Genomic DNA, 56,592 nt, shown 5'->3' with positions numbered 1-56,592 from the left:
ACGCGGTGGTGGCCCGGGACGTGGTCGAATCCGGCAACACCTCGGCGGCCTCGATCCCGCTCGCCTTCTCCAAGCTGGTCGAGCGCGGCGAGCTCTCCCCGGGCGACCCGGTCCTGCTCTTCGGCTTCGGCGGCGGCCTGGCCTACGCCGGCCAAGTGGTCCGCTGCCCGTAGCTCGCCCGGCCTGCCCGCCCCGAGCCGAAGGGGCGCGCTGGTGCCGAAAGGGAGAAGCGAGGGAGCGACGAAGGAGCGAGGGAGCGCCGACCGTCGGCACCGGGTCAGAGCGCCCCGGAGGCGAGTGGGCGAGTAGCAGCATGCCGGTGGGCGGGCACCCTGTGTGAGGGGTGCCCGCCCACCGGCATGTCTGGCGCGCGTGCGGTACGTCGGCGGACCTCCCCCGAGGACACGGCCGCCGTCCGTCGTACCCCGGACAGGAGGCCGGGGCTGCGCGCGGAGCGGATGGTGGGTCGGAGGAGGGTCCTACTTGGGCGCCTTCTTGCCGGTGACGCCCAGGTACACCAGGGGAGCGAGGTTGGGCTTGAGGTCCTTGACCTTGACGCCCCAGGAGGTGAAGGCCTTCTGGTGCTCGGCCGCCGAGGCGAGCAGCGAGACCAGGGCCCCGGCGACGGCGTTCGGGTCGAGTGACTTGTCGGCCTGACCCTTCGCCTGGAGTTCCTTGACGGCCTCCGCGAGCGGCTTGGCGACCGAGTTGAGGACGGTCATGCGGATCTTGAAGAACCGCTTGTCCCCTTCTGCGGCACCGAGCGTGACCACTCGGAGAATGGCGTCGTTCTTGCGCCAGAAGGCGAGGAATCCGTCGACCAGTTCTTCCGAAGTGGTCGGTCCGGACTTCCCTGCCCAGGACTTTCCGGCCACCAGCTCTTTGAGGGTGTCGGAGTCCTTGGCCATTTCCTCGGCGATTTCGAGGACTGCGCCCTCGACATCCGGGAAGTACTGGTAGAAGGTCGCGGGGGAGGTACCCGCCATACGGGCGACGTCGATGACCTTGACGTCCCGATAGGGCGACGTGCTGAGCATCTCGCGGAGGCAGTCGAGCAGCTTCTGCCGCGTCTCCTGTCCGCGTCGCCCGGCGACGCGACCGTCGACGGTGCGAACTTGTCCTGTCATGCCGTCAGCTTACCGTGGCACGATCTTGGCGCGATTCGGTGATGCGACTATTACTCCGCACGGGGGTCGCTATAGCGGCCTGAACCACTTCGGACGGATATTCACCGGGGTCCGAAGGCGCTCTTGAAGCCCCCCCGTGTGCTTTTGACCCCATAGCGTGACGGCGAGTCCGCTGAGGGGTGGTCGGGTGACAGAGCGTGACCGGTGAGGGGGGTCGGGACGTGGACGGTCCGGGCTCCGGGGCGCAAGCCGGGGCCGGATCGGGCGTCAGGATCCGGCCGTTCCGTCACCGCTGACCAGCGGACTGTCCGTCCGGGGCGGTGGCCGTCTCCCGGTGGGGGAGGTTGGAGTTGCGCGGGGCGGCATTGGAGAATCGGGTCCGGCACCACGCGGCGGGTGCGGACGACGGGGAGGTGGCTGCGGAGTGGACCAGCTGACGGCGCACGATCCGAGGAGGATCGGGCCCTTCGAGGTGCTGGGGCGGCTCGGCGCGGGTGGGATGGGGCTGGTCTACCTGGCGCGCTCCGCCTCCGGGCGCCGGGTGGCCATCAAGACCGTCCGGGGGGAGCTGGCCGAGGACGAGCTGTTCCGGGTCCGCTTCGCCCGGGAGATCGCGGCGGCCAAGACGGTCGGCGGTTTCTACACCGCGGCCGTGGTGGACGCCGACGCGGACGCCCGGGTGCCCTGGCTGGCCACCGCGTACATCCCGGCGCCCTCCCTGGAGGACCTGGTCGAGGAGTGCGGCCCGCTGCCGGTCGACGCCACCCGCTGGCTGGTCGCGGGCATCGCCGAGGCGCTGCAGTCCATCCACGCGGCCGGACTGATCCACCGCGACCTCAAGCCCTCCAACGTGCTGGTGGTCGAGGACGGCCCGAAGGTGATCGACTTCGGCATCGCGGCCGGGGTCTCCAGCACCCGGCTGACCATGACCAACGTCGCGGTCGGCACCCCCGCCTACATGTCCCCGGAGCAGGCCCGGGACAGCCGGACCGTCCGGGGCGCCAGCGACGTCTTCTCGCTCGGCTCGCTGATGGTCTTCTGCGCCACCGGGCACCCCCCGTTCCGCGGCTCCAACCCGGTCGAGACGGTGTTCCAGCTGCTGCGGGAGGAGCCGGACCTCACCGGGATGGCGCCCGAGCTGATGGACCTGGTCCGGGCCTGCATGCAGCAGGCGCCCGAGCGCCGGCCCACCCCCGCGCAGATCCAGGCCGAGCTGGCCCCGCACCTGTTCTCCCGGGACGACGCCGCCGGGGAGGTCGGCGACTGGCTGCCGCCCCACGCGCTGGAGCTGATCGAGCGCAAGCGCGGCCGCCGCCCGAGCGCCCAGCCCCGCTCGTACCCCGGCCCGGCCGAGCCGCCGCGGCCGCCGCACACCCAGGGCCCGCCGCAGCAGCCGCACGTGCCGCCGCCGCACCCCGGCCCGGACGACCCGCGCACCTACCCCGGGGCCGGGCACGCCCCGCCGACCGGGCCGGTGCACGCCGGGCCGCGCCCCGGGGGCCAGGACGACGGGATCCCGACCGCGAAGATCCCCTCCAAGAACAAGCACCGCGCGCCCACCGGCGGCATGGCCGTCGAGGTGCAGCTGTCCGGCGCCTCGGTGCGGATAGGCCCGGGGCCGCGGGCCGAGCACGAGCAGCCCGGTCCGAGCACCGCCCCGGCCACCACCGACTGGGTCCGCCGGGCGGCGCCGACCCCGCCGCCCGTTCCGACCCCGCCGCCCGCCGCGGCGGCCCGCTGGCGCCCCTGGCGGTTCCGGATGTCCAACGACGTCTGGGGCACCCCGGTGGTCGCCGACGGCACGCTCTTCGTCTCCAGCTTCGAGGTGCACGCGCTGGACATCGGCTCCGGCGAGCGCCGCTACAAGACCCGGGACGTCGCCTGGGCGCTCGCGGTGGACGCCGGCCGGGTGCACGCCGCGGACGGCCCGCACCTGTACACCGTGGACGTCGCGGACGGCGCCGAGCGCTGGCGCACCTCGCTGGACGGCTGGGTCTACTCGCTCTCCGCCGCCGACGGCGTGCTCTGCTGCGGGGTGCGCGGCGGCGGCGTCCAGCTGCGCGCGGCCGCCACCGGCGCCGAGCTGTGGCGCGCCGACGACGCCCAGCAGGACTACGAGAACCCGCAGTCCGGCCCGGTCCTGGTGGGCGGCGCCGCCTACTACTTCGGCGCCGGACGGCTGCGCTGCGTGGATCCGCGCGGGGCCGGCCTGCGCTGGTCCTTCCAGGTCGGCGAGGACGTGCCCGCGCACCCGGTCGAGCGCGGCGGCGTGCTGTACGTGACGGCGGGCACCCGGGTGTACGCGCTGGACGCGGCCAGCGGCACCGAGCGCTGGCGCTTCGACGCCCCGGTGGTGCTGTTCACCCCGCCGGCGCTGGACGGCGACGCGGTCTACGTGGCCGACTACCTGGGCACCGTCTACGCGCTGGACGCGGCCACCGGCCTGGACCGCTGGCGCGGGGTCACCGGCAGCCGCCAGGGCGCCGAGCCGGTGGTGGTCGGGGACGGCATGGTGCTGGTCGGCAGCGGCGAGGTGCTGTACGCCTTCGAGGCGGCGACCGGCCGGGAGCGCTGGCGCTACACCACGCGCGGCGAGATCGTCGGCTCCCCGGCGGTGGCCGACGGCCTGGTGCACCTGGGCAGCCGGGACCACTCGCTGCACACCCTGGACCTGGCGACCGGTCAGCTGCGCTGGGAGCTCGGCACCAAGGGCGAGCTCACCGGCTCCCCGGTGGCGGTCGGCGGGCGGGTCTTCGTCGGCTCCAAGGACCGCTGCGTCTACGCGCTGGACGCCTACTACGGCACGGCGGTGCCCGCCCGCTGAGCGGGGCGGACACCGCCGTCCGGTGGTCCGGTCACCGACCGGTCAGGCCCTGCGGGCCCCGGGGTGGCGGCTGCACCAGCCCTCCCACGCGGAGGAGACCATGGCCTCGACGTCGTGGCCGGCGCTCCAGCCCAGCTCGCGGTGGATCAGGTCGGCGGCGGCCACCACCCGGGCCGGGTCGCCGGGGCGGCGCGGGGTCACGTCGGCGGTGGTGTCGTAGCCGGTCACCTTGCCGATGACCTCGATCATCTCCTTGACGCTGACGCCCTCGCCGCGGCCGATGTTCAGCACCAGCGCGGTCTCGCCGGCCGGGTCGGCGGCCAGCCGCTTGGCGGCCGCGACGTGCGCCGAGGCGATGTCGGAGACGTGGATGAAGTCGCGGACGCAGCTGCCGTCCGGGGTCGCGTAGTCGTCGCCGAAGACCCGCGGGGCCTCGCCGGCGGTCAGCCGCTCGAAGACCATCGGGATCAGGTTGAACACCCCGGTGTCGGAGAGCTCGGGCGAGGCGGCGCCGGCCACGTTGAAGTAGCGCAGGGCCACGGTGGACATCCCGTGGGCCTTGCCCGCGGCGGCGACCAGCCACTCGCCGGCCAGCTTGGTCTCGCCGTACGGGCTCATCGGGGCGCACGGGGTCGACTCGGTGACCAGGTCGACGTCCGGCATGCCGTAGACGGCGGCGGAGGAGGAGAACAGGAAGCGCTTGACGCCGCCCTCGGCCGCGGCCTCCAGGACCGTCTGCAGGCCGATCATGTTCTCCCGGTAGTACAGGAACGGCTGCTCGACCGACTCGCCGACCTGCTTCTTGGCGGCGAAGTGCAGGACGCCCTCGATGCCGTGCTCGCGGATCGCGGCGTCCAGGACGGCGCGGTCCAGGGTGGAGCCCTCGATCAGCGGGACGCCGGCCGGCACCCGGGAGGCGTCGCCGGTGCTCAGGTCGTCCAGGACGGCGACGCGCTCACCGGCGTCGAGCAGCTGGCGGACGACGTGTCCGCCGATGTATCCGGCACCGCCGGTGATCAACCAAGTCATGCGGCAATCCTAGGCGTTCGGTTTCGGTCGCCGGTGTTCGGGCGAGTCGGGACGGCAAAACGGACAAATCGGTGAAATGCTGACAAAGATTTCCGTGCTCTCATGCCCGCGCCCGCGCGGTGACGAATCGGAGGCAGCCAGGTGAGCCGAAAGAAGGAACACAACCGACCGCTGCCGGCCGGCCCCCGGCCGACCGGTCCCAAGGCGGCGCACCGGCGGCTGCTCGCGTCCGGCGGGGTCGCGGCGGTCACGGCGCTCGCCCTGGCGCTGGCCGGGTGCAGCAGCTCGTCCTCCTCCTCGGCCTCTTCCTCCTCGTCCTCGGCCTCCTCCCCCGGCGCGAGCAAGCAGGCCTCCGCCGCGCCCGCCGCCCAGCCGGGCGGCGCCAACCAGCTGCAGGACGCGTACCAGAAGGTGATCGCCGACGTGCTGCCCTCGGTGGTCCAGATCACCACCGGCGACAGCCTCGGCTCCGGGATCGTCTACGACGACAAGGGCGACATCGTCACCAACGCCCACGTGGTCGGCTCGGCGACCACCTTCACCGTGACGCTGGCCAACTCCACCAAGTCGCTGGACGCCACCCTGGTCGCCAGCTACCCGGACTCCGACCTCGCGGTGATCAAGCTCAGCAGCCCGCCCGGCGGCCTCAAGCCGGCCGCCTTCGGCGATTCGAGCAAGGTCCAGCTCGGCCAGATCACCCTGGCCATGGGCAGCCCGCTCGGGCTCTCCAGCAGCGTCACCCAGGGGATCGTCTCGGCCACCGGGCGGACCGTCTCCGAGCCCCGCGGCGGCGGCTCGCCGGGCGCCACCATCGGCAACATGGTGCAGACCTCGGCCGCGATCAACCCGGGCAACAGCGGCGGCGCGCTGGTCAACCTGGACAGCCAGGTGATCGGCATCAACACCCTCGCCGCGACCGAGCCGCAGACCAACGGCGCGGCGGCCCCCGGCATCGGCTTCGCCATCCCGGCGTCCACCATCACCAACATCACCGACCAGCTGATCAAGCAGGGCAAGGTCACCAACTCCGGGCGGGCCGCGCTCGGCGTCACCGCCCGGACCAGCTTCAACCAGCAGTTCCAGCCGGCCGGCGCGGTCATCGTGGCGGTCAGCCAGGGCGGCCCGGCCGCCTCGGCGGGGCTCCAGGCCGGCGATGTCATCACCAAGCTCGGCGACACCCCGGTCGACTCGCTGAACGCGCTCACCACCGCGCTCGCCTCGCTCACCCCGGGCAACAAGGTCACCGTCGGCTACACCAGGGACGGCAACGCCGCGACCGCCGACGTCACCCTCGGCACGCTGGAGAGCAGCTCCTAGCGCACCCGCCCCCCGACCCCGGTACGCCGGCCGGCCCGTCCACCGCGCAAGGGTTCCGCGGGGCGGCCGCCGCACCGGACCGGCGCCGGGACCCGTCCACTGCCTCGACGGGTCCCGGCGCCCCTTCGCGTTCCCGGGCGTCCGGGGCGCCTCCTAGCGGCGGGCGGTGCGGGTGCGCCAGGGCAGCTCGACGGTGACGGTGGTCGGGCCGCCCTCCGGGCTCTCCACCAGGAACACCCCGTCCACCGCCCGGATCCGCTCGGCCAGCCCGGCCAGGCCGCTGCCCGGGTAGGGGGCCGCCCCGCCCCGGCCGTCGTCCTGGACCAGCACCATCAGCTGGTCGTCCGAGCGCCAGACGTCGACCGAGGCGCTGGTGGCGCCGGCGTGCTTGGAGACGTTGGTCAGCAGCTCGCTGACGGTGAAGTACGCGATGCCCTCGACCGCCGAGTCCGGGCGCTCGGGCTCGCCGTCCGGCCCGGCCAGGTCGACGTTCACCTTCACCCCGCCCGGGACGGTGCAGCGGGCCGACACCGCGGACAGCGCCGCGTCCAGGCCGCGGTCGGTGAGCACCGCCGGGTGGATGCCGCGGGCCAGGTCGCGCAGCTCCTGGAGGGCCAGCTTCACCTCACCGTGCGCGTTGTCGACCATCCGGGCGGCGACCGCCATGTCCTCCTGGGTCTCCACCTCCCGCAGCCGCTCCTTGGCCATGCCGAGGTCCATCGCCAGCGCGACCAGCCGGGCCTGGGCGCCGTCGTGCAGGTCCCGCTCGATCCGGCGCAGGTCGGCGGCGGCGGTCTCGACGACGGTGCCGCGGTCGTCCTCCAGCTCGCGCACCCGCTCGGCCAGCGCGCCGGGGAAGAGCAGCGACTCGATCAGGATCCGGTCGACCGCGGCCATCGCGCGCACGATGAAGGGCAGCACCGGCCACAGCGTGATCACCGAGACCAGGGTCAGGGTGAAGCTCAGGATGCCCCAGGGCAGCATCAGCACGTTGTAGAGCGCCGAGCGCCAGTTCAGCAGGTCGGTGAGGTGGGCGATGGTGTAGCCGACCAGGCCCGGGCGGCGCTGCTTCACCGGCTGCGGATCGTCGATCGCGGAGCCGTACGCCGAGCGGGCCCGGCTGCGGCCCAGGGCGCCCAGGGCACGGGACCCGGCCAGGCCGGCGGCCAGCACCGGCAGGCCGATCACCGTCACCGACAGGCCCAGGCCGGCCGACAGCGCGGTCACCGAGAGCACGAAGCCGGCGATGCCCAGCGGGAAGTTGAGCATCAGGTGTCCGACCTGGCGCCACATCCGCGCGCCGTACAGCGGCGGGCGCTCCATCCGAGCGTCCTGCTCCTTGATGGCGTCCACGGCGCGGTTCAGCGACTTCATCGGATCATCCGTCCCCTCGTTCGAGCTGGCGGCCCCCAGCATCCCGAACGGGGGAGGGGATGTGCCATGGGGGTGATACATCTTCCGGGGCGGGGGTTATCCCCACCCCGGAGGGCCTCCGGGCGTTCACCGGGTTGTCCACGGGACGTCTTGCGGAGCGGGCAGGTTTCGGGGGGAGTGGAGCCCTCCCCTTAGACTCACGCATTGGCCATGGTTAAGACCGTGTGAGGAAAAGTCGTAGAACTGTCTTGAGGGCGGGTTCGCGGCCGAGGTGGAGGCGAAGGCATGGAGGGGCAGCAGGTGGCTGCCGTCGCGGCCGACCCGTCGGTCGGCGGCGGCTACTTCGACGCGTACGCCGCGATGGGCCTGCTGGCCGTCATCGGGGTGCTCTTCGTGACCGTGGCGTTCACCGCCAACCGGCTGCTCCGGCCGGTGGTGTACTCGCCCGAGAAGCTCCTCGCCTACGAGTGCGGGGTGGACCCGGTGGGCGAGGACTGGGCGCACACCCAGATCCGCTACTACGTGTACGCCTTCCTCTACGTGATCTTCGCGGTCGACGCGATCTACCTGTTCCCGTGGGCGACCGTCTTCGCCACCGCCGGGTACGGCGCCGGAACGCTGATCGAGATGTTCCTCTTCATCGGCTTCCTCGCGGTCGGACTGCTCTACGCCTGGAAGAAGGGCGTTCTGGAATGGACGTGACGCACACCCACTCGCACGGTGGCCAGGGCGGTCCCGTCCCGCTCGGACTGCCCGACCCGGCCGCCCCCGGCGCCGTCGGGCGCCGCAGCATCGGCCCGCTGGCCCGGCTCGCGCCGGACCCGGTCAAGGTCGTGCTCAACTGGGGCCGCCGCTACAGCCTCTGGTGCTTCAACTTCGGCCTGGCCTGCTGTGCGATCGAGTTCATCGCCGCGTCCATGGCCAAGCACGACTTCATCCGGATGGGTGTGATCCCGTTCGCGCCCGGCCCCCGGCAGGCGGACCTGATGATCGTCTCCGGGACGGTCACCGACAAGATGGCGCCCGCCGTCAAGCGGCTCTACGAGCAGATGCCCGAGCCGAAGTACGTCATCTCCTTCGGGGCCTGCTCCAACTCCGGCGGCCCGTACTGGGACTCCTACTCCGTCACCAAGGGCGTGGACCAGATCATCCCGGTCGACGTCTACGTGCCCGGCTGCCCGCCGCGGCCGGAGGCGCTGCTCCAGGGCATCCTCAAGCTCCAGGAGAAGATCGCCGCCGAGTCCCTGCCCGGCCGCTACACCGCGCCCGCGGCGGCACTGCGCCGGCCGCTGGTGGCGGGGCCCCCGAACGATGGAGGAGTGTCGTGAGCGAGCGCGGCGAGCGACCTGTCGAGACGCTCACGGCGGAGCAGTACGCGGCGTCGGTCGGGGAGTGGGCGACCGGCGCCGAGGCGTACGGCCTGATCACCGTCGACGTGCCGGCCGAGCGCTGGATCGAGGCGCTCACCACCGCCCGCGACGTGCTGGGCCTGGGCTTCTTCGACTGGCTGAGCGCCGTCGACGAGCTCGCCGAGGGCTTCTCCGTGGTCGCCCACCTGGCCGCCGTCGAGGCGCCGGGCGTGCGGCACCTCGCGCTGCGCACCCGGGTGCCGCGGGACGGCGCCGCACTGCCGAGCGCGGTCGCGGTGTACGCCGGGGCCGCCTGGCACGAGCGCGAGACCCACGAGATGTTCGGCATCGACTTCCCCGGGCACCCCCACCTGGCCACCCTGCTGCTGCCGGACGGCTTCGAGGGGCACCCGCTGCGCAAGGAGTTCGTGCTCGCGGCGCGGGTCGCCAAGGACTGGCCGGGCGCCAAGGAGCCGGGCGAGTCGGACCACGGCGCGGGACCGGCCCGGCGCAAGATGCAGCCGGCCGGCGTGCCGGACCCGAACGAGTGGGGGCCGCTCAAGGGCACCCTGCCGCCGGTGGCCGAGCGGCCCGCGCGCGGTGCGCGGGCGGTCGGCGCGGCGGCGCGTACGCCTCGGGCGGGCGCGGCCGCGGCTGCGGCTGGGGCTGCGGCCGGCGCGGGCGCACCTGCCGCCGAGGGCGCTCCGGCGGTGCGGGCGGACCGGCCGCGGCGGACCAGGTCGGTCTCCGAGGGCTCGGCGAGCCAGGCGGGCGGCGAGGAGGCGGCGGCTCCGGAGGCCTCGGCTGCTCCCGGCGTGCCAGCTGCCGAGGGCGCTCCACCGGTGCGGACCGACCGGCCGCGGCGGACCCGGTCGGTGTCCGCCGGCTCGGTCAGCCAGGCGGCCGAGACCGCCGCCGAACCGACGGCCGAATCGACGGCCGAACCGACGGCCGAATCGACGGCCGAGCCCCAGGCCCCGGCCCGGCCCCGGTCCTCCGACGCGCCCTGGCACCACCCGGTGCCCGCCCACGAGGAGAAGCCGTCGGGCGGGCCCGGCGAGCAGGAGCCCGGCGGGGCGAAGGACGAGAACTCGGCCGGAGCGGCCGACCAGGACGGAGACGGCGCGTGAACCTGCTCGACACGGTGCTCCGCTGCGTCGCCACCCTGGTCGTCTTCCTGGTCTTCCCGCTGCTCATCGGCCAGACCGAGCACAAGGTGATGGCGCACATGCAGGGCCGGCTCGGCCCGATGTACGCGGGCGGCTTCCACGGCTGGGCCCAGCTCGTCGCGGACGGGGTGAAGTTCGCCCAGAAGGAGGACATCGTCCCGGCCGACGCGGACCGCCGGGTCTTCCAGCTGGCGCCCGCCGTCTCGCTGCTGCCGTACCTCTTCGTGCTGCTGGCGATCCCGGTCGGCCCGAACGGCTTCGTCGGGCAGGCGATCGACGCCGGGCTGTTCTTCGTGCTGGCCGTGATGGGCGTCGGCGTGATCGGCAAGCTGATGGCCGGCTGGGCCTCGGCGAACAAGTTCTCGCTGCTCGGCGGCCTGCGCACGGCCGCCCAGCTGATGTCCTACGAGCTGCCGATGGTGCTCGCGGCGGCCTCGGTGGCGATGGCCGCCGGCACCCTGTCGCTGCCCGGGATCCTGGACGCCTGGCAGTGGTACTGGCTGCCCTGGCAGATCATCGGCGCCTTCGTGTTCTTCACGGCCGGTCTGGCCGAGCTCCAGCGGCCGCCGTTCGACATGCCGGTCGCCGACTCGGAGATCATCTTCGGCGCGTACACCGAGTACACCGGGCTGCGCTTCGCGCTGTTCCTGCTGTCCGAGTACGTGGGCATCCTGGTGGTGTCGGCGCTGACGGCGGTGCTGTTCCTCGGCGGGTGGCACGGGCCGATGGCGGACCAGCTCGGCTGGCTCTGGATGCTCCTCAAGACCTTCGCGCTGGCCTTCGTGGTCATCTGGCTGCGGGTCACCTACCCGCGTCTGCGCGAGGACCAGCTGATGCGCTTCGCCTGGATCGTGCTGATCCCGCTCGCGCTCGTCCAGCTGGCCCTCACCGGCATCATCAAGGTGGCGATCGCATGAGTTTCCCCGGTGCCGGCCTCGCCAAGGGCCTGGCCGTGACGCTGCGGACGATGACGAGGAAGACCGTCACCGCGCAGTACCCCGAGGTCCAGCCGGTGCTACCGCCGCGTTCGCGCGGCGTCATCGCGCTGCTGGAGGAGAACTGCACGGTGTGCATGCTCTGCGCGCGCGAGTGCCCGGACTGGTGCATCTACATCGACTCCCACAAGGAGACGCTGCCGGCCGCCGAGCCGAACGCCCGGGCCCGCACCCGCAACGTGCTGGACCGCTTCGCCATCGACTTCTCGCTCTGCATGTACTGCGGGATCTGCATCGAGGTGTGCCCCTTCGACGCGCTGTTCTGGTCGCCGGAGTTCGAGTACGCGGAGACCGACATCCACGAGCTGACCCACGAGCGGGAGAAGCTCCGCGAGTGGATGTGGACCGTCCCGGCGCCGCCGGCGCTGGACCCGGCGGCCGAGGAGCCCAAGGAGATCGCCACCGCGCGCAAGGCGGCGGACAAGCTGGCCGCCGCGGCCGTCGCGGCGATCGAGGCCGCCGCCGAGGCCGCTGAGGCTGCTGACGCTGCCGAGGCCACCGAGGAGAAGGGTGACGACGCGTGAACGCCGCTGCCACGTTCCTCGCGGCGACCGGTTCCCTGGAGCCGGCCGCCCGTTCGTTCCTGTCCCCGACCGGGCAGGAGGTCGTCTTCCTGCTGGTCGGCATCGCGGTGCTCGGCTCGGCGGTGGTCTCGGTGACCACCAAGCAGCTGGTGCACGCCGCGCTCTGGCTGGTGGTCGCGCTCGGCGGGCTGGCGGTGGAGTTCCTGCTGCTCACGGCCGAGTTCATCGCCTGGGTGCAGGTGCTGATCTACCTGGGCTCGGTGGTCGTCCTGGTGCTGTTCGGGCTGATGCTCACCAGGGCGCCGATCGGGCGCTCGCCGGACGCGGACTCCGAGAACCGCTGGGTCGCCCTGGTGGTGGCGCTGGCCGCGGCCGGGACGCTGGTGACCCTGGTGGTCGACGCCTTCCGGACCTCCTGGATCGACCTCGGCGCGGGCGGCGGTTCGGCCGCCGTGACCGGCGCCAGTCTGTTCCGCAACTGGGTGCTGCCCTTCGAGGCGTTGTCCGTGCTGCTGCTGGCGGCGCTGGTCGGCGCGATCGTGCTGTCGCGCGGGTCCGGGCGCCGGGTGCCGGCGCCGCGGGCGGGCAAGCTGCGGGCCGGACGGCCGGTCGGCTCGAACGGGACCGTGGCCGCGACCACGCCCAAGCCCGAGCCCTCGGCACCCGCGTCGTCCTCGTCGTCCGCGTCGGAGGAGAGCTGATGCACCTCGCCTACCCCGTCGTCCTCGCCGCGCTGCTGTTCGGCGTCGGCGTGTACGGCGTGCTCGCCCGGCGCAACGCCGTCCTGGTGCTGATGTCCGTCGAGCTGATGCTCAACGCCGTCAACCTCGACCTGGTCGCCTTCGACGCCTGGCTGCGCGACTCGCTGCACGCCGGGCAGGCGCTCACCCTGTTCACCATCACCGTCGCCGCCGCCGAGATCGGGCTGGGGCTCGCCATCGTCCTGCTGCTGTTCCGGGCCCGGGGCACGGCGGACATCGACCGGGCCACCGCGCTCGGCGACCCGGCCGAGCCGCACACCCCGGCCGAGGACGAGCCGGTCGCAGCCGAGGCACTGAAGGGCCGGGCCACCGCATGAACCTCGCCCTGCCCGTCCTCGTCCCCGCGCTGCCCGCGCTCGGCGCCGCCGCGACCCTGGCCGTCGGCAAGAAGGCGCCGGGGCTGGCCCGGCCGCTGGCGATCGTCCCGGTCGCCGTCTCGGCCGTGCTCGCCCTGGTGGTCGCCCTCCAGCTCGGCACCGGCCGGACCCTGGACGCCGCCACCCGGCTCACCCCGACCGGCGGTCCGGACATCGCGCTCTCCGTCCACCTGGACGGCTTCACCTCGCTGATCTCGGTGCTGGTCGGCCTGGTCGCCACCTGCGTCCAGGTCTACTCGACCGCGTACCTCAAGGAGGACCGGCGCTACCCCTCGTACGCGGCGCTGGTCTCGCTGTTCACCGCGGCGATGTTCCTGGTGGTCTACTCGGGCGACCTCGTCGTGCTGCTGGTCGGCTGGGAGGTCATGGGCGTCTGCTCGTACTTCCTGATCGGCCACCACTGGGAGAGCGCCGACGCCCGGTCGGCCTCGCTCAAGGCCTTCCTGGTCACCAAGCTCGGTGACGTGCCGTTCCTGTTCGGGATCTTCCTGCTTGCCGCGGACGCCGGCAGCTTCCGGATCACCGACGTGCTGTCGGCCGCGACCGAGGGCCGGCTCGGCCACCCGACGCTGGTCGCGCTGCTGCTGCTCGCCGGTGTGGCCGGCAAGAGCGCCCAGTTCCCGCTGCACACCTGGCTCCCGGACGCGATGGCCGGTCCGACGCCGGTCTCCGCCCTGATCCACGCCGCCACCATGGTCGCGGCCGGCATCTACCTGGTGGCCCGGCTGCTGCCGGTGTTCCTCCAGTCGGGGGCGGCCCTGGTGGTGCTCGCGGTGATGGCCGCCGTGACGATGATCGGCTCGGCACTCTGCGCGCTCGCCCAGGACGACCTCAAACGGGTCCTCGCCTACTCCACCGTCGGCCAGCTGGGCTACATGGCCGGCGCGCTGGCCAGCGGGGACCGCGAGGCCTCGGTGTTCCACCTGGTCAGCCACGGTGCGTTCAAGGCGCTGCTGTTCCTGGCCGCCGGCGTGGTGATCCACGCCGCGCACACCAACTCGATCTCCGCGATGTCCCGGATCCCGGGCCTGCGCAGGACCGTCCCGGACGCCCACTGGACGATGGGCATCGCGCTGTTCGCGCTGGCCGGGCTGCCGCCGTTCTCCGGCTTCTTCAGCAAGGAGGCGGTGCTCACCGCCGCCGAGCACGCCGCCAACGGCGAGGCGCTGACCAACGGCCTCGGCCCGGCCTCGGCGGTGCCGCAGGCGGCCGGCTGGATCGTGCTGATCTCGGCCGCGCTCACCGCGCTGCTCACCGGCGCCTACGCGGCCAGGCTGTTCCTGGTCACCTTCCACAGCCCGGCCGGCGCGGCCGCACCGGTTCGGGCGGCCCAGGCCGCCCCGGCCGCCCCCGAGGCCGACGCGCCGTACTCGCCCGAGCCGGACGAGGCCGACCCGGCCACCGCCGAGCCGCCCGCGATGCGCTGGCCGCTGTGGGTGCTGGCCGTCCCGACCATCGGCTTCGGCGTCGCCGGGCTGCGCTCGGACTGGCTGCCCGCGCTGCTGGACGGCGGCTCGCTGCGCCCCACCGGCGTCACCGCCGTCACCGGTACCGGGCTCGCCGTGGTCGGCGTGCTCGCCGCGTACGGCGCCTGGCGCTCGGCCACTGCACGGCTGACCACCGGCCGGCCGGCCCCGGCCGCCGCCGGGAGGGTGCCCGAGCAGGCCGGAGCCCCCGCCGCCGAGGTGGTCGTCGCCGACCCCGGGCGCACCCTGCTCGGCCCGCTGTTCGGCCCGGCCCGGCACGGCTTCGGCGTCGACCGGCTCTACCACCTGCTGTTCGTCCGGCCGGTGGTCGCGGCGGCCCGGCTGGTCCGCTTCCTCGACCGCGAGGTCGTCGAGGGCTACGTGCAGGGCAGCGGGATCGGCGCCAACCTGCTGGGCCGGGCCGTCCGGCTCGCGCAGACCGGCAACGCCCAGACCTACCTCAGCGCCCTGCTGGCCGGGGTCGTCCTGCTGGCCGTCCTGGTGGCGGTGTAGCCGGTGCTGTCGTTCCCCACCCCCGTCCCCTCCGTCCCGTCCGCCGCCGAAGCTGGGAGCCCCCGATGAACGCGGTCCTCATCGCCCTCCTGGTGCTGCCACTGCTCGGCGCCGCGCTCACCCTGGCGCCGGTGTTCGGCCCGGACCGGGCCGTCGCCGGCCGCCGGGCGCTGCGGCTGAACTCCGTCCTCACCGGCGCGGTGCTGCTGCTCTCCGTCCTCCTCGCGGCCGGCTTCGACCACGACGCGCCGGCCCGGATGCAGGCCACCACCGACCTGGACTGGATCCCGGCCCTGCACGTGCGCTTCCACCTCGGCGTGGACGGCGTCTCGCTGCCGCTGGTCGTGCTGACCGCGCTGCTCACCTTCCTCTGCGCGCTGTACTCGGAGAAGCGGCTGCCGGAGGGGGACGGCGTCCCCTCGCCGCAGGCCTTCGTCGGGCTGTTCCTGCTCCTGGAGGTCGGCATGCTCGCCACCTTCGCGGTGCTGGACCTGATCCTCTTCTTCCTGTCCTTCGAGATCGTGCTGATCCCGATGTACTTCCTGATCGCCCGCTGGGGCAGCGGCGCGAGGACCCCGGCGGCCAACCGGTTCATCCTCTACACGCTGCTCGGCTCGGCCGTGATGCTGCTCGGCTTCCTGCTGATCGGCAGCAAGGCCGGCACCTTCGACATGCAGGCGCTGGCCGCCGGGCACGGCAACGGCCTGAGCCACACCACCCAGGTGGTCGCCGCGCTGGCGATCATGGTCGGGCTGGCGGTCAAGGCCCCCGCCTGGCCGCTGCACAGCTGGCTCCCCGACGCCCACACCGCCGCCCCGACGGTCGGCTCGGTGCTGCTCGCCGGCGTGCTGCTCAAGATGGGCACCTACGGACTGGTCCGGGTGCTCCTCCCGGTCGTGCCGGACGGCACCGCGACGCTCGCCCCCTACCTGGGCGCCTTCGCCGCCGTCGGCATCGTCTACGGCTCGCTGGCCTGCCTCGCGCTGGCCCGCCCCGGCGCCAAGGGCGACCTCAAGCGCCTGATCGCGTACTCCTCCGTCGGCCACATGGGCTTCGTGCTGCTCGGCATCGCCTCCCTCACCCCGGTCGGCGTCAACGGCGCGCTGTTCGCCAACATCGCCCACGGACTGATCACCGGCCTGCTGTTCTTCCTGGTCGGGGCGGTCAAGGACCGCTACGGCACGGCGGACCTGGACACCCTCGCCGGGGCCACCGGCGCCGCCCTGTACGGCCGGGCACCCCGGATCGGCGCGCTGCTCGCCTTCGCCGCCGTCGCCAGCCTCGGCCTGCCCGGCCTGGCCGGCTTCTGGGGCGAGCTGCTCGCCATGTTCGGCGCCTTCGACCCGGCCGCCGGGCTGTCCCGCCCGGCCTTCGTCACCTACATGGTCCTGGCCGGCCTCGGCACCCTGCTCACCGCCGGCTACCTGCTGATCGTGGTCAAGCGCGTCTGCATGGGCGACCCCGAGCAGCCCGCGCCGGTGCCCGAGGTGCCCGACCTGCGGCCGTACGAGGCCGTCAGCTGGACACCGCTGGCCGCGCTCACCCTGGTGGCCGGACTCTGGCCCGCCCTCCTGCTCGGGCTCTCCGACCCGGCCGTCAAGCACCTCCTCGGGGGTGGCTGACCGTGCTCGCAGCCCACACCGCCGCACTCGGACCTCACTCCACGGGGCAGCACACTGTGACCTCCCTCGCCGTAGCCAACCCGGGCAGCCTGATCCAGTCCGTGGACTGGGTGGCGATCGCGCCCCCGCTGATCGCCGCCGTGGCCGCCCTCGCGGTGCTGGTCACCGACCTCTTCCTGCCCGAACGGCACAAGCGCTGGCTCGGCCGCCTGGCCGCGGCCGGACTCGCCCTCGCCCTGCTCGCCCTCCTCCCCCTCACCGGGGGATCACCCCGGGCCACCTTCTGCCTCCGGAACGTAGCAGGGGCCACTGACACCACCGGGTGCTCCTACGTCGCCGACCACTTCGCGCTGGTCTTCCAGCTGCTGGCGCTCGGCGGCGCGCTGATCGCGGCGCTGCTGTCGATGCACACCGTCGAGGACCAGAAGCTGCCCCGCGGCGAGTACTGGTTCCTGCTGCTCTCCAGCGCCACCGGCGCCGCCCTGCTGCCCGCCTCCCGCGACCTCGCGACCATGGTGATCGCCCTGGAGGTCGCCTCGCTGCCCGCCTTCGCCCTGGTCGCGCTGCGCCGGGACGGGCGGGGCGCGGAGGCCGCGTTCAAGTTCTTCGTCTCCTCCGTCACCGCGACCGCCGTGATGCTGCTCGGCATCGGCTTCGTCTACGCGGCCAGTGGCAGCCTGCACCTCGGCGCCGTCGCCCAGGGGCTGGAGCACGCGCCCGCCCAGCTCAAGGCGCTGGCCGAGGCGGGGGCGGTGCTGACGCTGGTCGGCTTCGCCTTCAAGGTCGCCGCCGTCCCCTTCCACTTCTGGGTGCCCGACACCTACACCGGCGCCCCGCTGCCGGTGGCCGGCTACCTCTCGGTGGTCGGCAAGGCGGCCGGCCTCTCCGGGCTGGCGCTCGCCACCACCGTCGCGTTCCGCCCGTACGCCCACACCTGGGGCCTGGTGCTCGCGGTGCTGGCCGCCGTCACCATGACCGTCGGCAACGTCGGCGCGCTGCGGCAGCGCTTCGACACCCGGTACAGCGCGGTGCGGCTGCTGGCCTGGTCCTCGGTCGGTCAGGCCGGGTACCTGCTGGTGCCGCTCGCGGCGGCCGGCTACGCGCCCACCGGGGCCGATCCGCTGGGCGCGACCGCCGCGTACGCGCTGATCTACGGCGTGGTGAACCTCGGCGCCTTCGGGGTGGTCGCCGCCGTCGGCCGCCGGGCCGGGACGAGCGTGGACGACTTCCGCGGCCTGTTCGCCCGCAACCGGTGGACGGCGCTGGCGCTGGCCTTCTTCCTGCTCTGCCTGGCCGGGCTGCCGCCCGGTGTGATCGGCCTGTTCGGCAAGGTCGTGGTGTTCCGCGCGGCCGTGGACGCCGGGCTGGGGTGGCTGGCCGTGGTGATGGCCGTCAACGTGGTCGTCGCCCTGTACTACTACCTGCTGTGGACGGCCCGGCTGTTCGCCCCGGCCGACGCGTCCGCCGTCGCGGCCGAGGACGGTGCCGAGCGGCGGCTGCCGGTCGGCCTGACCGCCACGCTGGGGCTCACCGCCTCCGCGGCGGTGGTGCTCTCGGTCGCCCCGCAGTTGGTCCTCCAAGTGGCCGGCGGCTCGCTGTTCTGAGCCGCCGACCGGGTGTCGCGTCGGTCACAAGGGAACAAGGTCCCGGGGCCCGCCCGTTGAGCGGGCAAGAGGGACGAGGCAGAAAGGGCTTCCCCACCGCACCACTGGAGGGCCTGACGTGCACAGCCGGCACAACGGACTGAGGACCGCCGTCCTGCTCGGTGGCCTCTCGGCACTGATCCTGGTGATCGGCGGTTTCTTCGGCCGGACCGGCTTCGTGATCGCCCTGCTGGTCGCCCTCGGGACCAACGCCTACGCCTACTGGAACAGCGACAAGCTCGCGCTGCGGGCCATGCGGGCCCGGCCGGTCAGCGAGTTCGAGGCACCCGGGCTGTACCGGATCGTGCGCGAGCTCTCCACCTCGGCCCGGCAGCCGATGCCCCGGCTCTACATCTCCCCGACGCCGGCCCCGAACGCCTTCGCCACCGGCCGCAACCCGCGCAACGCGGCGGTCTGCTGCACCGAGGGCATCCTGCAGATCCTGGACGAGCGCGAACTGCGCGGGGTGCTCGGACACGAGCTCAGCCACGTCTACAACCGGGACATCCTGATCTCCTCGGTCGCCGGGGCGCTGGCCTCGGTGGTGATGTTCCTGGTGAACTTCGCCTGGCTGATCCCGTTCGGCCGCAGCGAGGACGACGACGGCCCCGGGCTGTTCGGGATGCTCGCCATCATGATCCTCGGGCCGATCGCCGCCGGGCTGATCCAGATGGCCGTCAGCCGCTCCCGCGAGTACCAGGCCGACGCCGACGGCGCCCGGATCACCGGCGACCCGCTCGCCCTCGCCAGTGCGCTGCGCAAGCTCGACGCCGGTACCCGCCAGCTGCCGCTCCCGCCGGAGCCCCAGCTGCAGACGGCGAGCCACATGATGATCGCCAGCCCGTTCCGGCCGGGCGAGGCCGGTGCGCGGCTGTTCTCCACCCACCCGCCGATGGCGGAGCGGATCGCGCGGCTGGAGCGGATGGCCGGGTACCGGGCGTAGCGGCCGCCGCGCGGGGCCGGGGCCGGGGCCGGGGTCGGGTCCGGGTCCGGGGCGCGGTCAGCCGGTCGACTCCTGGTAGGCCGTCCGCAGTCGGTGGATGCCCTCGGCGACCTGGGCGGGGCCGTCGGCGGCGGCGTAGCTCAGCCGCAGGTGCGGGGCCGGGGGTTCGGCGGCGTGGTACGGCCGGCCGGGGGTGACCTGGACGCCCCGGCGCCGGGCGGCGGCGACCAGGGCGGCGTCGTCGGTGCCGTCCGGCAGCCGCAGCCACAGGTGGTAGCCCCCGGGCCGGTGGGCGCCGAGCACACCGGGCAGTTCCCGGTGCAGGGCGGCCACGGCGGCGGTGCGGCGGTCGCGCAGTTCGGCTCCGAGGGTGCGCAGGTGACGGGCCCAGCCGGGGTCGGAGACCAGCTCCAGGGTCGCCTCCTGGAGCGGCCGGGGCACGAAGAAGCTGTCCACCACCTGGGTGGCCCGCAGCCGGGCGAGCGCCGGGCCGCGCGCGGTGAGGGCGCCGACCCGCAGGTTGGGGGAGGCGGCCTTGGTGAGGGAGCGCAGGTGCACCACCACCCCGTCCCGGTCGTCGGCGGCCAGCGGGCGCGGCAGCGCCGGGGCGTCCGCGTGGACCAGCAGCCGGGCGAAGTCGTCCTCGACCACGAACGCCCCGGCGGCCCGGGCGATCCGCAGCACCTCCGCCCGGCGCGCGGGCGAGAGCACCGCGCCGGTGGGGTTCTGGAACAGCGGCTGGCAGACGAACACCCGGGCCCGGGTGGCCTCGAAGGCGTCGGCCAGCAGATCGGTGCGGACGCCGTCGGCGTCGACCGGGACGGGCACCGGCCGCAGCCCGGCCGCGCGCACCACCGCGAGGATGCCCGAGTAGGTCGGCGACTCGACCAGCACCGGCGAGCCGGGCGCGGCCAGCGAGCGCATCGCCACGGTCAGGCCGCCCTGCCCGCCGGAGGTGATCAGGACGTCCCCGGCGCTGATCGGTCCGGCGTGGCCGCCGATGTCGCGGGCGAACCAGCCGCGCAGTTCGGTGAGGCCGTCGGTGGGCGGCCGGTCCCAGGCGCCCGGGCGGCGGCCGGCCCGGGCGAGGGCGGCGGCGAGCAGCCGCTCGGGCAGCAGCGAGGAGTGGGGATAGCCGCCGTTGAGGTCGATGACGCCGGGCGGCGGCACCTGGAGGGTGGCGAACACCGGTGCGGCCAGCAGGTCGCGCGGGCCGGAGTCGGCGCTGAGCGCGACCTCCTGCCAGGACAGGTCGCCGGGCCGGGCGGCCGGGGCCGCCGGGGAGTCGGGGGCCGCGGCGACGGCCGCGGCCCGGAACACCCCGGCGCCGGGCCGGGAGACCACGAGCCCCTCGGCGACCAGCACCGCGATGGCGCGGGAGACCGTCACCGGGCTGACCTGGTGGCGCTCCATCAGGGCCCGGCTGGACGGCAGCTTTCGCCCTTCCGGGTAGCGCTCGACCTCCCGCCGGAGGCTTTCGGCGAGTTCGGCCACGCTGCTACGCTCGTTCATGACGGCACAAGATAGCGCTACCCAGCCCGCGGCGATAGCACCCGGGGCGGGCGCCCCCGGCACCGCCTCCGGAACGGCCCTCGCCGCCCTCGGGGTGGCCTCCTTCTCGCTCACCTTCCCAGCCACCGTGTGGTCCCTCGACGGCTTCGGCCCGTGGACCTCGACCGGACTGCGCGGCGCCCTGGCCGGGCTGCTCGCCGGGCTCTACCTGCTGGCCTCCGGCGCCCCGCTGCCGACGGCCCGGCAGTGGCCCGGCCTGCTGGTGGTCTCGGCCGGCTGCGTCATCGGCTTCCCGCTGCTCACCACGCTCGCCCTGCGGACCTCCTCGACCGCCCACTCGGCGGTGGTCATCGGCCTGCTGCCGCTGGCCACGGCGGTGGCCTCGGCGCTGCGCACCGGCCGCCGGCCGTCCCGGGCGTTCTGGGCGGCGGCGCTGGCCGGGGCGGCGGCCGTGCTCGGCTTCACCCTGCTGCAGAGCCACGGCCGGCCGACCGTCGCCGACCTCTACCTGTTCGCCGGGGTGCTGGTCTGCGCGGCCGGGTACGCGGAGGGCGGGCGGCTCTCCCGGGACCTCCCGGGCGCCCGGGTGATCGCCTGGGCGGTGGTGGCCGCGGCGCCGGTGATGGTGCTGACCGCCGCCTACGGGCTGTCCGCCGAGCCCGTCCGGCTCGGCGCGAAGGCGCTGGTCGGACTGGCGTACATCGCGGCGGTCTCCCAGCTCGGCGGGTTCGTGTGCTGGTACCGGGGGATGGCGGCGATCGGGGTGCCGCGGGCCAGCCAGCTGCAGCTCGCCCAGCCGCTGCTGACGCTGGTCTGGTCGGTGCTGCTGCTCGGGGAGGAGCTGCCGGTGGCCGCGCCGGTGACGGCCGTGGTGGTGCTGGGCTGCATCGCGGTCACCCAGCGGGCCCGGGCGTAGGGCCTGTCCCCGGGGCCCCTGCCGGGTCCTCGCCCCGGGCCGTTCGGTGGTGCGGGCCCGAACCCTCGCGTTGGGCCGTCCGGAGGAGGCGTCGGCTCGTTAGGATGGCCCCGCGCCCCGCGTCGGTCCGGGGAGCGGCATCCGGAGGGAGTGGGCCGTCATGGCAGACGAGAGGCACGCCCCGGCGTCCGGGGACGCGCCGACCCGACGGCGTGGTCAGGGCGAGCTGGAGGCGCAGGTGCTGGCGGTGCTCCAGCGGGCGCCCGGCCCGGCCACCGCGGGGTGGGTCCAGGAACGCATCGACGGCGACCTGGCGTACACCACGGTGATGACCATCCTGTCCCGGCTGCACGCCAAGAACGCCGTCTCCCGGAGCCGCTCCGGCCGCTCCTACCTGTGGCAGGCCTCCGCCGACGCCGCCGGGCTGGCCGCGCTGCGGATGCGCCGGATGCTCGACGGCGAGGCGGACCGGGACGCCGTCCTCGCCAGCTTCGTCACCGCGCTGCTGCCGCACGACGAGGAACTGCTGCGGGCGCTGTTGGACGCCGCGTCCGCGGAGCCCGCAGCGGCCGACCGTGAGAGCTGACCCGTGGGCTTCTTCGTCTTCCTCCCGCTGATCCTGCCGCTGACCGCGGTGCCGATCGCCCGGCTGACCGAGCAGCACCTGCACCCGCGCGGTGCCGCCCGGCTGATGACCGTGATCAGCGCCGTGATGGCGGTGTGCAGCGTGCTCTGCCTCGGGCTGATCGGCGTGGTGGGCACCGCGCAGATCCCCGGCAACCCGCTGCCGGACAGCTGGTCCGACCCGGAGGTGCGGCACGCGCTGCCGTACCACGAGACGGTCGGCACCGCCGCGATGTGGCTGCTGGTGCTGGTCGGCTTCGCCTGTTCCCGGACGGTCGTGCGGCACCTGCGGGTCCGCTCCCGGGCCCGGCGGGCGCTGGCCGGACTGCCGGAGGCGCCGGCCGAGGCCGGTGACCTCGCGGTGCTGCCGGACCGCAGCCCGTACGCCTACGCGCTGCCCGGCTCGCCCGGGCGGGTGGTGGTCTCCACCGGGATGCTGGCCGGGCTGGCCGAGGACGAGCGGGAGGCGCTGCTCGCGCACGAGCGGGCGCACCTGCGCCACCGCCACCACCGCTACCTGCTGACCACCCAGCTCGCCGCCTGCGTCAACCCCTTCCTGCGGCCGTTGCAGGCGGCGGTGGCGTTCAGTGCCGAGCGCTGGGCGGACGAGGAGTCGGCCCAGGCGGTGGGCGACCGGCGGATCACGGCCCGGGCGGTGGCCCGGGCGGCCCTGGTCTCGCACGCCGCCCCGGTGCCCGGCTTCGCGGCCTTCGCCGCCCCGGCCCCGGCGCCCGGCCCGGTGCCGCGCCGGGTGGCCGCGCTGCTCGGCCCGGTGCCGACGGCCCGCAACTGGCCGCCGGCCAAGACCCCGGCGGGCCTGGCGGCGATGGTGGCCGCGGTCGGCACGGCGGCCTCGGCGCTGTGCGCGCTCAACGCGGCGGTGGCGCTGCTGGTGGTGCTGAAGGCCGTCACCCCCCTCTAGGCCCTGCCTGGGCCCCGGGGTCAGATCCGGACGATCATCTTGCCGGTGTTGGCGCCGCGCAGCACGCCCAGGAAGGCGTCCACCACGTGGTCGAAGCCGTCCACGACGGTCTCGTCCGGGACGAGGGCGCCGGAGCGCAGGTGCGGGACGGCGAAGTCGTACAGCTCGGGCCGGGCGTCCAGGTGGTTGCGGACCAGGAAGCCCTCCAGGCGCAGGCTCCTGCCGACCACGTCGTAGAGGTTGCGCGGCGCGGGCGGCGGGTCCAGCGGGTTGTTGTACTGGGCGACGGCGCCGCACCAGGCGATCCGGCCGTGGTCGCGCATCGCGCTGATCGCGCCCTCCAGGTGCGTGCCGCCGACGTTGTCCAGGTAGACGTGCAGTCCGTCCGGGGCGGCCTCGCGCAGCCGGTCGGCGATCGGGCCGTCGTGGTGGTCGAAGGCGGCGTCGAAGCCGAGGTGCTCGGTGAGGTGGGCGACCTTGGCGGCCGAACCGGCGCTGCCGATGATCCGGCCGGCGCCGAGCAGTCGGGCGATCCGGCCGGCGGCGGTGCCGACGCCGCCGGCCGCGGCCGAGACGAACAGGGTCTCGCCGGGCTGGAGCCGGGCGATCCTGGTCAGGCCGACCCAGGCGGACAGCCCGGTGCCGCCGAGGATCGAGAGGTGGGCAGTGAGCGGGACACCCGCGAAGTGGGGCAGCAGGCCGGCCCGGTCGCCGGTCACCACCGAGTGGGTGCGCCAGGCCTGCCGGTGGGAGACCAGGGCGCCGACCGGCAGCGCGTCGGCCCGGGACTCCACCACCCGGCCGAGGGTGCGGCCCTCCAGCGGGGCGTGCAGCTGCCAGCCGCCCTCGTCCATCTCCTCGCGCATGTACGGGTCGACGGACTGGTAGAGGTTCTCGACCAGGGCCTCGCCGGCGGCGAGCGCCGGGACGGTCACCTCGACGAAGGCGAAGTTCTCGGCGCTCGGCGCGCCCGAGGGGCGGGAGACCAGGTGGACGGCGCGGGCGGTGGGACGGGACATCGGCGGTGCTCCGTACGGGGGAGGTCGGCGGGGACGTTGACCACCGTAGGAAGCGGGGGCGCGGCCGGGCAGGGGCCGGCGGCGATGGACCGGCGCCTTCCATGAGCGGATTCGATGGGAGGTAGGTTCGCCGCATGACCGAACTCGCCCCGCACGAGCTGCGCGTCCTGGTCGCCGTCGACGAGGAGCGGAGCTTCACGGCGGCCGCCGCGCGCCTGGAGACCACCCAGTCCGCCGTCTCGCACGCCGTGCGCGCCTGCGAGCGGAAGCTCGGCGCGGTGCTCTTCGACCGCGGGCGCCACGGCGCGCGCCCCACCGAGGCCGGCGCGCGGGCGGTCGGCTACGCCCGCCGGATCCTGCGGCTGCTGGCGGTGATGGGCCCCGAGGTGCGGGGCGCGGGTGCCGGCCCGGCGGGGCCGCTGACCGGCACGCTGCGGATCGCGGCCTTCCGCAGTGCCGCCGCCAACCTGCTGCCGCCCGTCCTGGCCCGGCTCGCCGCCGAGCACCCGGGGCTCACCCCGCGGGTGCGGATCGTCCGGGAGCTCGGCCGGGGCACCGCCGGGGAGGTCGCGGACGGGCGCGCCGACCTCGGGCTGGCCACCCTGGACGCGGGTGGTCCGCCGTCCGTGCCCGGGCTGGTCGCGGTGCGGCTGTACCGGGAGTCGTACGCCCTCGCCCACCCGCAGGGCCACCCGGAGCCCCGCCGGCTGCCGCTGGTGGACTGGGCGGAGAACTGCGGCTCGTACACCAGGGACTGGTGGCGGCGGCAGGACTGGCTGCCGCCCGCGACCGTCGACGCGGAGGACGACACGGTGGCGCTCTCGCTGGTCGCCCAGGGCCTCGGCATGGCGGTGATGCCCCGGACGGCCCTGCTCGGCGCGCCGCCCGGGCTGGCCGTCACCGACCTCGGCCCGCGGCCGCCCAGCCGCTTCGTCGGGTACGTCACCACCCCCGAGCTGGCCGGGACGGCGGCCGTCCGGGCGCTGATCCGCGAACTGCGCGAGCTGCCGCTGCCCGCCGGGCTGACGGCGGCCTGACCGGTCGGCCCGGTCGGCCCGGTCGGCTCGGGCGACCGGGCCGATCAGTCGTCGAGGCTCTCCCGGAGGGCGCGGAACTCGGCCGCCAGCGCGTCCAGGGTGTAGTGGGCGTTGAGGCCGCTGGGGTTGGGCAGCACCCACACCTCGGTGTCGCCGATGCCCTCCGGCTGGCGCCCGATCGCGGCCCGGCGCTGCCCGAAGGCCGTCCGGTAGGCGCCGATGCCGAGCACCGCGAGGACGCGCGGCCGCAGCCGCAGCACCCGCTCGCGCAGCGCCGCGCCGCCCGCGCGCAGTTCCTCGGCGGTGAGCTCGTCCGCCTTGGCGGTGGTGCGCGGGGCGACGTTGGTGATGCCGAGGCCGAGGGCGGGCAGTTCGTCCTGCTCGTCCGGGCGGTACTGGCGCCCGGTGAAGCCGGAGCGGTGCAGGGCGGGCCAGAAGCGGTTGCCCGGGCGGGCGAAGTGGTGCCCGGTGGCCCCGGACCACAGGCCCGGGTTGATGCCGCAGAACAGCACCCGCAGCCCGGGCCCGGTGACGTCCGGGATGGTGGTGTCCTGGGCGGCCCGCAGCTGCTCGGGGGTCGGCTTCATCGGTGTCGGGGTTCCCCTCACGGATTGGGAGTGCACCCGGCCGATTCTGCCCTGGCCGCCGTCCGCGCGGTGCGGCGGTCGCGCAGCCACCGCAGGCCGAACACCACCACGGCGGCGTACGTCCAGCCGGCCAGGATGTCGATGATGAAGTGCTCGGCGCCGTAGACCAGGGTGAACGCCATGGCGAGCGGATAGGCGACCAGCAGGGCGCGCAGCCAGGGCCGGGCGGTGGGCCAGAACAGGAACAGCAGCATCGCGGGGTAGGCGGAGTGCAGCGAGGGCATCGCGGCGACGTCGTTGGCGAACTGGCTGCCGTTCTCCAGCAGCGAGTCGGCCTGCGGCAGGCCCGTGTTCGAGATGGTCTCCCAGACCACCCGGTGCAGTTCGGGCATGTTGCCCTGCTGGCCGACCAGCCACGGCGGGTCGGCGGGGTAGAGCAGGTAGGTGGCGAAGCCGGCGAAGGTCAGCGTGAAGTAGCAGGCGAGGAGCTGACGGAAGCGCTGGTGGGAGCGCCGCCACAGGACGGCGAGCAGGACGAACACGACGAGGAAGTGCGAGAGGTAGACGGTCGTCGCCGCGTAGTCGTACCAGTGCGGCGAGCCGGGGGTGTAGAGCGCGTGCTGGAGCCGTACGGTCCAGGTCTCCCCGAAGCCGAGCACCTCGTCGAAGCGCAGCTGGGGCAGCCAGTGCGGGGCCCAGGGGGTGTGGGCGCCGTAGCCGCGCAGCAGCGAGTAGGCCCAGACCACGGCCATCACCGGGACCCAGTCGCGCAGCACCAGCAGGAAGCCGCGGGGGCCGTGTCCGCTGTGGACGGCGGCGGTGAGCAGGGCGCCGATCAGCCAGAGGAAGACCACGTCGTTGGCGAAGGCCATGCCCTGGGTGGCCAGGAACCAGACGAAGGCGGTGAGGTAGGCCGGCCAGGCCAGCAGTCGCAGTCTGGCCAGGCCTCCCCGGCGGTTGCGTTCGGTCACGGGACGCAGACGTCCGGCCCGCACCGGGGTCGGCGGGGCCGGGCTCAGCAGCTTCGTCATGTTCAGCGAAACTAGCAACGCAAGCTTGGAGGACTCTGGGCGAACGATGACCGGCTCGTAAGAAAATCGCACGGTTGGGTCAAATCTTGGCGGACGAAGGTCCCGTGACGGGGACGAACGGTCCGGCGGAGCGGCCTCGCCGCCCCGGTCAGGCGACGGCACCGAGCTCATGCGGGGTGTTGTTGAAGCGTCGTCCGCCGTTGGCCGTCACCGTGACGATGTCCTCGATCCGCACCCCGAACCGGCCGGGCAGGTAGACGCCGGGCTCGATCGAGAAGCACATGCCGGGCACCAGCGGCCGCTCCTCGCCCTCGACCAGGTACGGCGGTTCGTGGGTGGTGATCCCGATGCCGTGGCCGGTGCGGTGGATGAAGTGCTCGCCGTACCCGCCGTCGGTGATCACCCGTCGGGCGATCCGGTCGATCTCCTGGCAGCTCACTCCGGGCCGGACCGCTTCGAAGGCGGTCTGCTGGGCGAGCCGGACCAGGTCGTGCACCTGCCGCACCTCGTCCGGGACGTCCGGGCCGACGTGCACGGTGCGGGTGGTGTCGGAGCCGTAGCCGTCCTTGAGGCCGCCGAAGTCCAGCACCACGGTGTCCCCGGTGCGGATGATCCGGTCCCCGGCCTCGTGGTGCGGGTTGGCGCCGTTGGGGCCGGAGCCGACCACCGTGAAGTCGACCTGGCTGTGGCCGTACTGGATCAGCAGCGCGCCGAGGTCGGCGGCGACGTCGGTCTCCCGGCGGCCGGCGAAGCCGACCTCCAGGATGCCCCGGTAGGCGGCGTCCGCCGCGCCGCCGGCCGCGGCCAGGCGCTCCAGCTCCTCGGTGTCCTTGACCGCGCGCAGCATCGGCAGCGCCTCGGTGAGCGAGGTGAAACCGCTGCCGGGCAGGGCGGACTGGAGGCCGAGCAGGTGCATCGCCCAGGCGTTGTCGGAGATCCCGTAGCGCCCGGCCGGTTCGAACAGCGGGCGGGCGGTGGCGTACGGGTCCTCGCCGTCGGACCAGTCGAGCAGCTCGACGGCCGGGGCGCCGAGCGCCTTCTCGGCGTCCGGGCGCTCCAGCCTGGGGACGATCAGCGCGGGGCGGCGGCCGGGGGCGAGGACGAGGGCGGTGAGCCGCTCCGTGACGGCGGTGGGCCGGTAGCCGCACAGGTAGCTCAGGTCGGGGCCGGGGGCGACCACCAGGCCGGCCAGCCCGGCGGCCGTCGCCTCGGCGGTGGCCCGGGCCATCCGGGCGGCGTGGTCCTCGGTGGTGAACGGACGGGGCACGGTTGCTCCTCCTCGGGGTCCTTCGGCGTCGGGTCGTCCGTTGGCGGGTCGTTCGACGTCGGCTCCTTCGATGGTGGCCGACTTCCCGCAACTGCGCCATGGTCAGCGGCTGTTGGCGAAGTGCCGGAGGAACAGCGCCTCGACGTGGGCCATCCGCCGGATCTCCTCCGGGTCGACGCTCTCGTTCGGCGCGTGGATCAGGCAGCGCGGCTCCTCGACACCCATCAGCACGAGCTCCGCCGCCGGGAAGGTGGTGGCCAGGACGTTGCAGAGCGGGATCGAGCCGCCCTGGCCGAGGAAGGACAGCGGCTTGCCGTAGACCTCCTGCGCGGCCTTGTCGAGCGCGGCGTACGCGGGCCCGCCGGTGTCGGCCCGGAACGGCGCGCCGGCGCTCTCCCGTTCCGCCGTGACCCGGACGCCCCAGGGTGCGGCCGCCTCCAGGTGGGCGACCAGCGCGTCCTGGGCGGCGCGGGCGTCGGTGCCGGGCGGCACCCGCAGGCTCACCCGGGCCCGGGCGGTGGCCGGGACGGCGGCCGCGGAGCCGACCACGGGCGGGCAGTCGATGCCGAGGACGGTGACGGCGGGGCGGGCCCAGAGCCGGTCGGCGACGGTGCCGGAGCCGGTCAGCCGGACGCCGTCCAGCACCCCGGCGTCGGTCCGGAAGGCGCCCTCGTCGTAGCCGACGCCGCTCCAGCTGCCGGTGCAGTCCAGGCCCTCGATCCGGGTGCCGCCGTCGGCGTCGCGCAGCGAGTCCAGCATCCGGACCAGCGCGGCCAGGGCGTCCGGGGCGGGGCCGCCGAACATGCCGGAGTGGACGTCGCCGGTGAGCGCCTCGACGCCGACCACCACGGTGACCACCCCGCGCAGCGAGGTGGTGGCGGTGGGCACGCCGACGGCGGCGTTGCCGGTGTCGCAGATCAGCAGGGCGTCCGCGTGCAACTCCCCGGCGTGCGGGGGCACGTACTGCTCCAGGCCGCCGGTGCCCTGCTCCTCGGAGCCCTCGACCACCAGCTTGAGGCCGACCGGGACGTCCTCGCCGAGCGCCCGCAGCGCGGTGAGGTGCATGACGATGTTGCCCTTGCAGTCGGCGGCGCCGCGCCCGTACCAGCGGCCGTCGCGCTCGGTGAGCCGGAACGGCGGGGAGGTCCAGGCGGCTTCGTCCAGCGGGGGCTGGACGTCGTAGTGGCTGTACAGCAGCACGGTCGGGGCGCCGGGCGGGGGCGGGCGGTGGCCGACCACGGCGTGGCTGCCGTCCGGGGTCTCCTCCAGGTGGACGTCGCGCAGGCCGGCCCCGGTGAAGGCGTCGGCGACCCACTCGGCGGCCTCCCGGCACTTCTCCGGCGGGTACTGCCGGGGGTCGGCGACGGACGGGATGGCCACCAGCTCGGCCAGGTCGGCCCACGCGCGGGGCATCAACCCGTCGATCCGCCGGGCGAGTTCGTCGGTCATCTGGGGCTCCTACTTGCGCACGGTGTCGCGCAGGTCGAGGTCGTCGATCTTGTCCTGGATGGCGGCGAGCCGGTCCGGGCAGTAGACCGAGAGCACGATCGCCTCGGCCTTGACCACCTCGCGGTCGGAGAGCACCGGGCGCTGGCCCGGCCCGCCCGCGCCGTTGGACATCCCGTACGTCCACTGCGCCTGGTTGAGCGCGTTCGCCGGGTCGGCGCAGACCGCGCCGCCGTCCTCGCCGAGGGTGTGGGTGATCTGGTCCCGGGTGGGCACCGGGTAGCCGGCCGAGCCCAGCCGCGTGGCGAGCTCCCCGGCCTTCTCGTTCGCCAGGTTCGTGGCGTGCAGCTGGGTGAACGACAGCAGGCCGGTGACCAGCATCGCGACCAGCAGCACGATCGAGCCGAGGTAGATCCAGCGGTGGCGGGAGGCCATCAGGCCGGTGGTCATGACGTCGTACCCCCTTCGGTCCGGCGCAGCTCCTGCGCCTCCTGGGCGGCCAGCTCGGCCGCCGCCTCGGGCGAGCGCCAACTCGGCCTGCGCAGCCGCAGGAAGAGGAGGGGGATGACCAGCCCGAGGAGCAGCAGGCCGCCGCCGACGATCCCGATGTACGACCAGACGCTGCCGCTGCCGAACTGCGAGGACGGCACGAAGCCGATGCCCATCGCGGCGGCCGACGCGAGCAGGCCGATCACGCAGATCGGCACCAGGGCCGGGGCCCGGTAGCCGCGCGGGTGGTCCGGCTGGGTGCGGCGCAGCCGGATCGCGGCGCTGAACATCAGCAGGTAGACGATCAGGTACACCTGGGTGGTGATCACCGAGAAGATCCAGTAGGCGCTGGAGACGTTCGGGATCAGTGCGTAGAGCAGGGCGATGGCGGTGGTGACCACGCCCTGGGAGACCAGCAGGTTCTGCTGGACGCCCTCGCGGTTGAGCTTCTGCAGGAACGGCGGCAGGTAGCCCTCCTGACGGGAGATCAGCAGCAGGCCCTTGGAGGGCCCGGCCAGCCAGGTCAGCATGCCGCCGAGCGAGGCGGCGATCAGGGCCACCGCGATGACCGGGGTGAGCCAGCCGATGTCGAAGTACTGGAAGAAGGCGTCGAAGGCCTGCATCACCCCGGCGGTGAGGCTCAGTTCGCTGGACGGCACCACCCAGCTGATCGCCAGCGCCGGCAGGATGAAGATCGCCAGCACCATCGCGGAGGCGGTGAACATCGACCGCGGGAACTCCCTGGCCGGGTCGCGCAGCGAGGAGACGTGCACCGCGTTCATCTCCATGCCGGAGTAGCTGAGGAAGTTGTTGACGATCAGCACCAGGCTGGCCAGCCCGGTCCACTGCGGGAACAGGTGCGAGGCGTCCATCGGGGCGGCGGAGGAGTTGCCCTCGCCGAGGAAGACGAAGCCGAGCACCACCAGCAGGGTGCCGGGGATCAGGGTGCCGATCACCAGGCCCATCGAGGAGAGTCCGGCGACCGCCTTCGTCCCGCGCGAGGAGACCCAGACGCCGGTCCAGTACAGCACCATGATCACGACCGCGGTGTACGGGCCGTTGCTGGCCAGCCGGGGGTTCACCACGTAGGCGATGGTCGAGGCCACGTAGGCCAGCAGCGACGGGTAGTAGAAGATCGTCATCGCGAACTGGCACCAGACGGCCAGGAAGCCCAGCGGCTTCGACAGGCCCTCCGAGACCCAGCGGTAGACGCCGCCCTCCCAGCCGGAGGCCAGCTCGGCGGAGACCAGCGCGGTCGGCAGCAGGAACACCACCGCGGGGACGAGGTAGAGGAAGACGCAGGCCAGCCCGTACACCGCCATGGTCGGGGCGGAGCGCAGGCTGGCGACCGAGCTGGTGGTCATCAGGGCGAGGGTGATCCAGGACATCCGCGGCGCGGCGGCCAGTCGGCCGGCCACCGAGCCGCCGCGCTCCCGGGTGGCGGGGCCGGCCTCACCCCCGGGGCCGGTCGTACCCCCGGGGCCGGCCTCGCCGCCGGGGCCGGGCGGGGGCGCGTCCGTGGCACTCATCGGTCCTCCTCCGGTACGGCCCCGGTCGGCTGCGCGGGGAGCGGGGCGCCGGGGAGGGAGCCCCGGCGGCGGGCCGTACCCGGCCAGTTCACCCGGTTGCCGCGCCCGCCGCATGCGGCGGGCGGCCGTGCGGGTGACCGGCGTTCAGCCCTGGGCTCACACCGGCGCGGCGGCGGGCCAGGTGGCGCGGCGCAGGGTGCGGCTCGCGGTGGCGGGCAGCAGGGCGGCGGCGAGCAGGGCGGCGATCGCGGCGAGCGTGACGGCGGGGGAGAAGCGGTCCAGCAGCAGGCCGGCGGCGAAGGAGCCGGCCGGCATCCCGGCGGTGAGCAGGGTCATGGTCGCGGCGATCACCCGGCCGCGGAGCCGGTCCGGCACCTGACGGAAGACCAGCAGGTCGAGCATCACCCGCAGGGCCGGTACGCCCGCGCCGACCAGGAACAGCGCGGCGAACACGGTGACCGCCCCGCCGGGCAGCAGCGGTGCCAGCGGGACGGGCACGGCGGTCCAGGCCACCACGAGCAGCAGCACCCCGGGGCCGGCCAGCCGGTGCAGCCGGGAGACCAGGGTCGCCCCGGCCAGCGCGCCGACCGCCTCGCCGGCCAGCGCCAGGCCGATCCCGCTGCTGCTGGTGCCGTGTTCGCGCAGCAGCACCATGACGGGCAGCAGCAGGGCCGCCCCGGTCAGGTTGATCACCAGTAGGACGGCCAGTGCGGGGCGCAGCAGCGGGGAGGCGGCGAGGAGGCGGAAGCCGGCCAGCGCGCCGCCCTCGTCCTCCTGCTCCTCCTGCGCGTCCTGCTCGTCCTGCGCGTCCTGGCCCGCGCGGCCCGGCTGCCCGGCCGCGGCCGCCGGTCCGGCCGGGAAGCGCACCAGCAGTGCGGTGATCAGCGCGACCAGCGAGGCGAACGCGGCGCCGAGGAAGGGCACCGAGCGGCCGAGTCCGAACAGGAACCCGGCCAGCGGCGGGCCGGCCAGCGCGGCGCCGCTCATCCGGGCCTCGTCCTGGGCGAGCGCCTGCGACAGCTGCTCCGGCGCGACCACCGAGCGCAGGGCCAGCAGCCGGACCGGGCCGCTGTAGGCGATGGTCGCGCCCACCAGTGCGGCGACCACCAGCAGGTGGGCCAGGGCCAGCCGGTCGAGTGCCAGGGCCACCGGGACGCTGGCCAGGGCCAGCAGCCGGACGGCGTCGGAGGCGACCAGGACCCGGCGGCGGTCCCACCGGTCGGCGACCGAGCCGCCGTGCACGCCGAGCAGCAGGGTGGCGGTCATCTGGACGGCGCCGAAGGCTCCGGCGGCGGTGGACGAGCCGGTGAGGGCGAGCACCAGCAGGGGGAAGGCGGTCTCGCCGATCATCAGGCCGAGGGTCGCGCAGGAGGTGCCGGCCCACAGGGCCTGGAACCGCAGGTTGCGCCGCAGCGGGACGGGCGGCGGCGGGTCCGCCGGTCCGGGTGCCGCTGCCTGCTCGGCCGTCCCCAGCCCGACCGCCGTCCGCTCGGCCGTCGCCGTGGTGTGCTCCGTCATGGACCGACCCCCATCGTTCGCGTTCTCCGACACCGTTCACGCTCACGTGAATGATGGCGTGAGCGTGAGTGATTGCGCAAGGGTGAGCGCTCACCGAGCGGTGATTGCGGGCGGAGCGGCCGATCTGCGAGGGTGGGCCCGTGGCCGAGCACGAACAGGAACCCGCCGACGGGGACGAGCAGCAGCAGCCCACCGCCTGGGTCAAGGAGCGCCAGGTGGGCGACGTCGCGGTGCTCAAGGCACTGGCCGACCCGCTGCGCCTCGCCATCCTCGGCGCGTTGAAGACCGCCGAGGACCGTCCGCTGACCGCCAAGGAGCTCGCCGCCGAGCTCGGCGAGCCGCAGACCAAGCTCTACCGGCACATCAAGCAGTTGGAGAAGGCCGGGCTGGTCCTGGTGGCGGGCACCCGGCTGGTCTCCGGCATCGTGGAGAGCCGCTACCGGGTCGCCCAGGACTCCATCCGGCTCGCCCCGGAGATGTTCACCGCCGACTCCCCGGCCCGCTCCGAGGCGTACGACGCCATGCTGGCCGCGATCGACCGGGTCCGCGGCGAGTTCCGCGCCCATGTGGCCGACGGGCGGCTGGATTTCAGCCGCCCGCAGGACGGTTCGGGCCCGTCGGCCGGACTGTTCGCGCACTTCACCCTCCGGCTCGACCCGGACCGGCTGGCCCGGCTCCGCGCCCAACTGGCCGACATCTTCGACGGCTTGTCCGAAGAAGGTCCGAGTACGGCCGACGACGCCGTGGACGTGACCCTCTTCACCCTGCTCTACGGTCTCCGCGCGGGCACGGAACGATAAATTCCGGGCCGACTGTCGGTGCGGTGGGACAGCATGTCGGGCATGTCGTATGAACTCCAAGCGCTGATCGGCATGTTGGAGCTGCTGACGGTGGCGGCGGCGGAGGTGCCGGCGGCCCGGGTGGTGCCGCTGGCCCAGGGGCTGGCGCTCATCCCGGTCACCCCCGCCGTGCTGTCCGCGCTCCAGGGCGACACCGCGGTGTCCAGGTCCGTCGGCGGGGCGGGATCCGGTGGGGCGGGATTCGGCGGGTACTCCGACGGGTTCGAACTCCGGCTCGCCGCCTGGTCCAAGGCCGGTCCGATCGTCCGCGTCGAGGCCGAGTACTTCGGTGGCGGCGGGACCCAGCGCGCCGTCGGCTGGTTCGACGGCCGGGTCGTCCTGGGCCCGCTCGCCAGTGGCGAGTTCGAGCCCGCGCCGGCCGAGGGCACCCCGATCTCGCGCGCCCTGCGGTGGCTCGGCGGGTCCGTCGAACCGGGGCGGGCGGACGAGTTCGACTCGGTCGGGCTGGGGGCGCACCGCAGCACCGCAGGATGGGCGCAGGGCTGAGCCGTCGTCCGGCGCGCCGCCGTTCGGCGTACCTGCGGTGGCCGGGCCCGGGCGGCGACCGCACGGTGTGAGTCAGGCGATCTCGCCTGACTCGCACTGAGAGGAAGCAGTACCCATGCGTTCCACCCGGATGGCCGCCACCCTGACCGCAGCCCTCGCGCTGACCATGGTCGCCACGGCGTCCGCCACCGCCGCCGGCCAGGCAGCCTCGGCCCCCCGCACCACCGTTTCCGCCCCCGTCGTCCCGACGGCCCCGACCGCGCCGGACACCCCCACCGCGCCGGACACTCCCACGGTGCCGACGGCGCCCACCGCGCCGGACACCCCGACCGCGCCGACGGCGCCCACCGCACCGGACACCCCGACCGCGCCGGACGCCCCGACCGTGCCGACGGTGCCCACCCTGCCGGACACCCCCTCCGTGCCCGGAGCCCCGGCGGTCCCGGCCCTGCCCGCCCTGCCGGCCCTGCCCGCCGTCCCGGCCGCGCCGGACCCGAGCGCGGCCCTCGGGGCGCTCGGCGACGTCGTCAAGCTGGTCACCGGCCTGCTCTCGACGGTGACCTCGGCCGTCCCCGACGTCGGAGGTGTCGTCCAGCAGCTCCTCGCCGCGTTGCAGGGCCTGCTCGGCCAACTCCCGAGCGTGCCGGCGCTGCCCACCGTCCCGGGCACCGCCGCGAGCCCGTCCCGGCAGCTCCCCGGTTCCGCACCCGCGGGCCTCCAGGAGCAGCTCGACGCGCTGCGCGCCCAGGCGCAGGCGCTGACCGCTGCCACCCGCTCCCACCCCGCCACCGACTGACCGTCATCGGTCGGTCGTGACCGGTCGGCCCCTGTCGGCCGCCGCGCGAGGCCCCGCTCCCCGGTCCGGGAGCGGGGCCTTGTCGTCGTCCCGACGTCTGCCAACAGATCTTCCTGTCGAAGCGTCAGATGAGAACAGATCTTCATGTCGACGCAGAAAATGGATCTAGCTTTTCCGTTTTCGACGGGCTACGGTCGTGCTCATGCCGGGCTTCGAACAGCCCGGCCGGGGTGGCGATTTCCGAGGTTCACGGGGGAACTTCCATGGCGTCCGGCCGTACGGTGGGTTACTTCGCGCTGCGCTCGATCGGCTGGCTGGTGGACAACCTCCTGGTCTTCGGGATCCCCCTGCTCTGCTACCGGGTGACCGGCGGGCTCACCTGGTCGGGTGTGGCCGTGGTGCTGACCTGGACGCCCCGGCTGCTCTCGCTGGCCGGTGCGGGCTACCTGGTGGACCGGCTGTCGATCCGCCAGATCTTCCTGGTCAGCGACGCGGGACGGCTCGCCCTGGCGGCCGTCTGCTGCCTGCTGATCCTGCTCCGGCCGAGCACCGCGGTGCCCGTGGTGCTGGTCTTCGGCATGCTGTCCGGCGCGTTCTTCGAGCAGACCTTCGTGGCCGGCGAGAAGGCCGGGCGGCTGCTCACCCCGCCGGAGCGGGCGGCCCGCACCCAGTCGGTGCTGACCGGCCTGGAACAGGCCGCCATCATCGCCGGGCCCGCGCTCGGCGGACTGCTGCTGCTCTTCCCGCCGGTGGTGTTCGTCGCCACCGCGGGAGCCGGCTACGCGGCCAGCCTGCTGCTCGCCCTCGCCCTGCCCGCCGGCAGGGCCGACCCGGACGCGGCGCCGTCCCCGCTGGCCGGCCTGCGCCGGACCGTACGGGATCCGGTGCTGCGCAGCGTGGTGCTGCTGACCATGGGGCTGAACTACCTGCTCAGCCTGCTGATCGGCAGTGCCCCGGCCCTGGTCGCCACCCGGTACGGCGTCTCGGAGAGCGCGCTCGGCTTCGTCTACTCGGCGGCCGGCGTCGCCTCGATCGCGGTGGTCGGCATCGCCCCCTGGCTGATCGGCCGGCTCGGACTGTGGCGCTACGGCATCGGCCTGGCCGTCGCCTCCGCGCTGGTCTGCCTGGGGCTGTCCGTGGCCCCGGACCTGGCGCTGTTCGGCGTCGCCCTCGGGGTGTTCCTGGCCCTGGACTCGCTGTTCAGCGTCTACCTGCGCACCACCAGGGCCGAGCGGGTGCCGACCGGGGAGTACGGCAGCGCGGTCGCCGCCTTCGGCCTGCTGCTGGTGGCGCCGATGCCGGTCGCCGGGGCGACCCTCGCCCTGGCCGGCTCCTCGGTCGACCCGGCCACCCTGCTGCGGGTGGCCGCGGTCGGGGCGCTGGTCCTGGCCCTCGCGCTGCTGCCCGGGCTGGCCCGGGCCGGCCGCCCGGCCCCCGCCGACCCCCACCACCCTCACGACCCCCACCACCACGACGCCGGAACGGCGACCGTGGCCCACGAACGGGAAGACATAGCACGATGACCAAGCATTCGGACCGGCGCATCCTCGTGATCGAAGCCCTCTCGGGGGGTGTGCTGCTGGTCGAGGCCGCCCTGGACCTGGGGATCGGCGTCGTGGTCGCCAGCGCGGACACCGAGGACCGGGTGATGCCCGCGCACCTGCGCGACCGCATCGACGCACTGGTGACCGTCGAGACCAACGACCTGCCCGCCCTGCTCGCCGCGGTCCGCGAACTGCACGAGCGCCTCCCGCTGTCCGCGGTCTTCCCCGGCTGCGACGTCTACGTCCCCAACGCCGCGCACCTCGCCGCCGAACTGGGCCTGACCGGCCTGGACGTGCGGACGGTGGAGCAGGTCCGGGACAAGACCCGGATGCGCGAGGCGGTCGAGGCCGCCGGGCTGCGCAGCCCGCGCTTCCTGGAGGTGAGCTCCGACCAGCACCTCGCGAAGGCCGCCGAGCTCACCGGCTTCCCCTGCGTGGTCAAGCCGGTGGACCAGTCCGGCAGCCTCCACGTGTCGGTGGTCCACGACCTGGACCAGCTGACCGACGCGTACCGCCGGCTCAGCACCGACGACTTCGTCGACCTCGGCCGCCCGATGATCGAGCGGGCCCTGGTCGAGGAGTACCTGGACGGGCCGGAGTACAGCGTCGAGGGCTACGTCCTCGACGGCACCACCACCGTCGTCGCGGTGACCGAGAAGCTCCTCGCGCCGGAGCCGTACTTCGCCGAGATCGGCCACCAGCTGCCCGCCGCCCTGTCGGCCGAGGCCTCGGCCGCGATCGAGGAGTACGTCCAGGGCGTCGTCCGGGCGGTCAACCTGAGCGTCGGGCCGTTCCACTGCGAACTGCGGCTCACCGCCCAGGGCCCGGCCCTGGTCGAGATCGGCGCCCGGATGGGCGGCGACCGGATCGCCGAACTGGCCCAGCTCGCCACCGGCGTCAGCCTGCCCAGGGTGTGGCTGGCCGGGCTGCTCGGCCTCGACCCGCAGGAGACCGGCGCCTTCGGCGAGCCGGTCGCGGCGGTCGCCGGCATCCACTTCTTCACCGCCCCCGGGGAGACCCGCTTCGACCGGGCCACCGGCCTGGACACCGCGGCCGCCCTGCCGGGCGTGCGCGAGGTCCGGCTCGACCTCGCCCCGGGCGACCCGATCCACCCGCACCTGGACGACTTCCGCTGCCGGCTCGGCCAGGCGGTCTTCACCGCCGACTCCCCGGCCGCCGCCACCGCGCTGCGCGGCGCGGTCGACGCCGCCGTCCGGATCAACCCCCAAGCGGAGGACGAACGGTGAGCGAGCTCCTCGACTACCTGGCGGTCGGCGCCGGCCCGGCCAACCTCAGCCTGGCCGCCCAGGCCGAAGCCCACCCGGGCACCACCGGACTGCACCTGGACCGCCGCGAACGGCCCGCCTGGCACCCGGGACTGCTGCTCCCCGACGCCACCCTGCAGAACTCGCCGTTCAAGGACCTGGTCACCCCGGTCGACCCGACCAGCCGGTTCTCCTTCCTGGCCTTCCTCGCCGCCAAGGGCCGGTTCTACCAGTTCCTGACCGCCCGCTTCCCGGCCGTCCACCGCGCGGAGTTCAACCAGTACCTCGGCTGGGTGGCCGACCAGCTCGGCGACACCGTCCGCTACGACCACGACGTGACGGAGGTCCGCTTCCACGGCGACCACTTCGAGACCGAGACCTCCCGGGGCACCTTCCGCTCCCGGCACCTCGTCCTCGGCGCGGGCCCGCAGCCGTACCTCCCGCCGGTGCTGGAGGGCGCCACCGGGCCGGCCGTGTTCCACTCCAGCGAGTTCGTCCAGCACGCCGAGGCACTGGCCGGCCGCCGGGTCGCCGTGGTCGGCGGCGGGCAGAGCGGCGCCGAGATCGTCCGCCACCTGCTGGTCGGCCAGGCCCGCCCGGAGCGGGTCACCTGGGTCAGCCGGCGGCCCGGCTTCCTGCCGCTGGACGAGTCGGCCTTCACCAACGACCTGTACCTGCCGGAGGCCGCCCAGGACTTCTTCGGACGGCCCAAGGAGCAGCGGGCCGCCCTGCTGGCCGAGCAGAAGTACGCCAGCGACGGCGTCAACGAGGGCCTGCTGGCCGAGCTGTACCGGATCGTCTACCTGACCAGCCACGTCGAGGGGCGCCCGGAGCTGATCCGGCTGCTGCCCGGGCACGAGGTCGCCGGGCTCGCCGAGCGGGCCGACGGGCTGCGCCTGGAGCTCAAGTCCGACGGGGCCGAGACCGCGGTGGACTGCGACGCGGTCGTGCTGGCGACCGGCTACGTCCAGCAACTGCCGCAGTGCCTGGGCGCCTTGACCGGGCGACTGCGGCTGGAGGACGGCCTCCCGGTCGTCCGGGAGGACTACTCGGTGGAGTGGGACGGGCCGGACGGCCACCGGATCTACCTGCAGAACGGCGCCCGGCACGCGTTCGGCATCACCGATCCCAACCTCGGCCTGCTCGCCTGGCGCAGCCGGGCGATCCTCGACAGCATCCGTACGAACGGGAGTTCCTGACGATGCATCAGTTGAACGAGACGGCCGGCCCGGACGCCGTGGCCGAGGGGCGGTCCGTCGAGGTCCGCTACCTCGCGCCCGACGTCGACGAGACCGGCACCTCCAGCCTGGAGGCCGACCTGGACGCGGCCGAGGTCCTCGCGGCCGTCGGCCGGCTGCCCGTCAACCTGGCGGTGTTCACCGTGCCCCCGCACTCGGCCACCATGGCCGACTGCCACGCCTCGCAGGAACTGTGGCTGGTCCAGCGCGGCCACGGGGTGATCACCTGCGGCGGCCGCGAGCACCCGGCCCGCCCGGGCGGGCTGTACGCGCTCCCGGGCGGCGAGGAGCACCGGCTGCACACCGCCGACGAGGAGATGACGGTGCTCTCGATCTGGTGGCGGGAGGCCGGCGCGTGAGCGGGCACGGGACGTACGACCTCGCGGTGATCGGCACCGGCATCGTCGGCGCCACCGCCGTCGGCCTGGCCGCGCTGCGCCATCCGGACGCCTCGGTGGTCGCGGTCTGCGCGGGCGCCGTGCACGACGGCTCGACCGTGCGCTCGCTCGCGGTGGACATCCCGGCCGGGCGGACCGGGGAGCAGCGGGCCCTGGCCCGGCGCAGCCTCGAACTCCGGGCCGAACTGGCCGCGCTCGCACCGGCGTTGAACGCCGAGGTGCGGCGCGCGTACTGGGTGGTGCCGGCCGGTGGCGCGGCCGGGGTCGACGGCCAGCTGGTCGGCGACGCGCTGGCGCCCTGCCGGTCCGAGCAGGAGGCGCAGCTGCGGGCCGTGTTCGGCGGACCGGTCGGCGGGGCGGGCACCGAGCTGCGGCGCTCCGCCGAGGCGACGTTCTCCGAACCCGCCGAGGCCGTCGAGCAGTTGCTCCGGCCCCTCACCTCCGGGGGCCCCGCCGACGGATCGCCCGTCGCCGGATCCCTCACTGCCCGACCCCTCACTGCCGGACCCCTCACTGCCGGACCCCTCACTGCCGGATCCCGGGTCGACGGCCCGCGGCGGGACCTGGTCGAGGGCTTCGCGGTGCGCGCCGTCGAGCCCTGTGCGGACGGCTACCGGCTGATCGCCGAGGACGGCGGCGAGCTGACCGCCCGCCGGGTGCTGGCCGCCCCCGGCGCCGCCGCCCTGGCCGGCCCGTTCGCCGCGACGGCGAAGCGGCTCGGCGCCCGGACCAAGAAGGTGGTCGCCTACCGGCTGCGCGGCGGAGAGCCCGGCGGACACCGCCCGCTGCTGGTGCTGGACGAGCCGGACGCCTTCCTGCTGCCCGTCGGCGAGGGCCGGGACTGGTACTACAGCATCACCAGCACCGACTGGGACTGCCCGCCCGAGCGCACCCGGCTGGCGCCGAACCCCGCCGACCGGGCCCTGGCCGAGGCCGTCCTCGCCGAGCAACTCCCGTGCTTCCGGCCCGAGTTCATCGGCTGCCGGACCGGTGCCGACCTCTACCTCCCGGACTTCGCCCCGCTGATCACCCCGCTGGACGGCCTCGACGGCGTCGTCCTGGCGACCGGTGGCGCGGGCTCCGGCTTCCGGCTCGCCCCGGCCATGGCCGAGGGCGCACTCGCCCTGCTGGGCCTCGACTGACCTCCCGACAGCCCGTGAGGACCACGATGCGCACCAACGCCACCCCCCGCCACTACCTGCTCGTCCCCCCGGAGCCCACGCCCAACGGGCACCTGCACCTGGGCCACATCGCCGGCCCCTTCCTGCGGGTGGACGCGCTCGCCCGCTTCCTGCGGATGCGCGGCGACCGTCCGGCGATCATGACCGGCACCGACGCCTACGAGCCCTGGGTCGCCATGAAGGCCCGGGTCGACGGCGTCGACCCGGGCGAGGTCGTCGCCCACTACCACGAGGTCATGCAGGCCGACCTCGCCGCGCTGCGGATCGGCATGGACGAGTTCGTCAACCCCGCCGAGGAGCCCTGGCACGGCCTGTTCCAGCGCGAGATCGACGGGAGCGTCGCCCGGCTGGACGCCCGCGGCGCGGTGAGCACGCTGATCGAGAAGGTCCCGTACGAGCCGACCGCCGGCCGCTTCGTGGTCGGCCCGTTGCTGCTCGGCCGCTGCCCGGACTGCGGCACCGAGGTGGCCAGCTACTTCTGCGAGGGCTGCGGCGCGCACTTCCGTCCGGAGGAGGTGGTCGAGCCGCGCCCGCGGCTGGCCACGGACGCCGACTGGCAGTGGCGGCAGATCGCCACCCGCTTCCTGCGCACCGCCGGACTGGCCGAACTGGAGCCCGAGTTCGACCGCCTGGACCTCGCCGAGCGGTACCGCTCGACCGTCCGGGCGCTGCTCGGCCGGGGCGGCGCCACCATCCGGCTGAGCGTCCCCGAGACCTGGGGGATGACGCTGGCCGGCGGCGAGGACGGCGTCCCGTCCAGCCTGTTCTCGTACACCGGCGGCTTCATGTTCGCCCGGCTGCTCGGCGAGATCCACCGGCAGCGGATCGGGGCCGAGGTCAACTCCTTCTCGCCCGACTCCGACGTGGTCACCGTGACCAGCCTCGGCTGCGACAACGTGGTGTCCGCGCTGGTCTGCATCAACGCCGTCGCCCTGGTGCACGGGGACACCCGGCCGTACGACCGGGTGCTGATCAACGAGTTCTACCAGCTGGCCGGGGAGAAGTTCTCCACCAGCCGCCGGCACGCGATCACCGCCTCGGGCGTCGCGAAGGTCCGCGGGCTGACCCCGGACGCCGTCCGCTACCACCTCGCCCTGGTCAACCCGGAGACCTCGCAGACCAGCTTCGAGCCCAAGGAGTTCCTGGACGCCGTCAACCACCGGCTGGCCGGCGTCCTGGAGGACCGGATCGCCGCCGCCTGGGAGCGGCTGCCGGCCGAGCCGGCGGCGCTCCCCGCGCCGGTGCTGGCCGCGCTCGACGCGCACCTGGACCGGCTGGAGCGGGCCCTGGACGGCCCGACCGTGCGGATGGCCGAGGCCGGCGCGGTGCTGGACTCCTGGATCGACCGGATCGACGCCCTCCCCGACGCCGACCGCACCCCCGACCAGGGCTACTGGTGGCTCAAGGGGCTGGCCCTGCTGGGCTTCCCGATCATGCCGGACTTCGCCGCCGACCTCTGGCGGCGGCTCGGCGGCACCGGCGACCCGGGCTTCGCCGCCTTCCCGGAGCGCCCGGCCCCGGCCACCGTCGCGCACCGGCGGTGGTTCACCCCGGTCACCGCGGCCGACTTCGCCGCCTGCCTGCCGGAAACCCTGAGCTGATCCCCACCACCCCTTCGGAGCCCCCGCGTGCCTGAACACCCGCACTACCTGGTCGTCAACCGCTACGACGACGAGGACGCCGAGTACCGGCGGTACTGCGCCGGCCACCCCTGCGACCTCTCGGTCGTCACCACGCCCGACGGCGTGGCCGCGCTCGGCCCGATCGAGCCCGGGCGCGTGGTCACCGTGCCCGACCTGGAGTTCGCCACCGTCCTGGCGGCCGCACGGGAACTGCGGGAGCGGCACGGCGCCTTCGACGGCGTGGTCGGCCTGTCGGAGTACGACGTGCTGACGGCCGCCCGGGTGCGCGAGGCGGTCGGCGCCCCCGGCCCCTCGGCCGACCTGGTGCGGGCGTTCAAGGACAAGGTGGTGATGAAGGAGCGGGTGGCCGCGGCCGGACTGGCGGTGCCGCGGTTCGCCGCGCTGGCGGGCGGCGCGTCCGCCGCCGAGCTGGAGCGCGCGGTCGGCTTCCCGATGGTCCTCAAGCCGCGGGCCCGGGCCGGTTCGGCCGGCGTCCGGATCGTCCACGACTCCGCCGCCCTGACGGCGGCGCTCGCGGAGACCGACGCCGAGGAGTACGAGTGCGAGGAGTACGTCTCCTCGGAGATCTACCACGTCGACGGGGTGCTCGCGGCGGGCCGCGAGCACTTCGTCAGCGTCTCCGGCTACGTCAACACCCCGCTGGAGTTCACCGAGGGCCGCCCGCTCGGCTCGGTGTTCCTGGACCCGGGCGCGCTGCGGGACGAGCTCGCCGCCTTCGCGCTCGCCTGCGTCCGGGCGCTCGGCCTGGAGACCGGCTGCTTCCACCTGGAGGTGATCCGCCGGCCGAGCGGCGAACCGGTCTTCCTGGAGGTCGGCATGCGCCCGGGCGGCGCCGAGGTGCCCTTCGTCCACCGGGAGGTGCACGGCATCGACCTGATGGCGGAGACCTTCCGCACGGTGCTCGGCCTCCCGCTGGAGTCGGCCGGCCGCGGCTTCGAGCACGCCAGCGCCGGCTGGGTCGTCATGCCCGAGCCCGCGGTCCGGCCCGCCCGGGTGCTGGACCGCACCCCGATGACGGGCGTGGTGCCGCAGGTGTACGCCGAGGTGCTGCCCGAGCCCGGCGCCGTGTACGACGGCACCGGCGGCTACTTCCACGTCCCCGGCCGCTTCCGGCTGACCGGACCGGACGAGCGGAGCGTACGGGCCGCGGCCCGCCGGATCATGGCCGAGTACCGGCTCGACGTCGAACCGGTCCGACCGTGACCGCCCTGACCCCCGTGACCGCCCTGACCCCAGTGAGCCCCGTGGCCCCCGTGACCCCCGACCCCGTGCCAGTGGAGGAACAGCACCCGATGACCCCGCAGCGACGACACGACCCCGAGCTCCGCGCCTTCGCCAGCGACAACTACGCCGGCGTCCACCCCGAGGTGCTGGCGGCGATCGCCGTCGCCAACGGCGGCCACCAGGTCAGCTACGGCGAGGACGTCTACACCGAGCACCTCCAGGAGGTGTTCCGCGGCCACTTCGGCCCGTCCGCCGAGGTGTTCCCGGTGTTCAACGGCACCGGCGCCAACGTGGTCGCGCTGCAGGCCATGATGGACCGCCGGGACGCCCTGGTCTGCGCCGAGAGCGCGCACGTCAACGTGGACGAGGGCGGTGCGCCGGAGGTGATGGCCGGCCTCAAGCTGCACACCGTCCCGGCCTGGGACGGCAAGCTCACCCCCGAGCTGATCGACCGCCAGGCCTACGGCTTCGACAACGAGCACCGGGCCCGCCCCGCCGTCGTCTCGATCGCCCAGTCCACCGAGGTCGGCACCTGCTACACGCCCGAGGAGATCCGGGCGATCTGCGACCACGCGCACGGCCTGGGCATGAAGGTCTACCTCGACGGCGCCCGACTGGCCAACGCCGCCGCCACCCTGGGCGTCCCGATGCGGGCCTTCACCACCGACGCCGGCGTGGACGCCTTCTCGCTCGGCGGCACCAAGAACGGCCTGCTGCTCGGCGAGGCGATCGTGGTGCTGAACCGGGAGGCCGTCCAGGGCATGCGCTACCTGCGCAAGACCTCGATGCAGCTGGCCTCCAAGATGCGCTTCGTCTCCGTCCAGTTCGAGGCCCTCCTGGGCACCGACCTCTGGCTGCGCAGCGCCTCCCACGCCAACGCGATGACCCAGCGGCTGTTCACGGCCGTCCGGGACCTGCCCGGCATCCGGATCGACCGCCCGGTGCAGGCCAACCAGATCTTCGCCGTGCTGCCGCCGGCCGCCACCGAGGCCCTGCAGAAGCGCTTCCGCTTCTACACCTGGGACGTGCAGAGCGGCGAGGTCCGCTGGATGACCTCCTTCGACACCACCGAGGCCGACGTCGACGCCTTCGCCGCCGCGATCGCCGAGGAACTCGCCGCGGTGCTCTGACCGGCCTGCCGCGCCGACGCGAACGGCCCCGCCCCCGAAATCCGGGAGCGGGGCCGTGCCGTCCTGCCGTCCAGCCGTCCGCCCGCGCGCGGGGTGCGGGCCGGCCGGGGTCGACTAGCGGTAGTTCACGTACTGGACCGCGAAGTCCAGGTCCTTGCCCTTGAGCAGGGCCTGGACGGCCTGGAGGTCGTCGCGGCTCTTGGAGCTGACGCGCAGCTCGTCGCCCTGGACCTGGGCCTTGACGCCCTTCGGGCCCTCGTCCCGGATGATCTTCGCGACCTTCTTGGCATCCTCCGTGGTGATGCCTTCCTTGATGTCCGCGAAGATCTTGTACTCCTTGCCGGACAGCTGCGGCTCACCGGCGTCCAGCGCCTTCAACGACAGGCCGCGCTTGACGAACTTCGTCTGCAGCACGTCCAGGATGGCGCGCACGCGCTCCTCGCCGTTGGCCTTCATCTCGATCTTCTCGCCGGAGCGGCTGATCTCGCCGCCCACGCCCTTGAAGTCGAAGCGGGTGGCGATCTCACGGGAGGTCTGGTTGATCGCGTTGTCGACCTCCTGCCACTCGACCTTCGAGACGATGTCGAAACTGGAGTCGGCCATGGGTGTTGGTCTCCTTGATGCTCTGGCTTCACTGACACGGCCCGCCCCACCGGGCGCCCGCCGCCCAAGCCTATCCAGCGTCACCCCGGCCCCGCCCGTGACCGCCGCGCGGCGGTCCTCGATCGTCGGGTGATCTACCGAGTGGCGTAGCACCCCCCCGGATCAGGTATGGTTTACCACGTCGAACGGGGCCGAGAAGCCCCGCGAGACACCATCCTGGCTGGTTGCCCGAGCGGCCAAAGGGAGCAGACTGTAAATCTGTCGCGCAAGCTACGCAGGTTCGAACCCTGCACCAGCCACAGGATAGAGAAACGGCCCCCGATCTGCGGAAACGCGGATCGGGGGCCGTTTTCGTGCGGTCCGGGCGGGATCGAACGGCGGGGGCGTCCGGGTGGGGTCGTCGGGGACTTGTTGCACATAGCTTGCAATTACGTTTTGTGGGCAGCAGAGTGGGGGGTCGGGGGTGGGAGTCCTTCGACCGAGCTGATCGTCTTCCCAACCGGCGCCCGCCGGGACCACGGCTCACCCCACCCCCGCCAAGCCCCCCTTCCGCCGTACGGCGGTGGCGTCAAGGCCCCGTCAAGGGCGCTGGTGACGGCGTCAGGAACGCGTAGGGGACGGGCGCGCCCCGGGCGCGCGAACCGCAGGATTCGGAGCAACTACCGACTGCGGAGGTCCGTCCGATGTCCAGCGCCATCTCCACCCCGGCCGTCACGGCCGACGAACCGCCGGACACCGGGGCGGGCGACGAGCGGCACCGGCTCAGCGCGCTCGGCGGCCTGGCGGCGCTGTCGCTGGACGCGATGGCCTCGGTGGCCTACGGCCCGGAGTCGATCGTGCTGGTGCTGGCCGCGGCCGGCGCGTACGGGCTGGGCTTCACGGTGCCGGTCACGGTGGCGATCGCCGTCCTGCTCGCGGTGCTGGTCGCCTCCTACCGGCAGGTGATCGCGGCCTTCCCGGACGGCGGCGGCTCGTACGCCGTCGCCAAGGCCCACCTGGGGCGCCGGACGGCGCTGACCGCGGCCGCCTCGCTGGTCATCGACTACATCCTGAACGTCGCGGTCTCGGTGACCGCCGGAGTGGCGGCGCTGACCTCCGCGATCCCCGGCCTGTACGACGACCGGGTCTGGCTCTGCCTGGGCGTGCTCGCCCTGGTGACCGCCGTCAACCTGCGCGGCATCGCCGAGTCGGCGCGCTGGTTCCTGGTGCCGACCGCCGTCTTCGTGCTCTCCATCCTGGCGATCATCGTGGTCGGCCTGTTCCGGGACGCCCCGGCCAGCACGGCGGCCGCCGCCGGCCACGCCTCGGTGCTCGCCGAGAACGCCACCGCGGTCGGCGCGCTGCTGCTGCTCAAGGCCTTCGCGGCCGGCTGTTCGGCGTTGACCGGCGTCGAGGCGGTGGCCAACGCCGTCCCCTCCTTCCGGACCCCGCGGGTGAAGCGGGCCCAGCACACCGAGGTCGCGCTCGGCGCCCTGCTCGGCGTGATGCTGATCGGCCTGGCCGTGCTGATCGGCCGCTTCCACCTCCAGCCGGTCGACGGCGTCACCGTGCTCGCCCAGCTCGCGGACGCCTCGCTCGGCCACGGCGCCGGCTTCTTCGTCGTCCAGTTCGCCACCGTGGTGCTGCTCGGCCTCGCCGCCAACACCTCCTTCGGCGGCCTGCCGGTGCTGATGGACCTGCTCGCCCGGGACAACCACCTCCCGCACGTCTTCGCGCTGCGCGCCGACCGCCAGGTGTACCGGTACGGCGTGCTGTTCCTGGCCGCGGTGTCGGCCGCGCTGCTGGTCGGCTCCGGCGGCGACGTCAACGACCTGGTGCCGCTGTTCTCGATCGGCGTGTTCGTCGGCTTCACCATCTGCCAGGTCGGCATGGTCCGGCACTGGTACCTGAACCGCCCGGCCGGCTGGCGGTGGAAGGCCGCGCTGAACGGCTTCGGCGCGGTGCTGACCGGTGTCGCGACCCTCGTGGTGACCGGCACCAAGTTCACCGAGGGCGCCTGGGGCATCGTGGTGGCCCTGCCCCTGCTGGTGGTGCTGTTCGAGGCGATCCACCGCAGCTACCGGCGGATCGGCGAGCGGCTGGAACTCGGCCGGGTGCCGGGCGCGGTGACCCGTCAGCGCAGCCTGGTGGTGGTCCCGGTGACGGCCATCACCCGGCTCACCCGGGACGGACTGTCGGCGGCGCTCTCGCTGGGCGACGAGGTGTTCGCGGTGACCGTGGTGCACGACCCGGCGGACGCCGAGGCGCTGCGCCGGGACTGGGAGCTGTGGCAGCCCGGCGTGCCCCTGCTGGAGATCGCGGAGGACCACCGGCGGCTCGGCCAGCCGATCGCCGACTTCGTCAACCAGCTGGGCGAGGAGCACGCGTACGACCGGCTCACCGTGCTGATCCCCGAGGTCGAGCCCGCCCACTGGTGGCAGCGCGCGCTGCAGAACCGGCGCGGCGCCGTGATCGACCGCGCCCTGCGCCGGCACACCGACGCGGTGGTCTGCCGCCTGCGGATGCGGATGTGACCGCGGGGGCGGTAGGGGACTGACGGGTGAACCCATGGGCCCCGGTACGGCTGCGGCCGTACCGGGGCCCGTGCGTGCCGGGGCCCCGGCAGGCTCACGACGGTCTCGGCCCGATCACGTCGGTCTCGGCCCGGTGAAGCGGACGTCAAGGTCGCGTCAACGCACTGCGTTCACCCGTATGGAGGGCGTCAGGGAGCCCTAACGCGCCTTAGACGGCTGATTTGCTTCCTCTGCCGGTCGTCCGCCGGTGCCGCACGGAAGCCATTCGGCCCGGTCGCGGCATCTCCCGAACCACGCTGGTGGAGCCCATGTCCGATCTCATCTACGTCGGTGTCACGGTCGCCGTGTTCGCCGTCATCGCCCTGATCGCGCGGGGGGTGGAGAAGCTGTGAGCGCGGAGAACATCGCAGGTCTGGTCGTGGCCGTCGCTCTCGTCGGCTACCTCGTCGTGGCGCTGATCTTCCCGGAGAAGTTCTGACATGGGATCCACTCTCGCGGGCTGGCTGCAGGCCCTCGCCCTCGTCGGCGCGCTGGCCCTGTGCTACCGCCCCCTCGGCGACTACATCGCCAAGGTCCTCACCACCTCCAAGCACCTCAGAGTCGAGCGCGGCATCTACAAGGTGATCGGCGTCGACGGTGACGCCGATCAGCGCTGGTCGGTGTACCTGCGCTCGGTGATCGCCTTCTCGGCCGTCTCGGTGCTCTTCCTCTACGGCCTGATCCGGCTCCAGGGCTACCTGCTGCTGAACCTGGGCGTTCCGCAGATGGAGGGCCACCAGGCCTGGAACACCGCCATCTCCTTCGTCGCCAACACCAACTGGCAGTCCTACGCCGGTGAGTCCGCGATGGGCCACCTGGCGCAGATGGCGGGCCTGGCGGTGCAGAACTTCGTCTCCGCGGCCGTCGGCATCGCCGTCGTCGCCGCGCTGATCCGGGGCTTCACCCGGAACCGGACCGACCGGGTCGGCAACTTCTGGGTGGACCTCACCCGGATCAACCTGCGCCTGCTGCTGCCGATCTCGATCGTCTTCGCCCTGGTCCTGGCCGCCACCGGCGTGATCCAGAACTTCCACGGCTTCACCGACGTGACCACCCTCAGCGGCGAGGTGCAGAAGATCCCGGGCGGCCCGGTGGCCTCCCAGGAGGTCATCAAGCTCCTCGGCACCAACGGCGGCGGCTTCTTCAACGCCAACTCGGCGCACCCGTTCGAGAACCCGACCGGCTTCTCCAACCTGGTCGAGATCTTCCTGATCCTGCTGATCCCGTTCGCCCTGCCGCGGACCTTCGGCCGGATGGTGGGGGACAACCGCCAGGGCTACGCGATCCTCGCCGTGATGGGCATCTTCTGGGTCGCCTCGACCGCCCTGCTGACCTGGTCCGAGGCTTCGCACCACGGCACCGCCCTGCAGGCCGCGGGCGCGGCGATGGAGGGCAAGGAGCAGCGCTTCGGCATCGCCGCCAGCACGATCTTCGCCGCCTCCACCACGCTGACCTCGACCGGTGCGGTGAACTCCTTCCACGACTCGTTCACCCCGTTCGGCGGCGGTCTGACGGTCTTCAACATGATGCTGGGCGAGATCGCGCCCGGCGGTGTGGGCTCCGGCCTGTACGGCATGCTGATCCTGGCGGTCGTCGCGGTGTTCGTCGCCGGCCTGATGGTCGGCCGCACCCCCGAGTACCTGGGCAAGAAGCTCGGCGGCCGGGAGATGAAGTTCGCCTCGCTGTACATCCTCACCACCCCGACCCTCGTGCTGGTCGGCACCGGTGTGGCGATGGCCCTGCCGGGCGAGCGGGCCGGAATGCTCAACTCCGGTGCCCACGGCTTCTCCGAGGTGCTGTACGCCTTCACCTCGGCCGCCAACAACAACGGCTCGGCCTTCGGCGGCATCACCGTCAACACCGACTGGTACGACACCGCGCTCGGCCTGGCGATGATCTTCGGCCGACTGCTGCCGATCGTCTTCGTCCTGGCGCTGGCGGGCTCGCTCGCCCAGCAGCAGCCGGTTCCGGCCACTCCGGGCACCCTGCCCACCCACAAGCCGCTGTTCGTGGGCCTGCTGTCGGGTGTGATCCTGATCGTCGTCGGCCTCACCTACTTCCCGGCCCTGGCCCTCGGGCCGCTCGCGGAAGGTCTCTCCTGATGTCCACCCCTACGCTCAACCCCGCACCGGCCGACGACAAGGCCGAGCCCGCCGCGCCGCACAGAGTGCAGAGCGGCCTCCTCGACCCGAAGCTGATCCTCGCGTCCCTGCCGGACGCGGTGAAGAAGCTCGACCCCCGGGTGATGGTCAAGAACCCGGTGATGTTCGTGGTCGAGGTGGGCTCGGTGGTCACCACCGTCTCCGCGATCGCCAGCCCGTCGGTGTTCGCCTGGGCGATCACCGTCTGGCTCTGGCTCACCACGATCTTCGCCAACCTGGCGGAGGCCGTCGCGGAGGGCCGCGGCAAGGCCCAGGCCGACACCCTGCGCAAGACCAAGACCGAGAGCGTCGCCCGCCGGCTCACCGACTGGCCCGCCACCCAGGCCGAGGAGGAGGTGCCCGGCACCGCGCTCCAGCTCGGTGACCACGTGGTGGTCGAGGCCGGGCAGGTCATCCCCGGCGACGGCGACGTGGTCGAGGGCGTCGCGTCCGTCGACGAGTCGGCGATCACCGGTGAGTCCGCGCCGGTCATCCGCGAGTCCGGCGGCGACCGCTCCGCGGTGACCGGCGGCACCAAGGTGCTGTCCGACCGGATCGTGGTCAAGATCGCCTCGGAGCCCGGCAAGTCCTTCATCGACCGGATGATCGCCCTGGTCGAGGGCGCCGCCCGGCAGAAGACGCCGAACGAGATCGCGCTCAACATCCTGCTGGCCTCGCTGACCATCGTCTTCCTGGTCGCGGTCGTCACCCTCCAGCCGATGGCGACCTACGCGGGCGCCCCGCAGTCGATGATCGTCCTGGTCGCCCTGATCGTGGCGCTCATCCCGACCACCATCGGCGCGCTGCTCTCCGCGATCGGCATCGCGGGCATGGACCGCCTGGTCCAGCGCAACGTGCTGGCGATGTCCGGCCGCGCCGTCGAGGCCGCCGGCGACGTCAACACCCTGCTGCTCGACAAGACCGGCACCATCACCCTGGGCAACCGCCAGGCCGCCGAGTTCCTGCCCGCCCCGGGCGTGTCCACGGACGAACTGGCCGGTGCCGCCCAGCTCTCCTCGCTCGCGGACGAGACCCCCGAGGGCCGCTCGATCGTGGTCCTGGCCAAGACCGAGTACGGCCTGCGGGCCCGCGCCCAGGGCGAGTTGACGCACGCCACCTGGGTCCCGTTCACCGCCCAGACCCGGATGTCGGGCGTGGACCTGGACGAGGCCGACGGCGTCCACCAGGTCCGCAAGGGCGCGGCCGGCTCGGTCTCCAACTGGGTCACCGAGAACGGCGGTTCGGTCGGCGACGAGGTCGCCACCCTGGTCGACGGCATCTCCGCCGCCGGTGGCACCCCGCTGGTGGTGGCCGCCAAGGTCGGCAGCCGTCCCGCCCGCGTCCTGGGGGTCATCCACCTCAAGGACGTGGTCAAGGAGGGCATGCGGGAGCGCTTCGACGAGCTCCGCCGGATGGGCATCAAGACCATCATGATCACGGGCGACAACCCGCTGACCGCCAAGGCGATCGCGGAGGAGGCCGGCGTGGACGACTTCCTCGCCGAGGCCACGCCCGAGGACAAGATGGCCCTGATCAAGAAGGAGCAGGAGGGCGGCAAGCTGGTCGCGATGACCGGCGACGGCACCAACGACGCCCCCGCGCTCGCCCAGGCCGACGTCGGCGTCGCGATGAACACCGGGACCATGGCGGCCAAGGAGGCCGGCAACATGGTCGACCTGGACTCCAACCCGACCAAGCTGATCGAGATCGTGGAGATCGGCAAGCAGCTGCTGATCACCCGCGGTGCGCTGACCACCTTCTCGATCGCCAACGACGTGGCCAAGTACTTCGCGATCATCCCCGCGATGTTCGCCGGGGTCTACCCGGGCCTGAGCCACCTCAACATCATGGGCCTGCACAGCCCGCAGTCCGCGATCACCTCGGCGATCATCTTCAACGCCCTGGTCATCATCGGCCTGATCCCGCTCGCCCTGCGCGGCGTGAAGTACCGCCCGTCCGACGCCAGTTCGCTGCTGCGCCGCAACATCGGGGTCTACGGCTTCGGCGGTCTGGTGGTGCCGTTCGTCGGCATCAAGCTGATCGACCTGATCGTCCAGTTCATCCCCGGCCTCAGCTGACGCAGGGAAGGAGAAAACACCATGTCCAAGCCCCTGCCGACCACCATCCGTACGCACTGGACCGCGCTGCGCGCGCTGCTCGTGCTCACGGTGATCCTGGGAGTCGCCTACCCGCTGCTGGTCACCGGGATCAGCCAGGTCGCGTTCAGCGACAAGGCCAACGGCTCGATCGTGAAGTCCGACGGCAAGCAGGTCGGTTCCAGCCTCCTCGGCCAGAACTACAACCTGCCCAAGAAGAACCCGGACGACCCGAAGGAGGACCCGGTGCCGGACCCGAAGTGGTTCCAGCCCCGGCCCTCCGCCAACAACTACGCCGGTGACAACTCCGGTGCCAGCAACCTCGGTCCGAACAGCGACGACCTGCTCAAGGCCGTCAACGACCGCCGCGCCGCCGTCGCCGCGTTCGACGGCGTCGACCCGGCGAGCGTCCCGGCCGACGCGCTGACCGCCTCCGGCTCCGGCCTCGACCCGCACATCTCGGTGGTCTACGCCAAGGAGCAGGTGAACCGGGTCGCCAAGGAGCGCAAGCTGCCGGTGGAGACGGTCGCCGGGCTGGTCGACAAGTACACCGAGAGCCGCTCGCTCGGCTTCCTCGGCAACGAGGGCGTCAACGTCGTCCTGCTCAACCGGGCGATCAGCGAAGCGAAGTGACCGAGCGGACCCGACCGAGCGGACATGACCGCGCAGAAGTGACCGAGCAGAAGTGATCGGACAGTGACACCGCACGACATACCAGGATGACCGGGCCGACCCGGGCGCGGGAGGATGCTCCCCGCGCCCGGGTCGGCCGCGCCGTACCCGCAGACGCGCACCGTCCCCCGCCGCCACCTCCTGATGGAAAGAAGCAGTGCCCATGGCCCGCGACCTCACCCCCGGCTCCGGCATCCGCACCGGTCGGTTGAGGGTGTACCTCGGCTCCGCCCCGGGGGTCGGCAAGACCTACCGGATGCTGGACGAGGCCCGGCGCAGACAGGAGCGCGGGGCCGACGTCGTGATCGGGTACATCGAGTGCCACGGCCGCCGCCACACCGAGGCCATGACCGACGGCCTGGAGGTGCTGCCGCGCGCCCACCGCTCCTACCGCGACGCCGAGTTCGAGGAGATGGACCTCGACGGGGTGCTCGCCCGCCGCCCGTCCGTCGTGCTGGTCGACGAACTGGCCCACACCAACATCCCCGGCGGCCGCCACGCCAAGCGCTGGCAGGACGTCGAGGAACTGCTCGCCGCCGGGATCGACGTCATCACCACCGTCAACATCCAGCACCTGGAATCGCTGAACGACGTCGTCCAGAAGATCACCGGGATCCCGCAGCGCGAGACCGTCCCGGACGAGGTGGTCCGCCGGGCCGACCAGCTCGAACTCGTCGACATGGCGCCCCAGGCGCTGCGCCGGCGGATGGCCCATGGCAACGTCTACAAGGCGGAGAAGGTGGACGCCGCGCTCTCCAACTACTTCCGGGTCGGCAACCTCACCGCCCTGCGCGAGCTCGCCCTGCTCTGGGTGGCCGGCCGGGTGGACGAGGGGCTGCGCGACTACCGGGCCAGCCACAAGATCGACCGGGTCTGGGAGACCCGCGAGCGGGTGGTGGTCGCCCTCACCGGCGGCCCGGAGGGCGAGACCCTGGTCAGACGGGCCGCCCGGATCGCCGCCGCCGCGGGCGGCGAGCTGCTGGCCGTGCACGTGTCCCGCAGCGACGGCCTGGCCGGCGCCTCCTCCGGCGCGCTCGCCCAGCAGCGGCAACTGGTCGAGAGCCTCGGCGGCAGCTACCACGTGGTGGTCGGCGACGACGTCCCCACCGCGCTGCTGGCCTTCGCCCGCGCCCACGACGCCACCCAGCTGGTGCTCGGCACCAGCCGCCGCGGCCGGATCAACCGCTTCCTCACCGGCCCGGGCACCGGGCAGACGACCGTGGACGCCTCCGAGGACATCGACGTCCACATGGTCACCCACGAGTTCACCGGCCGCGGCCGGCTGCCCGCGCTGGGCCGGCGCCACTCCCGGCGCCGCACCGTCGTCGGCTACCTGGCCGGCCTGGTGATCCCCTGGCTGCTCACCGTCCTGCTCTCCCAGGCGCACGACACCATCAACCTCACCACCGACGCGCTGATCTTCCAGCTCGGCGTGGTCATCGTCGCCCTGCTCGGCGGCGCGATGTCCGCCCTGCTGGCCGCGTTCATCGCCTCGGTGCTGCTGAACTACTACTTCATCCCGCCGGTCCACAGCCTGACCATCGGCGAGACCAACAACATCGTCGCCCTGGTGGTCTTCGCCGCCATCGCGCTCGCCGTCTCCACCGTGGTCGACCACGCCGGCCGGCTCACCACCCGGGCCGCCCGGGCCACCGCCGAGGCCGAGACCCTCTCCACCCTGGCCGGCAGCGTGCTGCGCGGCGCCGACGCGCTGCCCGCCCTGCTGGAGAAGTCCCGGACGGCCTTCGGCATGCAGACCGTCGTCCTGCTCTCCCGCTCCGACGGCGAGGTGCTCGCCCACAGCGAGGCCGAGCACCCGGACGAGGACGAGGCGCAGCACGAGACCACCGAGGTCCCGGTCGGCGTCGACGCCGTGCTGATCCTCACCGGCCGCCGGCTGCCCGCCGCCGACCAGCGGGTGCTCACCGCCTTCGCCGCCCACGTCGGCGCCGCGCTGGAGCGCGACCGGCTGGCCGTGGTCGCCGCCGAGGTCGAGCCGATCAAGGCCGCCGACCGGATGCGCACCGCACTGCTCGCCGCCGTCAGCCACGACCTGCGCACCCCGCTGGCCGCCGCCCGCGCCTCGGTCGGCTCGCTGCTCAGCCCGGACGTCGAGTTCTCGCCCGAGGACCAGACCGAACTCCTCGAAACCGCCGACGAATCGCTGGTCAAGCTCACCCGGCTGGTCGACAACCTGCTCGACATGAGCCGCCTCCAGGCCGGCGCGCTCACCCTGCACCTCACCGAGACCCACCTGGACGAGGTCCTGCCCCGGGCGCTCGACAGCCTCCCCGACCCGTACGCGCCGGTCCAGCCGCTCGACCTGGACACCGCCCCGGCGGTGCTCGCCGACCCCCCGCTGCTGGAGCGGGTGCTCGCCAACGTGATCACCAACGCGCTGCGCTACAACGCCCCCGGCGCGCCCGTCCTGGTCACCGCCAGCCACCACGCCGACCAGGTCGAGATCCGGGTGATCGACCGCGGCCCCGGCATCGCCCCCGAGGACCGCGACCGGGTCTTCCTGCCCTTCCAGCGCCTCGGCGACACCGACAACACCACCGGGGTCGGCCTGGGCCTGGCCCTCTCCCGGGGCCTCGCCGAGGCCATGGGCGGCAGCCTGGAGGTGGAGGACACCCCCGGCGGCGGCACCACCATGCTGCTCACCCTGCCGGCCGTCACCGAGCCCGCTGCCGAGCCCGCCGTCACCGAGCCCGCCGCCGAACCGGCCGCCGAGGCCGCCGCCACCGAGCCCGCCGCCACCGAGCACCGTGCCACCGGGGAGGAGCCACCGCACCATGAGTGAGCACACCATCGAGAACTGCGAGATCCTCGTCGTCGACGACGAACCGGCCCTGCTGCGCACCCTGCGGATCAACCTCAGCGCCCGGCAGTACGCCGTCCGCACGGCCGCCAGCGGCAGCGAGGCACTCGACCGGGCCGCGCACTCCGCCCCGGACGCCGTCCTGCTCGACCTCGGCCTGCCCGACCTCGACGGCATGGACGTGCTGCGCGGACTGCGCACCCACAGCGCGGCGCCGATCATCGTGCTCTCCGGCCGCTCCGACGCCGCCGACAAGATCGGCGCGCTGGACGCGGGCGCCGACGACTACCTCACCAAGCCGTTCCTGATGGACGAACTGCTGGCCCGGTTGAGGGCGGTGCTGCGCCGGCCGCTGAGCCCGGCGCCGCCGGGCCGGCCGGTGATCGGCGACCACACCGTCGACCTCGCGGCCACCACGGTGGTCGGGCCGGGCGGACCGGTGCGGCTCACCCCGACCGAGTGGCGGATCCTCAGCCTGCTGCTCGCCAACCCCGGCCGGCTGGTGCCCGGGCGGCAGATCCTGCGCGAGGTGTGGGGGCCGGCCCAGGAGGCGCGCGGCAACTACCTGCGGGTGTACCTGGCCGGGCTGCGGCGGAAGTTGGAGCGCGACCCGGCCCGGCCGCGGCACCTGATCACCGAGCCGGGGATCGGCTACCGGTACGTGCCGTAGCCGCCGGTCCGTGCCGTAGTCGCCGGCCGGCGCCGTGGGGCCGGGCCCGAACGGGGCGGCGTCAACGAGCCGTCAAGAGCCGGCCGGTGGGCGACAGGGGAGCGTCAAGGCCGGTCGGGGGCGGTGGTCCGTGGTCGTAGTGTCGGTGCCGGAACGAGCGGTTCCTGCTCCTTGTGGGGGAGGCCGGGACCGCTCCAGCCGCCGGCCAAGGGCGGCCAGCAGTGGGGGAGGGGGGGGGGGCGCGGGGGGGGGCGCCCCGGGGGGTTACCCCCCCCCCCGCCCGCCCCCCTGCCGGGCCCCCCGCCGGCCGGGGGGGCGCCCCCCCCCCCGGGGGGCGGGCAA

Annotated in this window: 49 protein-coding genes and 1 tRNA gene (1 of these 50 running past the window's edge); 37 read left to right on the top strand and 13 right to left on the bottom strand. The window is 73.8% G+C overall.

The annotated features are described in order from the left end of the window. A protein-coding gene (locus ACFXOZ_RS00525; protein ID WP_380522867.1) for a beta-ketoacyl-ACP synthase III crosses the window boundary here: on the top strand, positions 1-173 show its 3' end. It extends 772 nt beyond the left edge of the window; the window shows 173 of its 945 coding nt (coding positions 773-945); its start codon lies off the left edge, out of view; the stop codon is at positions 171-173. Between the two features lie 306 nt (positions 174-479). Here ACFXOZ_RS00525 and ACFXOZ_RS00520 read toward each other — a convergent pair whose 3' ends face one another. After that, the gene (locus ACFXOZ_RS00520; RefSeq protein ID WP_188307623.1) at positions 480-1,127 is read right to left on the bottom strand and encodes a TetR family transcriptional regulator; all 648 of its coding nucleotides are present in this window, start codon (positions 1,125-1,127) and stop codon (positions 480-482) included. A 424-nt stretch (positions 1,128-1,551) separates the two neighbouring features. Between ACFXOZ_RS00520 and ACFXOZ_RS00515 the strand changes: the two genes are divergently transcribed. Then, positions 1,552-3,951, top strand: a complete 2,400-nt coding sequence (locus ACFXOZ_RS00515; protein ID WP_380586180.1) for a PQQ-binding-like beta-propeller repeat protein — start codon at positions 1,552-1,554, stop codon at positions 3,949-3,951. A 42-nt stretch (positions 3,952-3,993) separates the two neighbouring features. Here the strand turns inward: ACFXOZ_RS00515 and galE are convergent, their stop codons facing one another. Next, complete coding sequence (galE, locus tag ACFXOZ_RS00510) at positions 3,994-4,980, bottom strand: UDP-glucose 4-epimerase GalE (RefSeq protein WP_380586177.1); 987 nt, start codon at positions 4,978-4,980, stop codon at positions 3,994-3,996. Positions 4,981-5,199: 219 nt separating this feature from the next. Here galE and ACFXOZ_RS00505 point away from each other — a divergent pair, with 219 nt between their 5' ends. Continuing rightward, positions 5,200-6,297: a S1C family serine protease gene (locus ACFXOZ_RS00505; protein ID WP_380586271.1), complete on the top strand. Its 1,098-nt coding sequence runs from the start codon at positions 5,200-5,202 to the stop codon at positions 6,295-6,297. A 153-nt stretch (positions 6,298-6,450) separates the two neighbouring features. Here ACFXOZ_RS00505 and ACFXOZ_RS00500 read toward each other — a convergent pair whose 3' ends face one another. Beyond that, positions 6,451-7,620 (bottom strand): sensor histidine kinase, encoded by a 1,170-nt coding sequence (locus ACFXOZ_RS00500; protein WP_380399093.1) that lies wholly within the window; start codon positions 7,618-7,620, stop codon positions 6,451-6,453. A gap of 336 nt (positions 7,621-7,956) precedes the next feature. Here ACFXOZ_RS00500 and ACFXOZ_RS00495 point away from each other — a divergent pair, with 336 nt between their 5' ends. The 11 genes from ACFXOZ_RS00495 to htpX all read left to right on the top strand — a co-directional run bounded on the left by ACFXOZ_RS00495 (position 7,957) and on the right by htpX (position 19,033). Next, positions 7,957-8,373 (top strand): NADH-quinone oxidoreductase subunit A, encoded by a 417-nt coding sequence (locus ACFXOZ_RS00495; protein ID WP_375881878.1) that lies wholly within the window; start codon positions 7,957-7,959, stop codon positions 8,371-8,373. After that, a complete protein-coding gene (locus ACFXOZ_RS00490; protein WP_380533039.1) occupies positions 8,364-8,999 on the top strand; it encodes an NADH-quinone oxidoreductase subunit B in 636 nt (211 codons plus the stop codon). Before ACFXOZ_RS00495 ends, ACFXOZ_RS00490 begins: the two co-directional genes overlap by 10 nt. Beyond that, positions 8,996-10,150: an NADH-quinone oxidoreductase subunit C gene (locus tag ACFXOZ_RS00485; RefSeq protein ID WP_380586174.1), complete on the top strand. Its 1,155-nt coding sequence runs from the start codon at positions 8,996-8,998 to the stop codon at positions 10,148-10,150. The genes ACFXOZ_RS00490 and ACFXOZ_RS00485 overlap by 4 nt, the downstream gene beginning before the upstream one ends. Beyond that, positions 10,147-11,106: an NADH-quinone oxidoreductase subunit NuoH gene (gene nuoH, locus ACFXOZ_RS00480; RefSeq protein WP_375881885.1), complete on the top strand. Its 960-nt coding sequence runs from the start codon at positions 10,147-10,149 to the stop codon at positions 11,104-11,106. Before ACFXOZ_RS00485 ends, nuoH begins: the two co-directional genes overlap by 4 nt. After that, complete coding sequence (locus ACFXOZ_RS00475) at positions 11,103-11,708, top strand: NuoI/complex I 23 kDa subunit family protein (protein ID WP_380586170.1); 606 nt, start codon at positions 11,103-11,105, stop codon at positions 11,706-11,708. The genes nuoH and ACFXOZ_RS00475 overlap by 4 nt, the downstream gene beginning before the upstream one ends. Beyond that, entirely contained in the window at positions 11,705-12,409 is a 705-nt protein-coding gene (locus ACFXOZ_RS00470; protein WP_380531893.1) for an NADH-quinone oxidoreductase subunit J, read from the top strand. The genes ACFXOZ_RS00475 and ACFXOZ_RS00470 overlap by 4 nt, the downstream gene beginning before the upstream one ends. Then, positions 12,409-12,786, top strand: a complete 378-nt coding sequence (gene nuoK, locus ACFXOZ_RS00465) for an NADH-quinone oxidoreductase subunit NuoK (protein WP_380531890.1) — start codon at positions 12,409-12,411, stop codon at positions 12,784-12,786. The genes ACFXOZ_RS00470 and nuoK overlap by 1 nt, the downstream gene beginning before the upstream one ends. Further along, entirely contained in the window at positions 12,783-14,825 is a 2,043-nt protein-coding gene (locus ACFXOZ_RS00460) for an NADH-quinone oxidoreductase subunit L (protein WP_380531888.1), read from the top strand. The genes nuoK and ACFXOZ_RS00460 overlap by 4 nt, the downstream gene beginning before the upstream one ends. 65 nt (positions 14,826-14,890) lie before the next feature. Further along, complete coding sequence (locus ACFXOZ_RS00455; protein ID WP_380531885.1) at positions 14,891-16,447, top strand: NuoM family protein; 1,557 nt, start codon at positions 14,891-14,893, stop codon at positions 16,445-16,447. A gap of 56 nt (positions 16,448-16,503) precedes the next feature. Then, positions 16,504-18,051, top strand: coding sequence for an NADH-quinone oxidoreductase subunit N (locus ACFXOZ_RS00450; protein ID WP_380586167.1), 1,548 nt, complete (start codon positions 16,504-16,506; stop codon positions 18,049-18,051). A 118-nt stretch (positions 18,052-18,169) separates the two neighbouring features. Then, positions 18,170-19,033, top strand: coding sequence for a zinc metalloprotease HtpX (gene htpX, locus ACFXOZ_RS00445; RefSeq protein ID WP_375881899.1), 864 nt, complete (start codon positions 18,170-18,172; stop codon positions 19,031-19,033). A gap of 57 nt (positions 19,034-19,090) precedes the next feature. On the opposite strand, the gene ACFXOZ_RS00440 is transcribed toward htpX, so the two are convergent. Further along, the gene (locus ACFXOZ_RS00440) at positions 19,091-20,545 is read right to left on the bottom strand and encodes a PLP-dependent aminotransferase family protein (protein WP_380586164.1); all 1,455 of its coding nucleotides are present in this window, start codon (positions 20,543-20,545) and stop codon (positions 19,091-19,093) included. Here ACFXOZ_RS00440 and ACFXOZ_RS00435 point away from each other — a divergent pair. The 3 genes from ACFXOZ_RS00435 to ACFXOZ_RS00425 all read left to right on the top strand — a co-directional run bounded on the left by ACFXOZ_RS00435 (position 20,544) and on the right by ACFXOZ_RS00425 (position 23,007). Continuing rightward, positions 20,544-21,461, top strand: a complete 918-nt coding sequence (locus ACFXOZ_RS00435) for a DMT family transporter (RefSeq protein WP_380586161.1) — start codon at positions 20,544-20,546, stop codon at positions 21,459-21,461. The genes ACFXOZ_RS00440 and ACFXOZ_RS00435 overlap by 2 nt on opposite strands. 160 nt (positions 21,462-21,621) lie before the next feature. After that, positions 21,622-22,047, top strand: a complete 426-nt coding sequence (locus ACFXOZ_RS00430; RefSeq protein WP_375881905.1) for a BlaI/MecI/CopY family transcriptional regulator — start codon at positions 21,622-21,624, stop codon at positions 22,045-22,047. Between the two features lie 3 nt (positions 22,048-22,050). After that, positions 22,051-23,007, top strand: coding sequence for a M48 family metalloprotease (locus ACFXOZ_RS00425; RefSeq protein ID WP_375881907.1), 957 nt, complete (start codon positions 22,051-22,053; stop codon positions 23,005-23,007). Between the two features lie 20 nt (positions 23,008-23,027). On the opposite strand, the gene ACFXOZ_RS00420 is transcribed toward ACFXOZ_RS00425, so the two are convergent. Then, entirely contained in the window at positions 23,028-24,026 is a 999-nt protein-coding gene (locus tag ACFXOZ_RS00420; RefSeq protein WP_380586158.1) for an NADP-dependent oxidoreductase, read from the bottom strand. Between the two features lie 134 nt (positions 24,027-24,160). On the opposite strand from ACFXOZ_RS00420, the gene ACFXOZ_RS00415 reads away from it, so the two are divergent. Beyond that, a complete protein-coding gene (locus ACFXOZ_RS00415) occupies positions 24,161-25,063 on the top strand; it encodes a LysR family transcriptional regulator (RefSeq protein WP_375881912.1) in 903 nt (300 codons plus the stop codon). A 44-nt stretch (positions 25,064-25,107) separates the two neighbouring features. Here the strand turns inward: ACFXOZ_RS00415 and mug are convergent, their stop codons facing one another. The 7 genes from mug to ACFXOZ_RS00380 form a co-directional block, all read right to left on the bottom strand. Further along, on the bottom strand, positions 25,108-25,650 hold the full coding sequence (gene mug, locus ACFXOZ_RS00410; RefSeq protein ID WP_375881914.1) for a G/U mismatch-specific DNA glycosylase: 543 nt from the start codon (positions 25,648-25,650) through the stop codon (positions 25,108-25,110). Positions 25,651-25,667: 17 nt separating this feature from the next. After that, complete coding sequence (locus ACFXOZ_RS00405; protein WP_375881916.1) at positions 25,668-26,681, bottom strand: phosphatase PAP2 family protein; 1,014 nt, start codon at positions 26,679-26,681, stop codon at positions 25,668-25,670. Between the two features lie 148 nt (positions 26,682-26,829). Further along, entirely contained in the window at positions 26,830-27,909 is a 1,080-nt protein-coding gene (locus tag ACFXOZ_RS00400) for an aminopeptidase P family protein (RefSeq protein ID WP_375882347.1), read from the bottom strand. A gap of 141 nt (positions 27,910-28,050) precedes the next feature. Continuing rightward, positions 28,051-29,397, bottom strand: coding sequence for a dipeptidase (locus ACFXOZ_RS00395; protein ID WP_380529200.1), 1,347 nt, complete (start codon positions 29,395-29,397; stop codon positions 28,051-28,053). 9 nt (positions 29,398-29,406) lie between these two features. Further along, positions 29,407-29,844: a hypothetical protein gene (locus ACFXOZ_RS00390; RefSeq protein ID WP_375881922.1), complete on the bottom strand. Its 438-nt coding sequence runs from the start codon at positions 29,842-29,844 to the stop codon at positions 29,407-29,409. Continuing rightward, positions 29,841-31,412: an APC family permease gene (locus ACFXOZ_RS00385; protein ID WP_380586155.1), complete on the bottom strand. Its 1,572-nt coding sequence runs from the start codon at positions 31,410-31,412 to the stop codon at positions 29,841-29,843. The genes ACFXOZ_RS00390 and ACFXOZ_RS00385 overlap by 4 nt, the downstream gene beginning before the upstream one ends. 156 nt (positions 31,413-31,568) lie before the next feature. Then, positions 31,569-32,930 carry an MFS transporter gene (locus ACFXOZ_RS00380; protein WP_380586152.1) on the bottom strand — a complete coding sequence of 454 codons (1,362 nt, stop codon included), beginning with the start codon at positions 32,928-32,930 and terminating at the stop codon, positions 31,569-31,571. A gap of 140 nt (positions 32,931-33,070) precedes the next feature. Here ACFXOZ_RS00380 and ACFXOZ_RS00375 point away from each other — a divergent pair, with 140 nt between their 5' ends. The 11 genes from ACFXOZ_RS00375 to ACFXOZ_RS00325 all read left to right on the top strand — a co-directional run bounded on the left by ACFXOZ_RS00375 (position 33,071) and on the right by ACFXOZ_RS00325 (position 44,695). Beyond that, on the top strand, positions 33,071-33,730 hold the full coding sequence (locus tag ACFXOZ_RS00375; RefSeq protein ID WP_380529205.1) for an ArsR/SmtB family transcription factor: 660 nt from the start codon (positions 33,071-33,073) through the stop codon (positions 33,728-33,730). A gap of 42 nt (positions 33,731-33,772) precedes the next feature. After that, complete coding sequence (locus ACFXOZ_RS00370; protein WP_380586149.1) at positions 33,773-34,276, top strand: hypothetical protein; 504 nt, start codon at positions 33,773-33,775, stop codon at positions 34,274-34,276. 115 nt (positions 34,277-34,391) lie between these two features. Continuing rightward, positions 34,392-35,072, top strand: a complete 681-nt coding sequence (locus ACFXOZ_RS00365; RefSeq protein WP_380586147.1) for a hypothetical protein — start codon at positions 34,392-34,394, stop codon at positions 35,070-35,072. A gap of 263 nt (positions 35,073-35,335) precedes the next feature. Continuing rightward, positions 35,336-36,595 carry an MFS transporter gene (locus tag ACFXOZ_RS00360; RefSeq protein ID WP_380586144.1) on the top strand — a complete coding sequence of 420 codons (1,260 nt, stop codon included), beginning with the start codon at positions 35,336-35,338 and terminating at the stop codon, positions 36,593-36,595. Then, the gene (locus tag ACFXOZ_RS00355) at positions 36,592-37,863 is read left to right on the top strand and encodes an ATP-grasp domain-containing protein (RefSeq protein ID WP_375881940.1); all 1,272 of its coding nucleotides are present in this window, start codon (positions 36,592-36,594) and stop codon (positions 37,861-37,863) included. Before ACFXOZ_RS00360 ends, ACFXOZ_RS00355 begins: the two co-directional genes overlap by 4 nt. Next, positions 37,860-39,080, top strand: a complete 1,221-nt coding sequence (locus ACFXOZ_RS00350) for a lysine N(6)-hydroxylase/L-ornithine N(5)-oxygenase family protein (RefSeq protein WP_380586141.1) — start codon at positions 37,860-37,862, stop codon at positions 39,078-39,080. Before ACFXOZ_RS00355 ends, ACFXOZ_RS00350 begins: the two co-directional genes overlap by 4 nt. A gap of 2 nt (positions 39,081-39,082) precedes the next feature. Continuing rightward, positions 39,083-39,478, top strand: coding sequence for a cupin domain-containing protein (locus tag ACFXOZ_RS00345; protein WP_380586138.1), 396 nt, complete (start codon positions 39,083-39,085; stop codon positions 39,476-39,478). After that, positions 39,475-40,659: an FAD-dependent oxidoreductase gene (locus tag ACFXOZ_RS00340; RefSeq protein WP_380586135.1), complete on the top strand. Its 1,185-nt coding sequence runs from the start codon at positions 39,475-39,477 to the stop codon at positions 40,657-40,659. Before ACFXOZ_RS00345 ends, ACFXOZ_RS00340 begins: the two co-directional genes overlap by 4 nt. A 26-nt stretch (positions 40,660-40,685) precedes the next feature. Next, positions 40,686-42,299 carry a class I tRNA ligase family protein gene (locus ACFXOZ_RS00335; RefSeq protein WP_375881948.1) on the top strand — a complete coding sequence of 538 codons (1,614 nt, stop codon included), beginning with the start codon at positions 40,686-40,688 and terminating at the stop codon, positions 42,297-42,299. A gap of 27 nt (positions 42,300-42,326) precedes the next feature. Beyond that, a complete protein-coding gene (locus ACFXOZ_RS00330) occupies positions 42,327-43,544 on the top strand; it encodes an acetyl-CoA carboxylase biotin carboxylase subunit family protein (RefSeq protein WP_380398982.1) in 1,218 nt (405 codons plus the stop codon). 89 nt (positions 43,545-43,633) lie between these two features. Continuing rightward, positions 43,634-44,695 (top strand): threonine aldolase family protein, encoded by a 1,062-nt coding sequence (locus tag ACFXOZ_RS00325; RefSeq protein ID WP_380586130.1) that lies wholly within the window; start codon positions 43,634-43,636, stop codon positions 44,693-44,695. Positions 44,696-44,809: 114 nt separating this feature from the next. On the opposite strand, the gene ACFXOZ_RS00320 is transcribed toward ACFXOZ_RS00325, so the two are convergent. Then, a complete protein-coding gene (locus ACFXOZ_RS00320; protein ID WP_375881954.1) occupies positions 44,810-45,298 on the bottom strand; it encodes a YajQ family cyclic di-GMP-binding protein in 489 nt (162 codons plus the stop codon). 218 nt (positions 45,299-45,516) lie between these two features. On the opposite strand from ACFXOZ_RS00320, the gene ACFXOZ_RS00315 reads away from it, so the two are divergent. From ACFXOZ_RS00315 to ACFXOZ_RS00280, 8 genes are all read left to right on the top strand, one after another. Beyond that, positions 45,517-45,597, top strand: a tRNA-Tyr gene (locus ACFXOZ_RS00315). Between the two features lie 384 nt (positions 45,598-45,981). Then, on the top strand, positions 45,982-47,811 hold the full coding sequence (locus ACFXOZ_RS00310; protein WP_380521317.1) for an APC family permease: 1,830 nt from the start codon (positions 45,982-45,984) through the stop codon (positions 47,809-47,811). 388 nt (positions 47,812-48,199) lie between these two features. Continuing rightward, positions 48,200-48,289 (top strand): K(+)-transporting ATPase subunit F, encoded by a 90-nt coding sequence (kdpF, locus tag ACFXOZ_RS00305; protein WP_045693083.1) that lies wholly within the window; start codon positions 48,200-48,202, stop codon positions 48,287-48,289. A gap of 1 nt (position 48,290) precedes the next feature. Then, positions 48,291-49,952 (top strand): potassium-transporting ATPase subunit KdpA, encoded by a 1,662-nt coding sequence (kdpA, locus tag ACFXOZ_RS00300; RefSeq protein ID WP_375881959.1) that lies wholly within the window; start codon positions 48,291-48,293, stop codon positions 49,950-49,952. Further along, on the top strand, positions 49,952-52,069 hold the full coding sequence (gene kdpB / locus ACFXOZ_RS00295; protein ID WP_380521313.1) for a potassium-transporting ATPase subunit KdpB: 2,118 nt from the start codon (positions 49,952-49,954) through the stop codon (positions 52,067-52,069). The genes kdpA and kdpB overlap by 1 nt, the downstream gene beginning before the upstream one ends. Before the next feature lie 21 nt (positions 52,070-52,090). Then, on the top strand, positions 52,091-52,720 hold the full coding sequence (gene kdpC, locus ACFXOZ_RS00290) for a K(+)-transporting ATPase subunit C (RefSeq protein WP_375881963.1): 630 nt from the start codon (positions 52,091-52,093) through the stop codon (positions 52,718-52,720). 202 nt (positions 52,721-52,922) lie between these two features. Beyond that, a complete protein-coding gene (locus ACFXOZ_RS00285; RefSeq protein ID WP_380586127.1) occupies positions 52,923-55,562 on the top strand; it encodes an ATP-binding protein in 2,640 nt (879 codons plus the stop codon). Continuing rightward, the gene (locus tag ACFXOZ_RS00280; RefSeq protein WP_375881967.1) at positions 55,555-56,250 is read left to right on the top strand and encodes a response regulator; all 696 of its coding nucleotides are present in this window, start codon (positions 55,555-55,557) and stop codon (positions 56,248-56,250) included. Before ACFXOZ_RS00285 ends, ACFXOZ_RS00280 begins: the two co-directional genes overlap by 8 nt. Positions 56,251-56,592: the final 342 nt, after the last annotated feature.

This window comes from Kitasatospora sp. NPDC059160, from assembly GCF_042755465.1.
Classification (GTDB): Bacteria; Actinomycetota; Actinomycetes; order Streptomycetales; family Streptomycetaceae; genus Kitasatospora.
This window is presented reverse-complemented; position numbering and strand designations above follow the sequence as displayed.

Excerpts from the sequence above, each read along its gene's own strand:
- ACFXOZ_RS00355 (WP_375881940.1), top strand. The coding sequence starts at position 36,592 with ATGACCAAGCATTCGGACCGGCGCATCCTCGTGATCGAAGCCCTCTCG.
- ACFXOZ_RS00390 (WP_375881922.1), bottom strand. The coding sequence starts at position 29,844 with ATGACCACCGGCCTGATGGCCTCCCGCCACCGCTGGATCTACCTCGGC.
- ACFXOZ_RS00455 (WP_380531885.1), top strand. The coding sequence starts at position 14,891 with ATGAACGCGGTCCTCATCGCCCTCCTGGTGCTGCCACTGCTCGGCGCC.
- ACFXOZ_RS00500 (WP_380399093.1), bottom strand. The coding sequence starts at position 7,620 with ATGGAGCGCCCGCCGCTGTACGGCGCGCGGATGTGGCGCCAGGTCGGA.
- mug (WP_375881914.1), bottom strand. The coding sequence starts at position 25,650 with ATGAAGCCGACCCCCGAGCAGCTGCGGGCCGCCCAGGACACCACCATC.
- ACFXOZ_RS00365 (WP_380586147.1), top strand. The coding sequence starts at position 34,392 with ATGCGTTCCACCCGGATGGCCGCCACCCTGACCGCAGCCCTCGCGCTG.
- ACFXOZ_RS00430 (WP_375881905.1), top strand. The coding sequence starts at position 21,622 with ATGGCAGACGAGAGGCACGCCCCGGCGTCCGGGGACGCGCCGACCCGA.
- ACFXOZ_RS00405 (WP_375881916.1), bottom strand. The coding sequence starts at position 26,681 with ATGACGAAGCTGCTGAGCCCGGCCCCGCCGACCCCGGTGCGGGCCGGA.
- ACFXOZ_RS00440 (WP_380586164.1), bottom strand. The coding sequence starts at position 20,545 with ATGAACGAGCGTAGCAGCGTGGCCGAACTCGCCGAAAGCCTCCGGCGG.
- ACFXOZ_RS00310 (WP_380521317.1), top strand. The coding sequence starts at position 45,982 with ATGTCCAGCGCCATCTCCACCCCGGCCGTCACGGCCGACGAACCGCCG.
- ACFXOZ_RS00380 (WP_380586152.1), bottom strand. The coding sequence starts at position 32,930 with ATGACGGAGCACACCACGGCGACGGCCGAGCGGACGGCGGTCGGGCTG.
- ACFXOZ_RS00460 (WP_380531888.1), top strand. The coding sequence starts at position 12,783 with ATGAACCTCGCCCTGCCCGTCCTCGTCCCCGCGCTGCCCGCGCTCGGC.
- ACFXOZ_RS00415 (WP_375881912.1), top strand. The coding sequence starts at position 24,161 with ATGACCGAACTCGCCCCGCACGAGCTGCGCGTCCTGGTCGCCGTCGAC.
- ACFXOZ_RS00435 (WP_380586161.1), top strand. The coding sequence starts at position 20,544 with ATGACGGCACAAGATAGCGCTACCCAGCCCGCGGCGATAGCACCCGGG.
- kdpC (WP_375881963.1), top strand. The coding sequence starts at position 52,091 with ATGTCCAAGCCCCTGCCGACCACCATCCGTACGCACTGGACCGCGCTG.
- ACFXOZ_RS00400 (WP_375882347.1), bottom strand. The coding sequence starts at position 27,909 with ATGGCCCGGGCCACCGCCGAGGCGACGGCCGCCGGGCTGGCCGGCCTG.
- ACFXOZ_RS00345 (WP_380586138.1), top strand. The coding sequence starts at position 39,083 with ATGCATCAGTTGAACGAGACGGCCGGCCCGGACGCCGTGGCCGAGGGG.
- ACFXOZ_RS00475 (WP_380586170.1), top strand. The coding sequence starts at position 11,103 with ATGAGTTTCCCCGGTGCCGGCCTCGCCAAGGGCCTGGCCGTGACGCTG.
- ACFXOZ_RS00285 (WP_380586127.1), top strand. The coding sequence starts at position 52,923 with ATGGCCCGCGACCTCACCCCCGGCTCCGGCATCCGCACCGGTCGGTTG.
- galE (WP_380586177.1), bottom strand. The coding sequence starts at position 4,980 with ATGACTTGGTTGATCACCGGCGGTGCCGGATACATCGGCGGACACGTC.
- ACFXOZ_RS00320 (WP_375881954.1), bottom strand. The coding sequence starts at position 45,298 with ATGGCCGACTCCAGTTTCGACATCGTCTCGAAGGTCGAGTGGCAGGAG.
- ACFXOZ_RS00395 (WP_380529200.1), bottom strand. The coding sequence starts at position 29,397 with ATGACCGACGAACTCGCCCGGCGGATCGACGGGTTGATGCCCCGCGCG.
- ACFXOZ_RS00335 (WP_375881948.1), top strand. The coding sequence starts at position 40,686 with ATGCGCACCAACGCCACCCCCCGCCACTACCTGCTCGTCCCCCCGGAG.
- ACFXOZ_RS00490 (WP_380533039.1), top strand. The coding sequence starts at position 8,364 with ATGGACGTGACGCACACCCACTCGCACGGTGGCCAGGGCGGTCCCGTC.
- ACFXOZ_RS00495 (WP_375881878.1), top strand. The coding sequence starts at position 7,957 with ATGGAGGGGCAGCAGGTGGCTGCCGTCGCGGCCGACCCGTCGGTCGGC.
- kdpA (WP_375881959.1), top strand. The coding sequence starts at position 48,291 with ATGGGATCCACTCTCGCGGGCTGGCTGCAGGCCCTCGCCCTCGTCGGC.
- ACFXOZ_RS00280 (WP_375881967.1), top strand. The coding sequence starts at position 55,555 with ATGAGTGAGCACACCATCGAGAACTGCGAGATCCTCGTCGTCGACGAC.
- ACFXOZ_RS00385 (WP_380586155.1), bottom strand. The coding sequence starts at position 31,412 with ATGAGTGCCACGGACGCGCCCCCGCCCGGCCCCGGCGGCGAGGCCGGC.
- ACFXOZ_RS00325 (WP_380586130.1), top strand. The coding sequence starts at position 43,634 with ATGACCCCGCAGCGACGACACGACCCCGAGCTCCGCGCCTTCGCCAGC.
- ACFXOZ_RS00420 (WP_380586158.1), bottom strand. The coding sequence starts at position 24,026 with ATGTCCCGTCCCACCGCCCGCGCCGTCCACCTGGTCTCCCGCCCCTCG.
- ACFXOZ_RS00370 (WP_380586149.1), top strand. The coding sequence starts at position 33,773 with ATGTCGTATGAACTCCAAGCGCTGATCGGCATGTTGGAGCTGCTGACG.
- ACFXOZ_RS00360 (WP_380586144.1), top strand. The coding sequence starts at position 35,336 with ATGGCGTCCGGCCGTACGGTGGGTTACTTCGCGCTGCGCTCGATCGGC.
- nuoK (WP_380531890.1), top strand. The coding sequence starts at position 12,409 with ATGCACCTCGCCTACCCCGTCGTCCTCGCCGCGCTGCTGTTCGGCGTC.
- kdpB (WP_380521313.1), top strand. The coding sequence starts at position 49,952 with ATGTCCACCCCTACGCTCAACCCCGCACCGGCCGACGACAAGGCCGAG.
- ACFXOZ_RS00520 (WP_188307623.1), bottom strand. The coding sequence starts at position 1,127 with ATGACAGGACAAGTTCGCACCGTCGACGGTCGCGTCGCCGGGCGACGC.